This is a genomic window from Micromonospora sp. NPDC005305 (assembly GCF_040607315.1).
GTDB lineage: Bacteria > Actinomycetota > Actinomycetes > Mycobacteriales > Micromonosporaceae > Micromonospora.
The window spans coordinates 113,237-167,441 of record NZ_JBEXGL010000002.1 but is presented as its reverse complement, the minus strand read 5'-3'; the positions used below and the strand labels follow the sequence as shown (position 1 = coordinate 167,441).

The window sequence follows — 54,205 nt, the reverse complement described above, 5'->3', positions numbered from 1 at the left end:
GGAGCTGCGGGTGGTCCGGCTGCGGCCGGGGCTGACCTTCCAGCGGGACGCCGGCACGGAGATCTGCCGCTATTTCATCGGGCCGCTGGCGCCGGTCGGGCTGCTCCGGTACGGCCGGATCCCGCTGGTGCCGACGCACCGGCGGCTGCGCATGCAGGCGGTGCACGCCGACGACGCGGCCAACGCGTACGCCCGGGCGGTGCTGGGTGATGCGCACGGCGCCTTCAACGTGGCCGCGGACCCGGTGCTGACCCCGGAGCTGCTGGCCCGGCACTTCCACGGCTGGACGGTGCCGGTGGCCATCCCGGTGCTGCGCGCGGCGGCGGCGCTGACCTGGCGGGCGCGGCTGCAGCCGGTCGACACCGGCTGGGTGGACCTGGCGTTGAACGCTCCGCTCATGTCCAGCGAGCGCGCCGAGCGCGAACTGGACTGGACCCCGAAGGTCGACAGCGTCGCGGCGCTGAGGGAGCTGTTCGAGGGCATGTCCGACCGGACCGGCACCACCTCCCCGCCGATGTCCGCGGACCCGACCCTCCCCGGCCGCCCGACGGCCCTCCTGAAGGCCCGCCTCCCCGGCCACCGCAACCCCTACTGACCGCAGCCTCGTTGATCAAGAGGTTTGCGTCACCGGGGAGATCGAACCTGACGGAAACTTCTTGATCAACCCGCGAGGCGGGGGCGGGGCGGCGGGGCGGCGGGGAGTGGGAGGTCAGCGCGTTGCGCGGGAGTTGGACACCGTTGGGGGGTGGGCGCCCAGGAAGAAGATGCCGGGGAAGCCCTGGGTCTCGAAGCCTTTGCTGGGGTTTCGGCGGAGCGTGGAGGTCTCGATCTTCATCGTGCCGGTGCGGTTGTTGCTCACGAAGAAGATGGCGCCGCCGCCCTCGTTCGCCGTGTTGTCCTCGATGATCGTGCCGGCGATCCGGACGGTGAACTCGTTGCCGTCGCAGTAGATCGCGCCGCCGCTGCCGCCGCCCGGGCTGCCGGACCGGGCCGGGTTCGCGCCGCTGCCGACCGCCCGGTTGTCGCGGAAGACGCTGTTCAGCACGGTCCAGGAGACGCCGATGCTGCTGGTCGCCGCCCCGTTCGCGCAGACGCCGCCGGTGAAGGTGCTGTTCACCACGTACACCGGCTTGTTGTCGTGCTGGCTGAGCACGCGCAGCGCGGCGCCGCCCAGGTCCGGGCCGGTCCGGTCGCAGCGGTTGTCCACGAAGCGGGTGTTGACCACCTTGAGCCGGCCACCGCGTACGAAGATGGCGCCGCCCCCGCCACCCTCGGTCCGGTCGCCGGTGGAGTTGCCGTCGGCGAAGGTCAGGTTCTGCACCGTGAGCTGCGGGTGGTCCTGGTTCTGGCAGTGCGAGGTGGTCCAGCCCTGGGCCTGGTCGCAGGTGTTCTGGTAGAGGATCCGGCGCTGGCCGCCGCCGCTCAGGGTGACCTTGCCGCCGCCGTCCAGCACGACCCGCGGGCCGTGCGAGTTGACCACCTTCGCGGTCGCCTTCATCGTGATGGTCACCGGGGCCGGGCCGCAGTCGAAGGTGATGATCCCGCCGGCCGCCACGGCCTTCACCACCGCCGCGGAGGTGCAGCTCGCGGGCGTGCCGGTGCCGACCGTACGGGTCGGGCGCGACGTGTCCACGGCCTGTGCCTCGGCGGGCACGGCGGCGTGCCCGGCCGGGTTGCCGGCCCGGAACGCGGCCGCCGCGGGAGTGGCGCTGGGCTTGGCGGTGCCCAGACCGGCCCGGGCGCTCGGGTCGCCGGTCGGTGGCAGCGTCGGGCCGGCGGGGGCGCCGCTGGTCGCGGCGACCGGCGCGGGCGAGCCCGCCGGCTGGTCGCCTCCGCAGGCGGGCAGCGTCGCGGTGGCGAGACCGAGGACGAGGAGGGTGACAGCGGACTTCACACGCACCGCCCGATGCTAGGAGGACCGCCCGCCGCCGCACGACTCCGGCCGGGATCCTTAACCCGCCCCTAAGCCACGCCGTGCGGGCGTCAGGCGTGGGACAGCGCGAACGCGACCAGGAAGCCGAGGACGGTGATCAGGCCGACCAGCAGGTGGGCGTCCTCGTAGGCCTCCGGGACCATGGTGTCGGTGATCATCGCGAGGATCGCGCCGGCCGCGAGCGCCGTGATGCCGGCCAGCAGCGCCGGCGGGGCGCCGCCGAGCAGCGCGTAGCCGGCCAGGGCCGACGCGCCGGAGACCACGGCGATCGCCGTCCAGAGCAGGAAGACGTAGCGGCGGGTCCGGCCGGCCTGGCGCATGCCGGCCGCGCTGGACATGCCCTCGGGCACGTTGCTGAGGAAGACCGCGAGCACCGTGACCAGGCTGACCGGGCCGCCGGCCAGCAGGCTCGCACCGATGACCACCGATTCGGGTACGCCGTCCAGCACCGCGCCGACCGCGATGGCGGCGCCGGAACCGGGGTGATCCTGCTCGGAGGGCTGCTCGTCGCCGGAGCGCTTGCGGTGCCGCGCACCGCGCCGGGCCAGCAGGATGTTCGCCCCCGTGTAGGCGAGCGCCCCCACCGTCGCGCCGATGACCACCGGCCCCAGCCCGCCCTGCTCGTGCGCCTCGGCGATCAGGTCGAAGGAGACAGCCGAGAGCAGCACCCCGGCGCCGAACGCCATGACCGAGGCGATGGCCCGGCGCGGCACCCGCGCGAAGAACCCGACGGCCGCCCCGATCAGCAGGGCAGACCCGGCCACCAGCCCCCAGAGGCCCGCTTCCAACCACTCCGGCACCCGAGGACCCTACCCCCGGCCCGGAGATCGGAAACGGTCTCAGAAGTCGGCGAACAGGTACGGCAGCGCCCGCGGGAAGATCCGCCGCAGCTCGGCGGCCGCCTCGACCGGCACCTCGCCGAGCCCGCGCACCGCCACCTCGGCCGGGTCCAGCACCCCGTACGCCAGGGCGGAGAGCCCGGCGGAGGTGAGCCGCGCGCCCGGCACCGTGCCCGCCGCGGCGGCGTCCGCCGGCAGCACCTCCAGGGTGCCGGTGGTGCCGTCGAGCAGGTGGGTGCCGGCCAGCCAGCGGTCGCCGACCAGCTCGACGGTGACCCGGCCGGTCAGGACCGGCTGGTCGGCGAGCGCGTCGAGGCTGAGCAGCCGGGCCATCGGGGCGGACGAGCCGGGCCGGGACACCCGCGCCTCCACGTGCACGGCGAGGTCGGTGAGCCACAGCTCGGGCAGCTCGTCGGCGGGCAGCTCGACGCTGATCCGCTCGACCTGGTCGACGTGGCGGGCGAAGAACTGGAGCAGCGACGCCCGGGCGTACGGGTCGCCGGCCAGCAGGTCGTCGGCGATCAGCGTGCCGCCGTGGTCGTCGATCCGGTAGGTCACCGCGCCGACCGTCTCGCCGTCCCGGACTGCGGTGACCAGCCAGCGGTCGTCCCGGTCGCGCAGCCCGACCGCCCGGAAGTCAGGGAAGGCCGCGAACCCGTGCCGCTCGCGCAGGCAGCGTTCGGTGTACGCCCGCCACCGCTCGTAGCCGGCGCCGACCCGCTCCCACACCACCTCGCCGGGCAGCTCGGCGCGGAGCAGCGGGGCCAGGTCCGCGGGGGAGAAGACCGCGGTGCGCCGCCGGGGCAGCCCCACGTAGCCGAAGCGCTCGTAGAAGGAGGCGCGGAACGGGTAGAGCGCGGTCAGCTGGTGCCCCTCGTCCCGCATCTCGTCGAGGAGCTGATGCAGCAGCGTGCGCACGTGCCCGCGCCGGCGGGCCAGCGGGTGGGTGGCCACCCCGGCGACGCCGGCCATCGGCAGCACGGCGCCGCGCAGGTTCTGCCGCATGGGTACCGCCGAGACGGAGGCCGCCGTGATCCCGTCCTCCTCGACGATCAGCGTCCGGTTGCCCGCGTTGTACGGCAGGTACGCGCGGAACTCCTCGGTCCGCGACACGGCCATCGGCGATGTCTCGAAGGCGTACGCCTGGAGCGGGAAGCTGGTGGTCAGACGTTCCTCGGCGGCCAAGCGGCGAATGCGCATCCGCTCATCCCAACCCGAGGGACCGGGCGGCGCAACCCGAATCGGACCGGCTCAGGCCTCGGTGACGTCGGAGACGATCACGGTGACGTTGTCCGGAGCGCCGGCCTGGTGGGCGAGTTTCACGAGCTGCTCGCCGCACTGCTGCCGGTCGCCGTAGGTGACCAGGGCCGAGGTGATGGCGGCGTCCTCCACGTAGTCGGAGAGGCCGTCGCTGCACAGCAGCAGCCGGTCGCCGGCGAACACGGTGAGCACCCCGACGGCCGGCGGTGCGTCGGAGCCCTGCACCGCCCGGGTGACGAGCGAGCGTTGCGGGTGGTGGCGGGCCTGATCGGGGGAGAGTGCGCCCTGGTCGACGAGTGCCTGCACGAAGGTGTCGTCCCGGGTGAGCTGGGTCAGCTCGGTGTCCCGCAGCAGGTAGCAGCGGGAGTCGCCGACCTGGGCGAGGACCAGGGTGTCGCCGGCGAGCAGGGCGGCGGTCAGCGTCGTGCCCATGCCGTCGCGCGCCGGGTCGACCGTGATGGCCGCGCGGATGCGCTGGTTGGCGGTGCTCACCACGGCGCGCAGGGCGTCGGCGGCCTCGTCCGGAGCCGTCGGCGGGGTCAGCTCGTCCAGGATGCGGATGACGATCTCGCTGGCCACCTCGCCGGCGGGGAGGCCGCCCATGCCGTCGGCCACCGCCACGAGGCGGTCACCGGCGAGGGCGGAGTCCTCGTTGTTGGTCCGGACGAGGCCGACGTCGTTCAGGATGGCCGAGCGGAGGATCAGCGTCATGGGGACAAGCTTGCCAAGAACATCGGGTCCGCGTCTCTACGCATTGCTGGGTCTGCTGAAAGAAATGTCGCCCACTTGCACACGCGGTATGTATCAACCATCCATTGTGGCCGCTCGCGGGTAGCGCAGCAGCAGGCTCGCGCGGACCTCCTCGTCGCCGACGGCCGCGTAGCTGTGCGGCACGTCGGAGGTCCAGCGGAGGTACGCCCCGGGGCCGGCGGTCCCCGGGGCGTCCACCGGGCCGGCGCGGAGCACGCCGGCGAAGACCGTGACGTGTTCGGTGACGCCGGCCTGGTGCGCGGGGGAGAGCTGCGCCGGACCGGGGCTGACCCGCATCCGGTAGAGCTCGTAGGTCGCGTCGGTGTCGCTGAAGACCTCCAGCAGGGTGGCCCCCACGGCGGCGCCGCGGACGGTCGGCGTCTCCGCCGGTCCGGAGAGCACGGCGGTGAGCGGCACGCCGAGCTGGGCGGTGATCGCGTACAGGGTCTCCAGGGTGGGGTTGCGGGTGCCGTTCTCCAGCCCGGAGAGGGTGGCCTTCCCGACGCCGGCCAGCCGGGCGAGCGTGGACAGGGACATCCCCCGCTCCTCGCGGAGGGCGCGGATCCGCCGGCCGACGGCTTCGGCGGTCCGGTCACCGGCTGGTGGGGCAGCTGTCATGGGGCTATGGTGCTACATCGGCCCGTTCCGTAAACGGAACGGCGGGCGAGGGGGAGAGCGATGGCCGGTCGACTGCAACCCGTGCTGGCCGGCGTGGTGACCGCCCTGGTCGGCTTCGCCAGCTCGTTCACGGTCGTGCTCGCCGGGCTGCGCGCCGTGGGCGCCGACCAGGCGCAGGCCGCCTCCGGGCTGCTCGCCCTCTGCGTCGCCAGCGGCTGCTGCGCCGTCTGGCTCGGCCTGCGGCACCGGCTGCCGCTGGCCATCGCCTGGTCCACCCCGGGCGCCGCGCTGCTCGTCGCCACCGGGCCGGTGCCCGGCGGGTGGCCGGCGGCGGTCGGCGCCTTCCTGCTCACCGGCCTGCTGATCGTCGCGGCGGGGCTCGTGCCCGCGCTCGGCCGGGCCGTCGCCGCGATCCCCGCGCCGATCGCCAGCGCCATGCTCGCCGGGGTGCTGCTGCCGCTCTGCACCGCGCCCGTCCGGGCCCTGGTCGAGGTGCCCCGGCTGGCCGGGCCGGTGGTGCTCGCCTGGCTCCTGCTGCACCGGTTCGCCCGGCGGTGGGCCGTGCCCGGCGCGCTCGCCGCGGCGGTGGTGGCGATCGCGCTGACCGCGTCCGGGCCGGCCCGCATCGACGCCGCCCCGGCCGTCGTGCTGACCGCGCCCGCCTGGACCCTGCCCGCGATCGTCGGGTTGGCGCTGCCGCTGTTCCTGGTCACCATGGCCGCGCAGAACGTGCCGGGCACGGCCGTGCTGGCCGGCTACGGATACCGCGCCCCGCTGGGCTCGGCGCTCCGCGTGACCGGGCTCGCGACGGCGCTCGGCGCGCCGGCCGGCGGGCACGCCGTGAACCTGGCCGCGATCACCGCCGCGCTGGCCGCCGGCCCGGACGCCCACCCCGACCCGGAGCGGCGCTGGATCGCCTCGGTCACCGCCGGGATCGGTCTCGCGCTGCTCGGCCTGGGCGCCGGCGTGGCCACCGCCCTGGTGCTGCTCTCCCCGCCGGTCCTGGTCGAGGCGGTGGCCGGTCTCGCGCTGCTCGGCGCGCTGGCCGGCGCGGTCGCGGCGGCGGTGGCCGCGCCGGACGCCCGGGAGGCCGCCGTGGTCACCTTCGTGGTCACCGCCTCCGGGGTGAGCCTGCTCGGCGTGGGCGGCGCGTTCTGGGGGCTGGTCGCCGGCTGGCTGATGCTCCTGCTGTTCCGCCGCCGTCGCCCGGCCCCGCCACCGGTGGCCGAGCGGGCACCGGAGCCGGCCGCTCCGGCCCGGGCCGGCTGATCAGGCGACGCGAGTCATTCCTCCGGGGGGAGCTGGCCGGCGGGGACGGTGAGGCGTACGCCGTCGTCGGTGACCGCCGCGATCCGGTCGGCCAGCACGTAGACCGCGCCGGTGCGGGCCAGCTCGGTGGAGACCTTGAGGTAGCCCTCGCGCAGCAGCCGGGCGGCCAGGTCGGCCGGGACGTCCGGCTCCTCGGCGGCCGCCGACTCGATCAGCTCGTCCAGGCTGCTGCCCGGGTCCACCGGGGCGGGCGCCTGCACGGTCACGGCGGCCGGGTCACCGCGCTGGACGAGATCCACGGTGCCCACCTCGACGCCGGTGGAGTCGACCACCCGCATGCCGGTGGTGACCCGGGAGACGCTGTCCTGCTGCTGGCTCATACAGGCGCGGTTCCCGAGGCGCGCGGGCGCTAAACGGGCGGGGCCCAGCCTCTCGGCGGGCGCGGGGACAGCTCGCGCCACGTGTCCGGCCCCTCCAGCAGCGCCCGGACCGTCTCCTCGGCCTCCTCGACGCTGGCGTACTCGTAGAACTGGGAGACCCCCTCGGCGCCGCCGGCGCGCTGCTCGACGTGCCAGCGGTCGGCGTCGACCCGGAGGAAGACGTCCCGCCGGGCCAGCCGCCCCCATTTCCCGTTCCACCAGTGCCTGCGCTGCTCCATGCGGGGACTCTATCGAACATGTGTTCGACACACGTCGGCCCCCGCGGGATTCCCACGGGGGCCGATCGGCTATGGGGTCAGCGCGCGGCCGGGGGCTCCTGCCGGCGGCCGAGCACGTCGTCCAGCGCGCCGCGCTGGGCCGGCGTGCCGTGGTTGCCGGCGAGCAGCGCGTCCCGGATCTCGGTGAGCAGCTTGACCTCCTCGCTCGGGGCGGCGGGCGGCGGCTCCTCGCCGCGCTTGCGCCGCTCGGCGAGCCGGTTCATCGGGTAGACGACCAGGAAGTACAGCGCCGCCGCCGTGAGCAGGAAGGTGATCGCGGCGTTGACGAAGGCCACCCAGTCGAACGGGATCTCCCGGAAGGTCGGCGTCGAGCCGGTGAGGCCGTTCTTGCTGCCGGTGATCAGCGCGATGAACACCCGGACCAGCGGTTCCAGGAACGACTTGGTGAGCTGGGTGACCACCCCGGTGAAGGCGGCACCGATGACGACACCGACCGCCAGGTCGACGACGTTGCCGCGCATGATGAAGTCTTTGAAGCCCTTGAGCATCCGTACTCCCGTGCTGTCCGAATTTCCGTCCGGCACAACCTATGCCCGGGAGGGGGCTTCGAGAAAAGCACCGGCCTCGATCGCCGCCCGGGCCGGGTCGCCGTCCCGGATGGCCTCGACCAGCCGGCCGTGGTCCACGTACCGCTCGGGCTCCAGGGTCTCGCCCATCGCCTGGGCCACGGTGCTGCGCAGCGCGGCGCCGACCGACGCGTAGAGCTCGGCCAGCATGGCGTTGTGCGCGGCGGCCACCACGGCGGTGTGCAGCGCGGCGTCCGCCTCGACGAACTCACCGACCCGGCCGGAGCGCCAGGCGGCCTCCCGGGTGGCGAGCGCGCGGTCGAGCGCCGCCAGGTCCTCGGGGGTACGCCGCAGCGCGGCGAGCCGGGCCGCCTCCACCTCGAAGGCGCGCCGGACCTCGATCACCTCGGCCATCCGGTCGGCGGTGAGCCGGCGGGCCACCACCGGGGCCAGCTCGTCGGTCGACACCACGTAGGTGCCGGAGCCCTGCCGGCACTCCAGCACCCCGGCGTGCACCAGCGCCCGGACGGCCTCGCGGACCGTGTTCCGCCCGACGCCCAGCGCGGCGACGAGCTGCGGCTCGGTGGGGATCTTCGCGCCCACCGGCCACTCGCCGCCGAGGATCCGGCCCCGGAGCTGCTCGATGGTCTGGCGCACCCGGTGGCCGCGTGGCGGCACGGCGACGGAATCGACGGCGGGTGTCACCGGTTACACCTCCTGCCGAAATTCATCCCATGATTGTAGGTTCGAGGTCATGACCCCGCCACCCCCGCCCACCGGAGCCCCGGTCACCGACGCGCTCACCACCGATGTGACGCCCGGGCCGGCCCCGGCCGCCGCCCCCGCGCCGCAGGCCACCCCGGCCCGCGGCGGCCTGCTGGTCCTGGTCGGCATGCTGCTGGTGGCGGTCAACCTGCGCGCCGCGGTGACCAGCCTGGGCGCCCTGCTCGACGAGATCCGCGACGGGCTCGGCCTCTCCGGCGCGACGGCCGGCCTGGTCACCACGCTGCCCACCATCGCCTTCGCCGGGCTCGGCGCGCTCACCCCGTGGCTGGTCCGCCGCTGGCCCGCCGCCCGGGTGCTGGTGGTGGCCATGGTCGCGCTGACCGTCGGGCAGGTGCTGCGCGTGGTCACCGACTCGACGGCGGTCTTCGTGCTCACCAGCGCGCTCGCGCTGGCCGGCATCGCGGTCGCGAACATCCTGCTGCCCATGCTGGTCAAGCAGCACTTCCCGCAGCGCACCGGGCTGGTCACCGGGGCGTACACGATGGCGCTCACCGTGGGAACCACGGTGGCCGCCGCCTCGGCGGTGCCGATCGCGCACGCCTTCGGCTCGTGGCGGGCCGGTCTCGGCGTGTGGGCCGGGCTGGCCGCGGTGGCCGTACTCCCGTGGGTGCCGCTGGCGCTGCGCGCCCGGGCCGCGCGCCGGACGGCGACCCCGGCGGTGGCCGCCGCCGCGCCGGCGCGGGTACGGCCCGCGCGCACCCGGCTCGGCTGGGCCATGGCGGTGTACTTCGGGGCGCAGTCGCTCAGCGGGTACGCGATCATGGGCTGGCTGGCCCAGCTCTTCCGGGACGCCGGCTACGCGCCGGAGGCGGCCGGCCTGCTGCTCGCCGGGGTGACCGCGCTCGGCGTGCCGGTGGCGCTCATGATGCCGGCCCTGGCCGGCCGGCTGCCCACGCTGCGCCCGCTGGTGCTGTCGCTGACCGCCTTCTCCACGGCCGCGTACGTCGGCCTGGCGCTCGCGCCGCACGGCCTCGCGCCCCTCTGGGTGCTGCTGCTGGCCTTCGGTCAGGGCGCGTTCCCGCTGATCCTGACCACGATCGGGCTGCGCGCCCGGACCGCCGAGGGCACGGTCGCGCTCTCCGCCTTCGCGCAGAGCACCGGCTACGTGATCGCCGCGCTCGGCCCGCTGCTGGTCGGCATCCTCTACGAGGCGACCGGGGGCTGGACCGCGCCCATCGGCTTCCTGCTGGTGGCGCTCGCCGTGCAGACGGGGGCGGGCATGGTGATCGCCCGCCCTCGGCACATCGAGGACGAGCGCTGAGGGGAAACGGTCAGGAGGAGGCCGGCGTGGGATCGCCCGCCACGGCCTGCTCCACCGTCGGGTAGGTGTGCAGCACCTCGACCAGGCCGCTCACCTCGAGGATGCGGAGCACGCCGCGCTGCGGGGCGGCCAGCCGGACCACGCCGCCGGCTTCGTCGCAGCTGTTCTTGGCGCGTACGAACACCGACAGCCCGGTCGAGTCGCAGAACGACACCTCGGCCAGGTCGAACACGAGGCGGTTGCGCCCCTTGTCGAGCAGGTCCGTGATCTGGTCCTGGAGCTGCGGTGCCGTCGCCATGTCCAGCTCGCCCGCGACCGACACGACGACCACGTCGCCGCGCTGTTCCGTGTGCACCGTCAAGGACATTCGCCGACCTCCTGTATTCGGTGGAACGGTATCCCACGAAGCTGGCAGCGTGCAGAACGGGAGCCGAGAAGGGTGCCCTCGATCATTTCGTTGCTCCGCGACAACTAGTGCCGCAGACCGCGGTGATAGAGTCCGGCCCGTCCAGAGTTCAGGGAGGTCACCATGGCGTTGAGCGCCGAACAGAGTGGTCGGCTCGCCCGCCTGCTGACCGAGCACGCCGACCGGCTGACCGCGCGCTGGACGGAGATCGTCGCCGACTCGCTGCGCGGCCGGCTCAGCCAGGCGGAGCTGGCGCGGCAGGCGCGGGAGTTGCACCGCAGCATCATCGACGCCGGGCAGCACGGTCTCCGCGACCTGGCCGACGAGCACGGCGGCGAGCTGCGGGCGGTGCTGGCCGAGCTCTCCGCCAGCCGGGCCCGCCAGGGCTTCAGCGCCACCGAGACCGCGATCAGCGTGTTCGCGCTCAAGGACGCGCTGCTGGAGCTCATGGAGCAGAGCCGGGACGCGGACACCCTCCGCGACTTCGTCGCCTACTCCGCCCTGATCGACCAGATGGGGCTGTTCACCTTCGAGAGCTTCGTGCGCACCCGCGAGGGCCTGATCGCCGACCAGGCCGAGCAGCTGCTGGAGCTGTCCACGCCGGTGGTGAAGCTGTGGGAGGGCGTGGTCGCCGTCCCGCTGGTCGGCACCCTCGACTCGGCCCGCGCCCAGGTGGTGATGGAGCGGCTGCTCCAGACCCTGGTCGACACCGGCTCGCCCTACGCGATCATCGACATCACCGGCGTGCCGGCGGTGGACACCCAGGTCGCCCAGCACATCCTCAAGACCGTGGTGGCCGCCCGGCTGATGGGCGCCGACTGCATCATCTCCGGCATCCGGCCGCAGATCGCCCAGACGATCGTGGCCCTCGGCATCGAGTTCGGCGACATCGCCACCAAGGCGAGCCTGGCCGACGCGCTGCGCCACGTGCTGCGCCTCACCGGCGTCGAGACCGCCACCCGCCGCGCGCGCCGGGAGTCCTGATGGAGCGGGTGCCGATCCTCAAGATCGGTGACATCCTGCTGGTCTCCATCCAGCTCGACATGTCCGACCAGACGGCGATCCAGCTCCAGGAGGACCTGGCCGAGCGGATCGTCGCCACCGGCACGCACGGCGTGATCATCGACATCACGGCGTTGGACATCGTCGACTCCTTCGTCGGCCGGATGCTGTCCACCATCGCGTCCATCTCCAAGGTGCTGGACGCCGAGACGGTGGTGGTCGGGATGCGTCCCGCCGTCGCCATCACCCTGGTCGAGTTGGGGCTGTCGCTCAACGGCATCCGCACCGCGCTGAACGTCGAGCGCGGCATGGAGCTGATCGCGGCGAGCCGGGCCGACGAGTGGGACGAGGCGGACGCCGACGAGGACGCCGAGACGACGGCCACGCCATGACCGCAGGCGTCGACCTGGGGGTGCCCGCGACCCAGGCGATCCGCAGCGACGAGGACGTGGTCCGGGTGCGGCAGCTGGTGCGTACCACCGCCGTCGCCGTCAAGCTCTCGCTGGTCGACCAGACCAAGCTGGTCACGGCCGCCAGCGAGCTGGCCCGCAACACGCTGATCTACGGCGGCGGGGGCAGCGCCGAGGTGACCACTGTGGAGGACGGCCGCCGCCGCGGAGTCCGCATCGTCTTCGCCGACCAGGGGCCGGGCATCGCCGACCTCGACGAGGCCTTCACCGACGGCTTCACCACCGGTGGCGGGCTGGGCCTGGGGCTCAGCGGCGCCCGCCGGCTCGTCGACGACTTCGACATCTGGACCGCTGTGGGTGAGGGCACCCGGATCACCGTCATCAAGTGGTCCCGATGATCGGCGACGTGGTCGCCGACCACGGTCTCTGGTTCCGGGTGGAGAACGGCGCCGCCGCGAGCAGCGTGCGGCGGGCCGCCGAGCGGCTCGGCCGGCAGGTGGAACTCGGCGAGCCGCGCGTCGCCGACCTGGCCATCGTCACCGCCGAGATCACCAGCAACCTGGTCAAGCACGCCCGGGAGGGCACCCTGCTGCTCCGGCCGGTGCGCCGGGGCGGGCGGGCCGGGGTGGAACTGGTGGCCATCGACTCCGGCCCCGGCATGGCCGATCTCGCCCTCTCGTCGGCGGACGGGCACTCCACCACCGGCACCCTCGGCATCGGCCTCGGCGCGATCGCCCGGCAGGCGAGCCGGTTCGACGGCTACTCCCTGCCCGGCCGGGGCACCGTGCAGGCCGTCCAGGTCTGGGACGGCCCGGTTCCCGGGCCGGACTGGGCCGGCGCGCTGGCCCGGCCGATCACCGGCGAGCAGGTCAGCGGCGACGGGTACGCGGTGCGGGTGGTCGACGGCCGGCGGCAGGTGCTGGTCTGCGACGGCCTCGGGCACGGCCCGCTGGCCGCCGCCGCCACCGGGGCCGCGCTGGCCGCGTTCCGGGCGGCGCCGGCCGGTTCGCCGTCCACCGTGGTGCAGAACCTGCACCGGGCCATGTCGCACACCCGCGGCGCCGCGCTCGCGGTGGCCGAACCCGACCCCGTGTCGGGCTTGCTGCGGTACGCCGGGCTGGGCAACATCGCAGCCATGATCGTGGCCGCGGGCGAGCGGCGGCGGGGCCTCGTCTCGCTGCCCGGCATCGCCGGACACCAGCGCCCCTCCGTGCGGGAGTACGACTACCCGTTCCCGGCCGGGGCGACCCTGGTCATGCACAGCGACGGCGTGACGGACCGCTGGGACCTGGCCGACTACCCCGGCCTGGCCGGCCGCGCGCCGCTGCTGGCCGCCGCCACCCTGCTCCGCGACGCCGGGATCCGCCGGGACGACGCCTGCGTCCTGGTCGCCCGGGCGGAGCCGTGACCCGCCCGTCCGCCCAGGACCCGCTGCTGCAGATGGCGCTCCGGGTGGAGCAGGACATCTTCCTGGTCCGGCAGCGCGGCCGGGAGGTGGCCGCCGCGGTCGGGCTGGAGAACCAGGACCAGGTACGCCTGGCCACCGCCCTCAGCGAGGTGGCCCGGGACCTGCTGCGCGCGGTCGGCGGCGCGGACGTCACCTTCGCGGTCGTCGTCGACGCCCACACCGGCCTGCCGGTGCTCCGGGTCGATCTGGCACCGGTCCGCCCGCTGCCCGGCGGCCGCTACGAGCCGCAGTCCGGTGCGGTGGCGCGTCTGGTCGACATGCTGGGTGTGGTGACCGCCGGGGGCGATACGGTCGTGAGGATGTCCCGACGAGTCCCGGCGCAGGCGCCGCCGTTCACGCCGGAGCGCCTCGCCCAGCTCCGGACCGAGCTGGCCAGCAGCGCTCCGGGCACGGTGCTGGACGAGTTGGCCGCGCAGAACAGCCAGCTCATCGCCGCCCTCGACGAGGTGCGCAGCCAGCGCGACGAGCTGGAGGTGCTCAACTCCGAGCTCCAGGAGACCAACCGGGGCGTCATGGCGCTCTACAACCAGCTCACCGAGGAGCTGGAGGAGACCAACCGCGGTGTGGTGGCGCTCTACGCCGAGCTGGACGAGAAGTCCGCCCAGCTCCGCGCCGCCAGCGAGTCGAAGAGCCGGTTCCTGGCCAACGTGAGCCACGAGCTGCGCGCCCCGGTGACCGCGATCATCGGGCTGGCCCGGCTGCTCGGCGACTCCGCGTCCGACCCGCTCACCGCCGAGCAGGCCCGGCAGGTGGGGCTGATCCGGTCGTCGGCGGCCGACCTGCTCGGCCTGGTCAACGAGCTGCTCGACCTGGCCAAGGCCGAGTCCGGCCGGCTCGAACCCAACTGGGCCGAGGTGGACCTGCGGGCGCTCTTCGGGCAGCTCCGCGGCACGCTGCGGGCGCTGGCCACCCGGCCCGAGGTGGAGCTGGTGGTGGAGGAGCCGCCGGCCCCGGCGACCACCCGCTCGGACGAGGTGCTGCTCGCCCAGGTGCTGCGCAACCTGCTGCACAACGCGCTCAAGTTCACCGAGCGGGGTGAGGTGCGGCTGCGGGCGGAACGCCGGGGCGAACACTGGTCGCTGTCGGTCACCGACACCGGCGCGGGCATTCCGCCGGAGCTGCACGAGCGGATCTTCGAGGAGTTCTACCAGGTGCCGGGCACGACCCGGGTCGGCGGCACGGGCCTCGGCCTGCCCTACGCGCGGCGGCTGGTCACGCTGCTCGGCGGGGCGCTGGAGCTGGTGAGCGAACCGGGCCGGGGCAGCACCTTCACCGTGGTCCTTCCCGTGGGCGGAGCCTGACGGTGGAGAGCGGTCCGGCGACCGTGCTGGTGGTCGACGACAGCAGTCCGAAGCGGTACCTGCTGGTGCACTGGCTGACCCGGGCGGGCTTCGCCACCCTGGAGGCGGAGAACGGCGCCGAGGCGCTGGACCGGGTGCGCAAGGACCGGGTCGACCTCGTGGTGCTGGACGTCCGGCTGCCCGACATGAGCGGCTTCGAGGTCTGCGAGCTGATCAAGGAGTCCCACCCGTCGACGCCGGTCATCCACGTCTCCGCGCACGCCGTGGACGTGGTGGACCGGGCGCAGGGGCTGACCCGGGGCGCGGACGCGTACCTGGCCGAGCCGATCGAGCCGGAGGAACTGGTCGCCACCGCGCACGCGGTGCTCCGCTACTACCAGGCCCGGCAGCGGGCCGAGCTGCTCGCCGAGCGGCTGGCCGCGCTGGCCGACGCGACCGTGGAGATGCACGCGGCGTCGAGTTTCGTCCGGCTGCTGGAGGCGGCGGCGGCCGGCGCGGCGCGGATCTTCAAGAGCCCGGCGGCCGTGGTGGCGGAGACGTTCGACGGGGACTGCCTGGTCGGGGTGACCGTCGGGCCGGAGGCGCCGCCGGTGATCGTGCCGTGGACGGTGGACAACACCGGGCAGCCGATCGGCACCCGCGTCCGGGTCGACGAGCCGGGCGCCTGGGACCTGACCGCCTGGCCCGACGGCGACACGGTGACCGTGGCCGCCACCCGGCTCCGGGAGGACCGGCCTGCGCTCTACGTGGTGGTGCCGACCGCCACCCAGACCGTACGCACCCCGGTGCTGGTGCAGCTCGCCCAGGCGGTCGCCTCGGCGGTCGAGGCCCAGCGCTCCTTCGACCAGGAGCACCGGATCGCGGTGACCCTCCAGCGCAGTCTGCTGCCCCGCCGGCTGCCCGAGATCGCCGGCCTCGACCTGGCCGTCCGCTACGAGCCGGCGAGCGCCCAGACCGAGGTGGGCGGGGACTTCTACGAGCTGGTGATGCTCGACGGGCACCTGCTCATGGCGATCGGCGACGTGGCCGGGCACTCGCTGCACGCCGCCACGGTGATGGCCGAGCTGCGGCACGCGGTGCGCGCGTACGCGGTCGAGGGCCACCCGCCGGGGGTGATCCTGGACCGGGTCAACGAGCTGATGCGGACCCTGCTGCCGACCGAGCTGGCCACCATCTGCGTGCTGCTGCTCGATCCGGGCAGCGGCCTGATCCGGCTGGCCAGCGCCGGGCACCTGCCGGCCCTGGTCAGCAGCGACGGGCGGACGGACTTCGTGCAGCAGTCCGCCCCGCTGCTCGGCGTGCGCGCGCCCCGCCCGCCGGACCTGGAGTTCGTGCTGCCGGCCGGGGCCACGCTGGTCCTCTACACCGACGGGCTGATCGAGCGGCGCGACGCCACCATCGACGAGGGCATGGCGGCGCTCGCCGCGGTCGCCACCCGGGTCGACGACGACCTCGACCAGTTCTGCCAGCGGCTGCTGGTCGAGCTGGCGCCGCCGGAGATCCACGACGACGTCGCGGTGGTCGCCGTACGCCGCCGCTGACCGCCGGGGGTCACCCGCGCCGCGAGGCGGCCAGCGAGCGGGCGTACGCGGCCGGTGACACCCCGGCCACCGCGGTGAACTCGCGGACCAGGTGGGCCTGGTCGGCGTACCCCAGGTCGGCGGCGACGCGCGACCAGTCCAGCGGCCCGGCGGCGGCCTGCTCGATCGCCTCCTGGAGCCGGTAGCGGCGGATCACCCACTTCGGGCCGACGCCGACGTGGTCCAGGAACAGCCGCTGGAGCCGCCGGGTGGAGATCGCGTGCCGCCGGGCGAAGTCGTCGACGCGCAGGACGGCGCGGTCGGCGCGGATCTCCTCGACCAGGGCGGTGGCCTCGGCGGTGAGCGGGTCCGGCGCCGGCTGCCAGGCGGTGAGCAGGTCGTCGAGCCGGCGGCACCGCTGCGTGTCGGTGCCGGGGCAGACCGGCCCGGCGGCGAACGGCGCGGCGGGGGCCGTGCCGGCCGGTGGCGGCCCGGCGGGCAGCGGGAGGCGCCGGCCGGTCAGCTCGGAGACCGGGCGGCGCCAGAAGGGGCGGAAGCCGCCCGGGCGGAACTGGACGCCGGTGACCCGGCCGGCGCCGTGCAGCGTGATCGTGAACAGGCCGGTGTCCACGCCGGCGATCTCGCCGTGCTCCGCCTCGCCGGCCCGGGCCTGGAACACCACGTTGACCGCGGGGTGCGGGACGATCCGCTGGTCGAACGGGTCGGTCAGCTCCCAGTCGACAAGCCAGTAGTGCTCGACCCAGGGGCGCAGCGCCGGGGCGGGCAGCCGGCGCCGGAAGTGGACCCGCCGCCGGAGCCGGCCGGGGTCGAGGATGCCCCGGTTGTCCTGCCGCGGTTCGTGTCGCATTTCTTCAAGACCGCCCTCATACGCTGGTCCCTATGACCACGAAGACTAGTGAGCTGCTGGCCGTCGCCGCGCCCCGGACGGCGGCGGTGGTCCAGGGCATCTCCGACGACCAGCTCGGCCTGCCCACCCCGTGCCCCGACTACACGGTGCGCGACCTGCTCAACCACCTCTTCGACGTGGTGGTGAACTTCCAGGACCTGGCCCGCCGGCGGGAGGTGGACTGGGCAGCCAAGACCGACCACCTGGCCGAGGGCTGGCGCGACCGGTTCGCGACGGAGGCCGACCGCCTGGCGCGGGCCTGGTCGGATCCGGCGGCGCTGGAGGGCGTCTCGCCCGGCATGGGCCTGCCGCAGGAGACCGTCGGCGACATGGCTCTCATCGACCTCACCGTGCATGGCTGGGACCTGGCCCGGGCGACCGGCCAGCGGCTGGAGGTCGACCCGGCGGTGCTCGCGGCGGGGCACGGCTTCATGGACCGGATGGGCGACACCGGGCAGAAGATGGGCGCCTTCGGCGAGCCCGTCCCGGCCACCGGCGAGCCGACCACGCTGGACGCCCTGCTCGGCCGGACCGGCCGCGACCCCGCCTGGACCCCCTGACCCGACCGGCCCGTGCGGCGACCCGCCGTACGGGCCGCTCTTGACACCACTATTCGCTCAATGAATAGTGTGGGCGTGTCCACTCAGCACGTACTGCTCGGGCTGCTCGCGCGCGGCCCCCGGCACGGCTACGAGCTGAAGCGTGCCCACGACGAGCGGCTGCCCCGGGCCCGGCCGCTCGCCTTCGGGCAGGTCTACGCCACCCTGGCCCGGCTCCAACGGGACGGCCTGGTCGCCCCGGCCGGCCAGGCCCGCGAGGGCGGGCCCGACCGCACGTCCTACGCGCTCACCGGCGAGGGGCGGACCGCGCTCGACCAGTGGCTGGCGACCGTCGAGCCACCGATGCCGTACGTGGCGAGCACCCTCTTCGCCAAGGTGGTCGTCGCGCTCATGGTGGCCGACGTCGAGCGGGCCCGCGCCTACCTGATCGCCCAGCGCCGGGCGCACACCGAGCGGCTGCGCGAGCTGACCGCCGTGAAGACCGCCCCGGCGGCCGGCCTCGACGACGTGATCGCGGCCGACTTCGCCATCGCCCATCTCGACGCCGACCTGCGGTGGCTGCACACCACCCTCGAACGGGTCGCCGACTGGCACCGGGAGGTGCACTCGTGAGTCTTCTGGAGGCGCGCGGCGTGGTCCGGGCGTACGGGAGGACGCCGGCCCTGCGCGGCGTGACGCTCGGCGTGGCCGAGGGCGAGATCCTCGCCGTCACCGGCCCGAGCGGCTGCGGCAAGTCCACCCTGCTGCACTGCCTCGCCGGCATCCTGCGCCCGGACGCCGGGCAGGTCACCTGGCGCGGGGAGCGGATCGACGAGTGGTCCGAGTCGGCGCGGTCCCGGCTGCGGCGCACCGAGTTCGGGGTGCTCTTCCAGTTCGGTCAGCTCGTCGCCGAGCTGACCGCGGCGGAGAACGTCGCCCTTCCGCTGCTTCTCGCCGGCACGGGGCGGCGAGAGGCGCGGACGGCGGCGCTCACCTGGCTGGAGCGGCTCAGCGTGGCCGAGGTCGCCGACGTCCGGCCGGGCGAGATGTCCGGGGGTCAGCAGCAGCGGTGTGCCCTGGCCCGGGCCCTGGTCACGGAGCCGCGGGTGCTCTTCGCCGACGAGCCCACCGGCGCGCTGGACACGCTCACCGGCGAGCAGGTGCTCACCCAGCTCGTCCGGCTCGCCCGGGAGCAGCGCACCGCCGTCGTGCTGGTCACCCACGAGCCGCGGATCGCCGCGTACGCCGACCGCGAGGTGACCCTGCGCGACGGGGCGGTCGACCAGTCGGGCCTGGGCCTCGACGCGCCGGTACCCGGCGGCCACCGGTGAGCCCGGGCACCCTGATCCGGCTCGCCGGGGCGGGCACCCGGACCGACACCGCCCGGGTCGCGCTGACCGCGCTGAGCGCCGCCCTGGCCACGCTGGTCGGGCTGGCCGCGCTCACCGTGCTGGCCATTCCCACCCCGCCGGCCACCGACGACAACTCCGTCCGCTGGTCCCTCCAGTACACCAACGGGCTGCTGCGCGAGCCGGGCCTGCGGGGTGGCCTGGCGTTCGGCCTGCTGCTGCTCGTCGTGCCGGTGCTCGGGCTGGCCGGGCAGTGCGCCCGGCTCGGCGCGCCGGGCCGGGACCGCCGCCTGGCCGCGTTCCGGCTGGCCGGGGCGACCCCGCACCAGGTCACCCGGATCGCGGCCGCCGAGACCGGGCTGGCCAGCCTGCTCGGCACCGTCGGTGGCCTCGCCGCCTTCCTGGCCGGCCACCGGCTGCTGCACCGGCCCGGCGCCGACGGACGGCTGCCGCTGCCCACCGACGTCCACCCGGCCTCGCCGGCAATGCTGGCCGTGGTGCTCGGTCTGCCGCTGCTTGCCGCCCTGGTCAGCGCGGCCCTGCTGCGCCGGGTCACCACCACCCCGTTCGGCGTGGTCCGCCGGTTCCGCACCCGGGCGCCCTGGCCGTGGCCCGGCCTGCTGATCCTGGTGGGGCTGGCCCTGTTCGCCGCGTTCCGGCCGGTCGGCCTCTGGTACGAGCGGCGGCACGCCGAACCGCCGCTCTGGCTGCTGCCGGCGCTGCTGATCCTCGGTGCCCTGGCCGCCATGGTCGGGGTGATCGCGGGCACCGGCTGGCTCTCCCACGCCGCCGGCCGCCTGCTGCACCGCCACGGCCGCCGCCCGGCCGCGCTGCTCGCCGCACGCCGGCTGACCGCCGACCCGTGGGCGGGCAGCCGCACCCTGGCCGCCCTGCTGGCCGCGCTCGTCTTCGGTGCGGGCGCCGCCGGGCTCCGCGCCGACTTCCTGGCCTCCATGGAGCTGGAGCGCCGCACCGGAGCCGGGATGGCCGGCTCGGACTCCTTCTACCTGGGCGCCATGGACCTGGTCGACCTGGGCGTCGCGGTGTCCGTGGCCATCGCGGGCGGCGGGCTGCTGGTGGCGGTCGTCGAGGGGATCACCACCCGCCGCCGGGCGTACGCAGCGCTGGTGGCCACCGGGGTGCCGCGCGCCACGATCGGCCGCTCGCTGCTCTGGCAGTCGCTCGCCCCGGCGGTGCCCGCCATCGGCCTCGCGCTGGCCGTCGGCTACCTGCTCGTCCGGGGCGTGTTCCCCGCACCGACCGCCGGGGGCTACGCGCAGGAGGTCTGCGACGCGGGCGAGCAGCTCTGCGCGGGCCCGGCCACCCGGGCCCGCCACACCCGCACCGAGTGGGTGCCCGAGGTGACCGTCCCGCCGCACGTACCGTGGGAACAGCTGGCCTGGTTCGCGGCCGGCGGGCTGGCCGCGGTGCTGCTCACCGTCGGCGTCGGCCTGCTCTTCCTGCGCGCCAGCACGACGGTCGAGGAGCTGCGCACGACCTGACGACGGCGGCGGGTCCCGCGGTCAGCGGCCGCCGAGGAGGCCGGCGGACCAGGCGACGGCCACGCCGATCAGCGCCGAGCAGCAGCAGACCACCATGGCGGAGGCGACCACACCGAGGATCAGCCAGACCGGTGCGCGCCGGGCCGGCCCCGGTCCGCCCTCCGCCCGCTGCTCGTCCTCGCTCATCCCGGCAGTCTAGGCGGCCGGCGCGGGGCGGCGGCCGATCCCGGCGCGCGGCAGGATGGGGCGATGGAGCTGGTCTCGATCGCCGACATCCGGGCCGCCGCCGAGGACGTCGCGGGCACCGTGGTGCGCACCCCGCTGCTGCCGACGCTCTGGGACGACGAGCTGTGGCTCAAGCCGGAGAGCCTGCAACCGGTCGGCTCGTTCAAGCTGCGCGGCGCCACCCACGCGGTGGCCCGGCTGGACCCGGCCGCCCGGTCCCGGGGCGTGGTGACCCACTCCTCGGGCAACCACGGGCAGGCCCTGGCATACGCGGCCCGGGCGTTCGGCGTGCCCTGCACCGTGGTCGTGCCGGAGGGCGCGCCGCGGATCAAGGTGGACGGGATGCGGGCGCTCGGCGCCGACGTGCGGCTCGTGCCGCCGGCCCACCGGCTCGCCGAGGCCGAGCGGATCGTCGCCGACACCGGGGCCGCGCTCGTGCCGCCGTTCGACCACCCGTGGATCATCGCCGGCCAGGGCACCGTCGGCCTGGAGATCGTCGCCGACCTGCCCGACGTGGAGGTGGTGCTGGTGCCGGTGGGTGGCGGCGGGCTCTCCTCGGGCGTGGCCACCGCGGTCAAGGCCCTGCGCCCGTCGGCCGCCGTGGTCGGGGTGGAGCCGCTGCTCGCCGCCGACGCGCGCGACTCCCTGGCCGCCGGGGAGGTGGTGGTCTGGGAGGTCGAACGCACCTACCGGACGTGTGCGGACGGGCTGCGCACCAACCTGTCCGAGCTGACCCTGGCTCACCTGCGGGACCGGCTCGACGGCATCGTCACGGTCACCGAGGACGAGATCGTCGCGGCGATGGGACGGCTGCTGCGCGAGGCCCGGCTGGTGGCCGAGCCGAGCGGCGCCGTCGCGCTGGCCGCCCGGCTGTTCCACCGGGACGAGCTGCCGCCCGGCCGTACGGTCGCGATGGTCACCGGCGGCAACGTCGACCCGGCGGTGCTCGCGGCCGCTCTCGGCTCCGGACGTTAAGAGGGGGCCCCTGCTATGCATGAGGCGTTAACAGGGGCCCCTTCCTTGCATCTCAGGCGCGGTTCAGCCGGTCGAGGGTCCAGGCGTTGACGAACGCCTCCTCGCGCCAGGCGTCGTACCGGCCGCTGGGGCCACCGTGGCCGGCGCCCATCTCGGTCTTCAGCAGGTAGTCGCCCCGCGGGGCGACCGCCCGCAGCCGGGCGATCCACTTGGCCGGCTCGTGGTAGAGCACCCGGGTGTCGTTGAGGCTGGTCACGGCGAGGATCGCCGGATAGTCCACCGCGGACACGTTCTCGTACGGCGTGTACGACTTCATGTACGCGTAGACCTCGGGGTCGTCGAGCGGGTTGCCCCACTCCTCCCACTCGGTGACCGTCAGCGGCAGCGACGGGTCGAGGATCGAGGTGAGCGCGTCCACGAACGGCACCTGCGCGACGATGCCGGCGAACGCGTCCGGTGCGAGGTTGGCGACCGCGCCCATCAGCAGGCCGCCGGCCGAGGCGCCCCGGGCCACCAGCCGGTCGCTCGCCGTCCAGCCGGCCTTGACCAGGTGCCGGGCGCAGGCCACGAAGTCGGTGAAGGTGTTCTTCTTGGCCAGCAGCTTGCCCTCGTCGTACCAGCGGCGGCCCAGCTCGCCGCCGCCGCGGATGTGCGCCACCGCGAAGATCACGCCGCGGTCGAGCAGGCTGAGCCGGGCGATGGAGAACCAGGGGTCCATGCTCGCCTCGTAGGACCCGTAGCCGTAGATGACGGCGGGCGCGGAGCCGTCGCGCGGGGTGCCCGTGCGGCACACCAGCGAGATCGGCACGCGGGTGCCGTCGTCGGCGAGCGCCCAGTCCCGGTGCTGCTCGTAGTCGGCCGGGTCGTACTCGCGCCCGTCCGGGCCGGGCCGGACCGGCTTCCGCCGGCGCAGCACCATCTGCCGGGTGACCAGGTCGTAGTCGTAGACCGAGTCCGGGGTCACCAGCGAGGTGTAGCGCAGCCGCACCTCCGCGGTGCGGTATTCCGGGTTGGCGTCGAGCCCGACGCTGTAGATCGGCTCGGGGAAGTCGATGTCGAAGCTGTCGCCACCGCCGACCGGCAGCACCCGCAGCCCGGTCAGCCCGTTGCTGCGCAGCGAGACGACCAGGTGGTTCTCGAACGCGTCGACGGACTCCAGCCGCGTGCCGGGGGTGTGCGGGATCAGCGGCGTCCAGTCGCCCGGCGCGTCGGCCGAGGTGTACGCGAGCGCGAAGTCCTCCGCGCCGTCGTTGTGCAGGATCAGGAACCGGTGCCCGTGGTGCTCCACCGCGTACTCGACGCCCTGCCGCCGCGGCGCCACGACGGCCGGCTCGCCGGTGGGGTTGCCGGCCGGGATGACCCGGACCTCGCTGGTGATCTTGCTGTGGATGTCGATGAGCACGAAGCGCTCGGAGCGGGTCAGCTCGACGCCCACCCAGAACCGCTCGTCGTCCTCCTGGTGCACCACCACGTCCTCACTCGACGGGGTGCCCACGGTGTGCCGCCAGACCCGGTTCGGCCGCCAGGAGTCGTCGACCGTCACGTAGAACAGCGTCGACGCGTCGTTCGACCAGGCCGTGCCGTAGAAGGTGTCCGGGATCTCGTCGGGAAGCACCTCGCCGGTCTGGAGGTCCTTGATCCGCAGGGTGAAGCGTTCGTCGCCGGAGAAGTCGGTCGAGTGGGCCAGCCAGCGCCCGTCCGGGCTGACGTCGAACGCGCCCAGGGAGAAGAAGTCGTGCCCCTCGGCGAGCTGGTTGCCGTCGAGCAGCACCTCCTCGCCGTCGAGCGGGGCGCCGTCCGCGCTGACCGGCGGGGCGGTCTCGCCGTCGCGGACGGCCCGGCGGCAGTGCACGCCGTACTGCTGGCCCTCGACGGTGCGGGTGTAGTACCAGTAGCCGTCCTTGCGGGTCGGCACCGACAGGTCGGTCTCCTGGGTGCGCCGGCGGGTCTCCTCGAACAGCTCCGCGCGCAGCTCCGCCAGGTGCGCGGTGCGCGCCTCCGTGTACGCGTTCTCCGCGGTCAGGTAGGCGATCGTCTCCGGCTCGTCCTTGGCGGCGAGCCAGGCGTACTCGTCGACGACGGTGTCGCCGTGGTGGGTCCGCTCGGCCGGAACGCGCTTGGCGACGGGTGGGGGCTTCTCGGTGGTCACGGCGTCACGTTACCGGCCGTCGGGTCGCTGCCGCGGTCGCGCGCCGCCGGAATCCCGCGACTCGCCGGCAGGGCTTTCGAACATGTGTACGATAACCGCCATGGCGGCTGCAGCGCGTTCCACCGATCGACCCGGAGCCCTCGAGATCACCCGGAAGCTGGCGGAGATCTGTGGCCCGCCGTTCGCCCGGTTCGCCGGCCCGGCCGACGAGGTGGCCGGCCGGACGGCCCGCTGGGTGGCGGTGCCCGGCGGTCCCCACGCCGCCGCCGAGGTGCTCCGGCTGGCCGCCGCGCACGACCTGACCGTGGTGCCCCGTGGCGCCGGCACGAAGATCGACTGGGGTGCCGCACCGGCGCAGGTCGACATCATGCTCGACACCGGCCGGCTGGCCGGGGTCTGGCACGAGCCGCAGGCCTCGGCGGTGGCCGAGATCGGCGCCGGCACCCCGCTGCGGGCCGTGCAGGCCACCCTGGAACGCACCGGCCGGCGCCTCCCGGTCGACGCGCCCTCCCCCGGGGCGACCCTCGGCGGGGTGCTGGCCGCCGACGAGTCCGGCCCGCTGCGCCACCGGCACGGCAGCCCGTGCGCACAGCTCGTCGGGGTGCGCTACCTCGACGCCGACGGTGAACTGGTCAGCGTGGGGGAGCCCGGCACCGCGCTGCTCGGCCGGGCCGGGCCGGCGGGGGGCGGCGCGGCGGCGCTCTTCGGCGCGGCCGAGGTGCCGGGGCTCGACGTGGCCCGGCTGCTCTGCGGCTCGCAGGGCGGCCTCGGGGTGCTGGTCTCGGCCACCATGCGGGTGCAGGCCGTGCCGGCCGGCCGGGTCTGGGTGTCCCGTCCGGTGTGGACGCCGTTGGAGGTGCACGACCTGGTCCGGGCGGTGCTCGCCGCACGGCTCGACCCGGCGGCGGTCGAGCTGGACCTGCCCGTGCCGGTGCCGCTGCCGCGCCGGCGGATCCCCGCCTCCCACCCGTCCGTGGCCAACCGGCCCGACCACCCGGCGGTGACCGGGCGACCGGGGCGGCCCGCCGCGGCGGGCAGCCTGGTGGTGCTCCTCGAAGGCGGCCCCGCCGACGTGGCGGAACGCGCCGACCGCCTCACCGCGCTGCTCGGCACCGAGGCCGTGGTCAACCACGCCGCCCCCGAGTGGTGGGGCCGCTACCCGTTCGCCCCCGGCGACACCGCCCTGCGGATCGAGGTGCCCATCAACGACCTGCACGCCGCCGTCTACGCGCTGCGCGACGCGGCCGGCACGCCGGTCCCGGTGCGCGGCTCGGCCGGGATCGGCGCCGTGCACGCCGCGCTGCCCGGCTCGCTGCCGCGCGACCGGGTGGCCTCGATCCTCGCCGCCGTCCGGGGCGTGCTCATGGCCCGGCAGGGTCGCTGCGTGGTGGTCTCGGCCCCCGCGCCGGTCCGCCGCGCCGTCGACCTCTGGGGCGAGCTGCCCACCCTGCCGCGCCTCCGCACGGCCAAGGCCCACCTCGACCCCCACCACCGCCTGTCCCCGGGCCGCCTCCCCGGCGGCCTGTAACCAACCCCAACCCCGGCCCGGGGCAGTGGTTACAGGGCGTCGTTGCGGAGGACCAGCACCGCTATGTCGTCGCGTGGGGGTTCCACCGAGAAGGCGATGGCCGTGGCGCGGAGGCGGGCGGCGACCACGTCGGCCGAGTAGCCGGCCAGGGGCGCCGCGGCCTCGCGCAGTCGGTCGGTGCCGAACAGTTCCCGGCCGCGCCGCCGCTCGGTGACCCCGTCGGTGTAGAAGACCAGCGCGTCGCCCGGTTTGAGCGCGATCTCGGCGGTCGGGGTGGCGATCGAGTCGAGCAGCCCGAGTGCCGTGCCGCCGGTGCCGACGAAGCCCGCCCCTCCGCCGCCGTGCAGCAGGACCGGCCGGTCGTGCCCGGCCAGGTGCAGGGAGACGTCGAGCTGGTCACCGTCACCCGGGCCGACCGCCGCCAGCGCCAGCGTGCAGTAGCGGCCGCCGCCCCGCTCGACCAGCGTCTCGTTGAGCCGGCCGAGCACCTCCGGCAGCGGCTTGCCGTCGCCGACCAGCACCCGGATGACGTCCCGGACCAGCCCGGTCACCGCCGCCGCCTGGACGCCCTTGCCGGAGACGTCGCCGACCACCACGAGCCACCGGCCGTCCGGCAGCGGCACCACGTCGTAGAAGTCGCCGCCGACCTCGGCGTCGTCGCCGGTGGGCACGTACTCGGCCGCGAAGCCGATGCCCTCGACCACCGGGAGCACCGGCGGCAGCAGTGACTGCTGGAGGGTCTGCGCGACGCGCCGGCGCTCGGCGTGGATCCGGGCGTTCTCGATGGCCAGGGCGGCCCGCCGGGCCACGTCCTCCAGCACCGAGACCTCGTCGGGGTCGTGCCGGTGCCGCTGGTGGCGGCCCACGGCCAGGGTGCCGAGCCGCTGCCCGCGGGCGATCAGCGGTACGGCGAAGCCCTCCATCGGCCCGCTCAGCGGCACCTGCGCGGCGCTCCGGGACGCCTCCCGCAGCCGGGCCTGGATCGAGTCCGGCCCGGTCTCCTGGAGCACCCGGTGCAGCTGCGGCAGGACCGACTCGTCGGCGTGGCTGGCCGCGGCGAGCCGCAGCCGCCCCCACTCGTCGCTGGTGTGGACCGCGCACCACTGGCCGAGCCGGGGCACCACGAGCTGCGGGACGAGCGCCATGGTCAGCTCGACGTCCAGCGACTGGGCGAGCAGCTCGCTCGCCTCGGCCAGGAAGGTCAGCCAGGCCGACCGGCGCACGTCGGCGCGGCGCAGCCGGTCGTTCTCCAGGTGCAGGGAGAGCCGTTCGGCGGCCAGCACCGCGAGGGGCCGGGCGTACGCGGAGGGCGCCGCGTCCAGCTCCAGCTCTCCGGCGTACGGGCGGTGCACGGCGAGCGGGACGCGGAGCAGCTCGTTGCCCTCCCGGGGCTGCCGGCCGTAGCGGGCGAGCACCTGGCTGCCCTGCCCGTCGCCGCGGTCCAGCCGCACCACGCCGCCGGCGGCGCCGACCATCTCGGCGACCCGGGTCAGCAGCCCGGCGGCGAACTCGGGCAGCGGGTCGTCCGCGTACGGGTCGGGGGTGGTCTGCATCAGCTCGCTCATCGCGGCGGCGCTCGGGGTGCCCCCGTCGGCCGGCGCGAGGGCGGCGAGCGCGGCGCGGGTCTCGGCCGGCCGGGCGGCCGCCCCGAGGTTGGGCCGGTCGAGCCGGAACCAGACGCCCTTCCCGGTGGGCAGGTAGGTCGTACCCCACCGGCTGGCGAAGTGGTCGACCAGCAGCAGCCCGCGCCCCCGCTCGGCCACCTCGGTGATGTCGGAGGTGATGTTCCGGACACCGACCATCAGCTCGTCGACCGGGCCGGAGGCGAAGTCGGTGACCGTGACGGTGAGCCCCGCCGGGTCGGCTTCGACCTCGATGTCCAGTTCGGTGCGCGCGTGCTCGACCGCGTTGGTGGTGAGCTCGGTGGTCAGCAGCAGCGCCTCGTTGAGCAGTTCGTGCAGGTCCGCCTCGGCGAGCACGGACCGCACGAGCGCCCGGGCCGCCGCGGGCGTGCGCCGGTCTGCGGGGAGGCGGACGCTCCGGACGTGTTCGTCCGAGCCGCCGTTCATCGCCGGCCCCGCCTCCGCTGACACCTCCGTATCCTCCACCGCCGCGCCCCCGGGTGCCAAGCCACTCCGCCGATCCGGTCGGCGCGGGACAGATCGGGCGTGGCGCGCGGCCGGAGCCCGCGGCCTCGACGCGACACGCGGCAGAATGGTGGGATGGCCGCGTGTCGGCACGAGCCTGATGGCCCCCGAGCTGAGCGAGGAACTGATGACCACGGCGAAACAACTGGTAGCCGGGGACGACCACGAGGTGATCCTCGGCGAGCTGGTGGAGGCGCTGCGACGGGTGCGTCGCGGCGACCTCCGGGTCCGGCTGCCCCGACGGGCGGGCCTGGCCGGCGAGGTGGCGGACTCCTTCAACGACGTGGTGTCGCTGCAGGAGCGGCAGCACCTGGACCTGCGCCGGATCAGCCGGGTGGTCGGCCGGGACGGCCGGCTCACCGAACGGCTCGACGACGAGGGCCTGGACGGCTCGTGGGCGGAGGGGCAGCGGGCGGTCAACTCGCTGATCGACGACCTGGGCCGCCCGACCACGGAGATCGCCCGGGTGATCGTGGCGGTGGCCGACGGCGACCTGTCGCAGCACATGGCGCTGGAGATCGACGGCCGGCCGCTGCGCGGTGAGTACCTGCGCATCGGCCGGACCGTGAACACGATGGTCGACCAGCTCTCGTCGTTCGCCGACGAGGTGACCCGGGTGGCCCGGGAGGTGGGCACCGAGGGCAAGCTGGGCGGCCAGGCGGACGTCCGCGGTGTGGCCGGCACCTGGAAGGACCTCACCGACTCGGTGAACACCATGGCGTCGAACCTCACCGGACAGGTGCGCTCGATCTCCCAGGTGGCGACGGCGGTGGCGAAGGGCGACCTGTCGCAGAAGATCACGGTGGGCGCACGCGGCGAGGTGGCCGAGCTGGCCGACACGATGAACTACCTCACCGACACGCTGCGGCTCTTCGCCGAGCAGGTGACCCGGGTGGCCCGCGAGGTGGGCACCGAGGGCAAGCTCGGCGGCCAGGCGGACGTGCCGAACGTGGCCGGCACCTGGAAGGACCTGACCGACAGCGTCAACTCGATGGCGTCGAACCTGACCAGCCAGGTCCGCAACATCGCCCAGGTCTCCACGGCGGTGGCCCGCGGCGACCTCTCCCAGAAGATCACCGTGGCCGCCCAGGGCGAGATCCTGGAGCTGAAGGACACCGTGAACACGATGGTGGACCAGCTGTCGTCGTTCGCGGACGAGGTGACGCGGGTGGCCCGTGAGGTGGGCATCGAGGGCAAGCTGGGCGGGCAGGCCCAGGTGCGCGGGGTCTCCGGCACCTGGCGGGACCTGACCGAGAACGTGAACCAGCTCGCCGGCAACCTGACCAGCCAGGTGCGGAACATCTCACAGGTGTCCACGGCCGTGGCCAAGGGTGACCTGTCGCAGAAGATCACGGTGGACGCGCAGGGTGAAATCCTGGAGCTGAAGAACACCGTGAACACCATGGTCGACCAGCTGTCGTCGTTCGCCGACGAGGTGACGCGGGTGGCCCGTGAGGTGGGCACCGAGGGCAAGCTCGGCGGCCAGGCGCAGGTGAAGGGTGTCTCCGGCACCTGGCGGGACCTGACCGACAACGTGAACTCGATGGCGTCGAACCTGACCAGCCAGGTGCGCAACATCGCCTCGGTCACCACGGCCGTGGCCAAGGGCGACCTGAGCCAGAAGATCACGGTGGACGCCCGGGGCGAGATCCTGGAGCTGAAGTCGACGGTCAACACGATGGTCGACCAGCTGTCGTCGTTCGCCGACGAGGTGACCCGGGTCGCCCGCGAGGTGGGCACCGAGGGCAAGCTCGGCGGCCAGGCCCAGGTGCGCGGTGTGGCCGGCACCTGGCGCGACCTCACCGACAACGTGAACTCGATGGCGTCCAACCTGACCGCCCAGGTGCGGAACATCGCCCAGGTGTCGACGGCGGTGGCCAAGGGTGACCTGTCGCAGAAGATCACGGTGGACGCGCAGGGCGAGATCCTGGAGCTGAAGTCGACGGTCAACACGATGGTCGACCAGCTGTCGTCGTTCGCCGACGAGGTGACGCGGGTGGCCCGTGAGGTGGGCACCGAGGGCAAGCTGGGCGGTCAGGCGCAGGTGAAGGGTGTCTCCGGCACCTGGCGGGACCTGACCGACAACGTGAACTCGATGGCGTCGAACCTGACCAGCCAGGTGCGGAACATCGCCTCGGTCACCACCGCCGTGGCGAAGGGTGACCTGGGCCAGAAGATCACGGTGGACGCGCAGGGCGAGATCCTGGAGCTGAAGAACACCGTCAACACGATGGTCGACCAGCTCTCCTCGTTCGCCGACGAGGTCACCCGGGTGGCCCGCGAGGTCGGCATCGAGGGCAAGCTGGGCGGTCAGGCCCAGGTGAAGGGGGTCAGCGGCACCTGGCGCGACCTCACCGAGAACGTCAACCAGCTCGCCTCGACCCTGACCACCCAGCTCCGGGCGATCTCCCAGGTCTCCACCTCGGTGACCCGCGGCGACCTGACCCAGCGGATCAGCGTGAAGGCGCAGGGCGAGGTCGCCGAGCTGAAGGACAACATCAACCAGATGATCGTCACCCTCCGGGAGACGACGAAGAAGAACGCCGAGCAGGGCTGGCTCGACTCGAACCTGGCCCGCATCGGCGGCCTGCTCCAGGGCCAGCGGGACCTCGGCGAGGTCTGCCGCATGATCATGATGGAGGTGACCCCGCTGGTCGACGCGCAGCTCGGCGCGTTCTTCCTGGCGGACAGCTCCGAGGGCAGCATGCGGCTGCGGCTCACCGCCTCCTACGGCTACGTGGCGCGCGGGCACGACGTGACCTTCGGGCCCGGCGAGGGGCTGGTCGGCCAGGCCGCCCTGTCCCGGCGGACCATCCGGGTCAACACCCAGCCCGACGGGCGCCTGGTGCTCCGCTCCGGCCTGGCCGAGACACCCCCGGCCGACCTCGTGGTGCTGCCGGTCCTCTTCGAGGGCGAACTGCTCGGCGTGATCGAGTTCGCCGGGGTGACGACCTTCTCCGAGCTGCACCTGGCGTTCCTGGAGCGGCTGGTGCTCACCATCGGCGTCGCGGTCAACACCATCCAGGCCAACCGGCGTACGGAGGAGCTGCTGGCGCAGTCGCAGCGGCTGGCGCACGAGATGCAGGAGCAGTCGGCGGAACTCCAGCGCACCAACGCCGAGCTGGAGGACAAGGCGAAGCTGCTCTCCGAGCAGAAGACCAACATCGAGACGCAGAACCGGGAGATCGAGCTGGCCCGGCTCGGCTTGGAGGAGAAGGCGCAGCAGCTCACCCGGGCGTCGGCGTACAAGTCGGAGTTCCTGGCCAACATGAGCCACGAGCTGCGTACGCCGCTGAACTCGCTGCTCCTGCTGGCCCGGCTGCTCGCCGAGAACCCGGAGCAGAACCTGAGCGCCAAGCAGATCGAGTTCGCCCGCACCATCCACAGCGCCGGTTCGGACCTGCTCTCCCTGATCGACGACATCCTCGACCTGTCCAAGATCGAGGCGGGCCGGATGGACGTGGAGCCGACCGAGATCCACTTCTCGGAGATCCGCGGCTACGTCGAGCAGGCGTTCGCGCCGCAGGCCGAGGAGAAGGGCCTCGACTTCCAGGTGCGGATCAGCAAGGACCTGCCGCCGGCGCTGGTCACCGACGCCCAGCGGTTGCAGCAGATCCTGCGCAACCTGCTCTCCAACGCCGTGAAGTTCACCGACAACGGCGCGGTCACCCTGCGCATCGCGCCGGCCGCCGAGAACGCGGTCTTCGACGTGCCGGCGCTGACCAACGCCCGGCAGGTCATCGCGTTCACGGTGATCGACACCGGCATCGGCGTCTCGGACGACAAGCTCTCGCTGATCTTCGAGGCGTTCCAGCAGGCCGACGGCACGACCAGCCGGCGCTACGGCGGCACCGGCCTGGGCCTGTCGATCAGCCGGGACCTGGCCCGCCTGCTCGGCGGCACGATCACGGTGTCCTCCGCGCCCGGGCAGGGGTCGACGTTCACTCTCTTCGTACCCGATGTGCTGGCGCCGGACGCGGTGGTGGCGCCGGCGCCGCCCTCGCCGCAGCGCGCGGGCCTGCCGTCGTCCCTGCTCATGCCCATGGAGCTGCCGCAGCCGCAGGAGACCCCGGCCACCCGCCGGCTGGAGGGCGTGACCGTTCTGATCGTCGATGACGACGTCCGGAACGTGTTCGCGCTGACCTCCGCGTTGGAACTTCACGGTATGACCGTGTTGTACTCGGACAACGGGGCGGACGGTGTCCGCCAACTGGCCGAGCATCCGGAGGTGGACATCGTGCTGATGGACGCGATGATGCCGGACCAGGACGGCTACGAGACGACCGCGCAGATCCGCCGCAACCACCGCTTCGCGGACCTGCCGATCGTGTTCCTGACCGCGAAGGCGATGCCCGGTGACCGGGAGTCGGCGATCGCGGCCGGGGGCAGCGACTACATCACCAAACCGGTGGACCTGGACGAGCTGATCGAGCTGATGGCGTCCTGGATCGGCCGGAGCCGAGGCGAGGAGACTCCGTGACCCAGATGGCCAAGGCGCTGCTGGTGGACGACCGGCGGGAGAACCTGATGGCCCTGGAGGCGATCCTCCAGGGGCTTCCGGTGCAGTCGGTCGCCGTGGAGAGCGGCGAGGCGGCGCTCAAGCAGCTCCTGGTGGACGACTTCGCGGTGATCCTGCTGGACGCCCAGATGCCGGACATGGACGGCTTCGAGACCGCCACCCACATCAAGCGGCGGGAGCGGACCCGGCACGTGCCGATCATCTTCCTCACCGCCGCGGACAAGGACGCCCAGCTCGCCCTGCGGGGCTACGCGGTCGGCGCGGTCGACTACCTGACCAAGCCCTTCGACCCGTGGGTGCTGCGGGCGAAGGTGTCGGTCTTCGTCGAGCTGTGGGTGAAGACCCGGCAGCTCGCCGCCCAGTCGGACCTGGTGCGGGAGCGCGACGCCCAGTGGCGGGTGCTCACCGACGCGGTGGACGAGGCGACCGCGTTGCTACGCGCCGACGACGACGCGGAGTCCCGGGAGCGCGCCGTGGACCTGCTGGAGCAGGCCCGCTGGGGCAACAACGCCTGAGCGCTCAGGTTTCGGCCCGGTCGTCGTGTCCCGTCGCGGCGCGCCGGGCCCGCCACCGTTCGCCGAGGGCGTCGATCTCCTCCTGAACGAAGAGGAAGAAGTCCCGCATCTCGGCGACCCGCTCGCCGGCCGGGGTGTTCCGCCCGTGCAGCGCCTCCAGGCCGCCGGCGGCGATGTCGATGAAGTTCTTGTACAGGCCGGTCTTCGTGATGGTGGCCTCGTACCAGGGGTTGACCGGCATCCGGTAGCGGTCCCGCCGGGAGCCCTTGACCGGCTCGCGGACCAGCATGGCGAACTGGGTCAGGTAGCGCACGGCGCCGGACACGGCCGCCGCGCTCACTCCCAGCCGCTCGCCGATCTCGGCGGCGGTCAGCGGCTCGTCGGCGCTCATGACGGTGAACAGCACCCGGCCGGCCATGCGGGGGAAGCCGACGTCCGCGAACGCCATCGCCATCCGTTCGACGAAGAGGTGGACCTCTTCCTCGTCCCGGTGGGGCGGCTCGGTCATCGGCGTCGTCTCGCTCATCACACCTGATCGTCTCTCAGATCTCACTGTCTTCACAAGTTTGTGAAACGAGCGTAGCTTCCGAACCATGGAAACTCCCATTGAGGTGTCCGGCCTGGTGAAGACGTTCGGCCGGACCCGAGCGCTCGACGGACTCGACCTGACCGTCCGCGCCGGCGAGGTGCACGGCTTCCTGGGCCCCAACGGCTCCGGCAAGTCGACCACCATCCGGGTGCTGCTCGGTCTGCTGCGGGCGGACGCGGGGGCCGTCCGACTGCTCGGCGGCGACCCCTGGCGGGACGCCGTCGCCCTGCACCGCCGGCTCGCGTACGTGCCCGGCGACGTCACGCTCTGGCCCAACCTGAGCGGCGGCGAGGTGATCGACCTGCTCGGCCGGCTGCGCGGCGGGCTCGACCCGAAGCGCCGGGCCGAGCTGCTGGAGTCCTTCGAGCTGGACCCGCGCAAGAAGGGCCGCGCCTACTCCAAGGGCAACCGGCAGAAGGTCGGCCTGGTGGCGGCGCTCGCCTCCGACGTCGAGCTGCTCATCCTCGACGAACCCACGTCCGGGCTCGACCCGCTCATGGAGGAGGTCTTCCAGCACTGGGTGCGCCGCGCCAAGCAGGACGGCCGCACCGTGCTGCTCTCCAGCCACATCCTGGCCGAGGTGGAGGCGCTCTGCGACCGGGTGACGATCATCCGGAACGGCCGGGCCGTCGAGTCCGGCACCCTCACCGAGCTGCGCCACCTGCACCGCACCTCGATCGACGCCGAGGTGACCGCCCCGCTGAACGGGCTGGCCGACCTGCCCGGCGTCCACGACCTGCGGGTGGACGGCAACCGGGTCCGTTTCGACGTGGACACCGCCGCGCTGGACGCCGCCCTGCGGCGCCTCACCGAGCTGGGCGTCCGCAGCCTGGTCAGCACGCCGCCGACGCTGGAGGAGCTGTTCCTGCGGCACTACGAGGCGGTCCCCGAGGAGCTGGTCCGATGAGCACGCTCGCCGGCACCTGGCAACTGGCCCGGCTCGCCCTGCGCCGGGACCGCCTCCTGCTCCCGCTCTGGGTACTGATCATCGCCGTGCTGCCGGCGACCTACGCGACCAGCTTCTTCGAGCTGTTCCCGACCGCCGCCGAGCGGGCCGCGTACGCCACCGGCACCGCCCGCAACCCCTCGATCATCGCGCTGCTCGGCCCGGTCTACGGGGACAGCGTCGGCGCGCTGACCGCCCAGCGCGGCGGCTTCCTGCTGGTCGTCGTGGCGCTGGCCAGCCTGCTCACCGTCATCCGGCACACCCGCGTCGAGGAGGAGGCCGGCCGGCGGGAACTGCTCGGCGGCGGGGTGCTCGGCCGGCACGCCGGGCTGACCGCCGCGCTGCTCGTCACGTACGCGGCCGACGTGCTGCTCGGCCTGCTCACCGCGGCCGGGCTGGCGTCCACCGGCCTGTCGGCCGCCGGCTCGTGCGCGTACGGGCTCGGCACGGCGCTGACCGGCGTGGTCTTCGCCACCGTCGGCGGGCTGACCGCCCAGCTCACCGAGACCGCGGGCGGGGCCCGGGGCATCGGGATCGCCGTCCTCGGCGCATCCTTCGCGCTGCGCATGGTCGGGGACACCGCCGCCAACGACTGGCCGAGCTGGTTCTCCCCGCTGGGCTGGGCAGCCCGGGTCCGGCCCTACGAGGGGGAACGCTGGTGGGTGCTCGCGCTGCCGCTGGTCGCGTCGGCGCTGCTCGCCGCGGTCGCGTACCCGGTCTCGGTGCGCCGTGACCTGGGCGCCGGGGTGCTGCCGGCCCGGCTGGGGCCGGCCACCGCCGGCCGGGGACTCGCCGGTCCCTTCGGGCTGGCCTGGCGGCTGCACCGCGGGCAGATCCTCTGGTGGTCGGTCGGCTTCGGCCTGCTCGGGCTGATCCTCGGCGGCGCCGCGCAGGCGGCCGGCCGCTCGGTCGAGGGGAACCAGCAGCTGGAGGACATCATGGCGCGGATCGGCGGGGCCTCCGGCCTGGCCGACGCCTACCTGGGCGCCACGCTGAGCCTGGCCGGGCTGGCCGCGGCGGGCTACGGCATCCAGGCCGCGCTGCGGATGCGCGCCGAGGAGTCCGCCGGGCACGCGGAACCGGTGCTCGCCACCGGAGCGCACCGCTCCACCTGGCTGCTGTCGCACGTGGTGTTCGCGCTGGTCGGCCCGGTCGTGGTGCTCGCCGTGACGGGCCTGGCCACCGGCCTGACGTACGGGCTGAGCGTGCACGACGTGCCCCGGGAGCTGACCCGGATGCTCGGCGCCGGGCTGGCCCAGGCGCCCGCCGCCTGGGTGCTGGCCGGGCTCGCCGTGCTGCTCTACGGCCTGCTGCCCCGGCTCGCGCCGGTGGCCTGGGCGGTGCTGGCGGTCTGCGTGCTGCTCGGTCAGCTCGGCGCGGTGCTCGAACTCGACCAGTGGCTGCTGGACCTGTCCCCGTTCACGCACACCCCCCAGGTCCTCCGCGACACCTGGAGCGCGACCCCCCTGTGGACCCTGGCCGTCGTGGCCCTGGCCCTGGCGGCGGCCGGCCTGACGGCCTTCCGCCGCCGCGACGTCCCGGTCACCTGACCGCCCCGGACCCGGTTGATCAAGAGGTTTGCGTCAGGATTCCGGTCCCGGCCGACGCAAACCTCTTGATCGACGTGGACGGGTCAGGGGGCGGTCTCGTTGCGGATCATCAGGGCCGAGCGGAGGCCGGTGATGTCCAGGACGCGGAGGAGGAAGTCGCCGACGTTGCTCAGGACCAGCAGGCTCTGGGCATGGCTGGCCTTGCGGCTGAGCACCACGAGCGTCCCGAGGCCCTGCGAGTCGCAGAACGTGACCCCGCCCAGGTCGAGCACGATGCGCGGCGGGGGTTCGGCCAGCACCTCGTTGACGACTGTCGACAGCTGGGCGGCCGTGAGCATGTCGATCTCACCGGCGAGGCGAAGCACCGCTTCGTCACCCGTCCGGTGTAGCGTGATGGACAGTTCGGCACGATCCACCCGGTCACCCTATCGCGATCTCGACCAACGGGCCCGTCGAGCGACCCGCCGGTAGCTGACCCGCGCCGCACCCACGGGGCGTGAGCCCGGTAACCCTCGGTGCGGGGTGCCTGCCGATCAGCCCCCCGGCGCTGACACAATGGCGGCATCGTGACCGATACCTTTTCCGCCGGATCCGGCCGCTACCCGGCCGACGCACCGGCCTCCGAGGCCCTGTTCGACCGCGCCAAGGCCATCGTGCCCGGCGGGGTCAACTCACCCGTGCGCGCGTTCCGTGCCGTCGGCGGTACCCCGCGCTTCATGGTCCGGGGGGAAGGTCCCTGGCTCTTCGACGCCGACGGTCGCCGCTACGTCGACCTGGTCTGCTCCTGGGGGCCGCTGATCCTCGGTCACGCCCATCCGGCGGTGGTCGACGCGCTGCGCGAGGCCGCCGCGCTCGGCACCAGCTTCGGCACCCCCACCCCGGGCGAGGTCGACCTGGCCGCGGAGATCGTCGCGCGGACCCCGGTGGAGCAGGTCCGCCTGGTCAACTCGGGCACCGAGGCGACCATGTCGGCGATCCGGCTGGCCCGCGGCTTCACCGGCCGCGCCAAGATCATCAAGTTCTCCGGCTGCTACCACGGCCACTCCGACGCGCTGCTCGCCGCCGCCGGCTCGGGCGTGGCCACCCTCGGCCTGCCCGACTCGCCCGGCGTCACCGGGGCGGCCGCCGGCGACACCATCGTGCTGCCGTACAACGACCTGCGCGCGGTCGAGGAGGCCTTCGCCGCCGAGGGCCCGCACATCGCGGCGATCATCACCGAGGCGGCCGCCGGCAACATGGGCGTGATCGCCCCGCGCGGCGACTTCAACCAGCAGCTCGCCCGGATCGCCCACGCGCACGGCGCGCTGCTGATCGTCGACGAGGTGATGACCGGGTTCCGGGTCTCCCGCGCCGGCTGGCACGGGCTCGACCCGTCGGACGCCGACCTGTGGACGTACGGGAAGGTCATGGGCGGCGGCCTGCCCGCCGCGGCGTTCGGCGGGCGCACGGAGATCATGGCGAAGCTGGCCCCGGCCGGCCCGGTCTACCAGGCCGGCACCCTCTCCGGTAACCCCCTCGCGTGCGCCGCCGGCCTGGCCACGCTGCGGCTGGCCGACGACGCGCTCTACCGCCGCCTCGACGAGACGGCCGCCGCGGTGGGCAAGCTCGCCACCGAGGCGCTGGCCGCCGTCGGGGTCCCGCACCGCCTGTCGTACGCGGGCAACATGTTCTCGATCTTCTTCACCGACGCCGACGTGGCCGACTACGACAGCGCCCGCACCCAGCAGGTGCCCGCGTTCAAGGCGTTCTTCCACGCCATGCTCGCCGCCGGTGTCTACCTGCCGCCGAGCGCGTTCGAGTCGTGGTTCGTGTCGGCGGCGATCGACGACGCCGCCCTGGAGCAGATCGCCGCGGCCCTGCCGGCGGCGGCCAACGCGGCGGCAGCGGCAGGACACGGGGGGTAGGTAGTTGTGAGCACGACGGTGGTCCACGTGCTGCGGCACGGCGAGGTGTACAACCCGGACGGCATCCTCTACGGGCGGCTGCCCGGGTTCCGCCTCTCCGAGCTGGGCGTCCAGATGGCCAAGGCGGCCGCCCAGGCGCTCGCCGAGCGCACCGTGGTGCACGTGGTGGCCAGCCCGCTCGAGCGCGCCCAGCAGACCGCCGAGCCGATCGCCGCCCAGTTCGGCCTGCCGGTCGGGGTGGACGAACGACTGATCGAGAGCGCGAACTGGTTCGAGGGCAAGAAGGTCTCCCCGGGCGACGGCTCGTTCCGCGACCCGCGCAACTGGTGGGTGCTGCGCGACCCGGTCACGCCGTCCTGGGGCGAGGCCTACCGGGTGATCGCCGAGCGGATGTTCGGCGCGCTGCACGCCGCCCGGGTCGCCGCCGAGGGGCGCGAGGCCGTGCTCGTCTCCCACCAGCTGCCCATCTGGACCCTGCGCCGCCACGTCGAGCGCAAGCGGCTCTGGCACGACCCGCGCAAGCGGCAGTGCGGCCTGGCCAGCCTCACCTCGTTCCACTTCGACGGCGCCAAGATCGTCGGTATCGGCTACTCCGAGCCCGCGGCCCACCTGGTCTCGATCTCGCCGACCGCGCGGACGGCCAAGGGAGCCTGATGCCCAGCCGGAGGCTCGTCGCCGCCCTCCTCACCGCCGTCGCCGCCGCGACGGCGCTGGTCGGTTGCGCCTCCGGCAGCGAGGAGAGCCGCTGCGCGAGCGACGGCGTCACCATCACCTGCGCCCCCGACCAGCGGTCGAAGACCCCGAAGGTGAGCGGCGAGCTGCTCACCGGCGGCAGCTACGACATCGCCGAGGCCCGCGGCCAGGTGGTCGTGGTCAACTTCTGGGGCTCCTGGTGCGCGCCCTGCCGGGCGGAGGCCGACGACCTGGAGGCCGCCTACCAGGCCACCAAGGCGTCCGGCGTCACCTTCCTCGGCATCAACGTGCAGGACAGCAAGGACAAGGCGATCGCCTTCGAGGAGGGCCGGGTCACCTACCCGAGCCTCTTCGACCCGGCCAGCCGGCAGGCGCTCAACTTCGACATCCCGCCCAACACCACCCCGGCGACCGTCGTCCTGGACCGCGACGGCCGGGTCGCCGTGGTGATCCGCCGGGCGATCACCCGGGACGAGCTCCAGCCCGTCGTCGAGCGGATCGCGGCCGAGCAGCCCCCGTCCGGATCCCGCTGATGGGCGAGACCTTCCGCCAGCTCGCCGAGTCCGGCCCGCTCCTGCTGGCCGTCGGGGCCGCGGCGCTCGCCGGGCTGGTCAGCTTCCTCTCCCCGTGCGTGCTGCCGCTGATGCCCGGCTACCTGTCGTACGTGACGGGGCTGGCCGGCGCGGACCTGGAGGCAAGGAAGGGCCCCCTCTTAACGCCTCCGGTAGAGGAGGGGTCCCCTGCTAACGCCGAAGGCGGAGCGAGCGGCGGCGGCGTGGCGGTCGCGGCACCCCCGGCGGCACGGCCGGTCGCCGCCGTGAAGGGCCGTGTGCTGGCCGGCACCATGCTCTTCATCGCCGGCTTCACCGCGGTCTTCACGGCCACCGCGATCCTCTTCTCCGGCGTCGGCAAGCTCCTCTTCCAGTACGAGCGCACGCTGGAGATCGTCATCGGCGCCCTCATCGTGGTGCTCGGTCTCGGCTACCTGGGCGTGATCCCCGGCCTGCAGCGCGAGTTCCGCATCCGCCGGCTGCCCGCCGCGGGGCTGCTCGGCGCCCCGGTGCTCGGCGCCGTCTTCGCGCTCAGTTGGCTGCCGTGCACCGGGCCGACGCTCGGCGCGGTGCTCGGCCTGGCCACCGTCGACGGCAGCACCGATCGGGCCGTGCTGCTCGCCGTGGCGTACTGCCTCGGGCTGGGGGTACCGTTCGTCGTCTTCGGGCTGGGCTTCCACCGCCTGCTCGGGGTGTTCCGCGCCGTCCGCCGCAACAGCCGCTGGGTCACCCGCATCGGCGGCGCGCTGCTGATCCTCATCGGCGTGGCGCTGGTCACCGGCGGCTGGCAGGACTTCGTGATCTGGTTGCAGACGCACGTGGGCGTGGGCGAGGTGAGCATCTGATGACGACCGTGGACGACCGGCCGTCCGCGCCGCCGGCCGGCGCGCCCCGGCCGCGCGTCAACCCCGTGCTGGCCCTGCTGCGCAACTCGTGGCGGCAGCTCACCAGCATGCGTACGGCCCTGATCCTGCTCTTCCTGCTGGCGATCGCCGCCATTCCCGGCTCGGTACTGCCGCAGCGCGGCGTCAACCCGGAGAAGGTCACCGAGTACTTCGTCGACCACCCCGACCTGGCGCCCCGGCTCGACCAGCTCGGCATGTTCGAGGTCTTCGCCTCGGTCTGGTTCTCCGCGATCTACCTGCTGCTCTTCACCTCGCTGGTCGGCTGCATCCTGCCCCGGGCCCGCGACCACGTCCGCGCGCTGCGGATGCGGCCGCCCGCCGCCCCGAAGCGGCTGGAGCGGTTGCCCCAGCACGCCGTGCTGGAGGCCCCGGCCGCCGCCGACCCCGAGGCGATCGCGGCGGTGCTGCGCCGGCGCCGCTGGCGGGTCACCGTCCGCGGCAACGAGGTCTCCGCCGAGAAGGGCTACCTCAAGGAGACCGGCAACCTGCTCTTCCACGTCTCGCTGGTCGCCGTCCTGCTCGGGGTCGCGCTCGGCTCCTGGTACGGCTGGCACGGCAACCGGATCCTGGTCTCCGGTGCGGACAACGCCTTCTGCAACACCCGGCAGCAGTACGCCGAGGCGTCGCTCGGGCCGCGCGTCGACAGCGCCGACCTGCCGCCGTTCTGCCTCACCCTGGACCGGTTCGAGGCGGACTACCTGGCGTCCGGGCAGGCCTCCCGCTACTGGGCCACGGTGACCGTGGACCACCTGGACGACGGGTCCACGCGGAGCGCCGGCTTCTCGGTCAACTCGCCGCTGCGCCTCGACACGGCCAACGTCTACCTGCTCGGCAACGGGTACGCACCGATCCTGAAGTACACCGACAGGTACGGCCGCACCCAGACCAGCGCGGCGCCGTTCCTGCGCAGCGGCGACCAGAACGCCACCGAGGAGGGCGTGGCCGCCTTCCCGGACGCGAACGTCGATCCGAAGACCGGCAAGCGCGCCCCCGACCAGCAGGTCGCCTTCGACGGGCTCTACCTGCCCACCGCCCCGGACAACGCCCCGTTCGTCGCGTCCCAGTTCCCCGCGGAGCGGAACCCCGCGGTGGTGCTGGCCGCGTACCGGGGCAACCTGGGGCTGGACGCCGGCATCCCCGGCTCGGTCTACAAGCTCGACCAGCGGCAGGTCGCCAACGGCAAGCTCAAGCAGATCGGCGAGAAGGTGCTGCGCCCCGGCGAGAAGTGGACGCTGGACGACGGCAGCACGCTGGAGTTCGTCGGCACGAAGCCGTACATCACCATCTCGGTCCGGCACGCCCCCGGCCAGACCATGATGCTGGCCGCCTGCGGGACGCTGCTGCTCGGGCTCATGGGCTCGCTCTTCGCCCGCCGGCGTCGGGTCTGGTTCCGGGTTTCGCCCCCGGTGGGTGGATCTCCGACGAGCGGTAGTAGTTTGGTGGAGGCCGGTGGGCTGCCGCGCACCGAGCATCCAGGGTTCGCCGACGAGTTCGCGCAGCTCGTCGCCGCGGTCAGCGACGACGGGCGGGACGACCGGCGGGCGCGAGAAGGAGACGAGTGATGTCCGCACTCTCCGACCAGCTGGTCACGTTCGCGATCCTGGCGTACCTGGTCGCGATGATCAGCCACGCCGTCGAGTACGCCCTGGGCAACGCTCGGAAGGTGCCGGCGGTGGCCCCGGCCCGGGAGCTGGTGGGCGCCGGCGTCGGCGGCGCCGGTGGGACGGTCGAGGAGCCGGCCAGCCCGGTCACCCCGGCCGCGACCCGAGCCGGCCGCTCCGCCGCGCGGGCCGAGCTGGCCGGGCGGATCGCCGCCTGGATCACCGTGCTCGCCGCCGCGCTGCACCTCGGCGCGGTGGTCACCCGGGGCCTCGCCGCCGAGCGGATGCCCTGGGGCAACATGTACGAGTTCGTGCTGACCGTCACGTGGATCGGGGCGGCCGCCTGGCTCGCGGTGCTCTGGAAGCAGCCGTCGCTGCGCCGGCTCGGGCTGTTCCTGACTCTGGTCATGGTGCTGCTGCTGGCGTTCGCCGAGCTGAAGCTCTATGTGCAGGTCGTGCCGCTCATGCCGGCGCTGCAGTCCTACTGGTTCATCATCCACGTGTCGACGATCATCTTCGCCTCCGGCATCTTCCTGCTGGGCGTGGTGCCGGCCGTGGCCTACCTGATGCGGGCCGGCTGGGAGCAGGGGAAGCGGAGCTTCCCGTACACGCTGGCCCGGCGGCTGCCGGCGGCGGCCGGCCTGGAGCGGCTAACCTTCACGCTGCACGCCTTCGCCTTCCCGGTCTTCACCTTCGCGGTGATCGCGGGTGCGATCTGGGCCGAGGCGGCCTGGGGTCGCGCCTGGGGCTGGGACCCGAAGGAGACCTGGGCGTTCATCTCCTGGGTGGTCTACGCGGGCTACCTGCACGCCCGGGCCACCCCGAGCGTGAAGCGCAACGTGGCCACCTGGATCTCCGTCGTGGGCTTCCTGACCATGCTCATGAACCTGTTCGGGGTCAACTTCTTCTTCACCGGCCTGCACTCCTACGCCGGCGTCTGACCCGCGCGCCCCGACCGGCGGGCGGTCAGCACCCCGTCGACGCGCAGGGTGATCTGGTAGGCCACCTCGGGAAGGTCGGCCAGATCGAGGCGGTCGGCCCGCAGCGCGAACTGGGCGTGCAGTTCGCGGGCCACCGCGTCCCGGATCTCGGCCTGCAGGGGGCTGAGCCCGTCCGGGTCACCCACCACGTACGCGTCGTCCATGCCGACATCGTCGCCTCCAACCCGGTTGAGAGGTCAAGGCGCGACGATGCTTGTCACCCGCCGAACCAGCCGGGGACGTCGAGGCGGAAGACGTCGGCCGGAACCATGCGGCGCAGGTCGTCCTCGATCGCCGCGACCCGCTCGGCGCCGAGGGTTGCCGCCCAGCGGTCCCGTAGGTCGTCGAAGACGACCGCCGAGCGGCGCAGCCCGTCGTGGCCCTTCGCCGTCATCCGGACCAGCTTGCGGCGGGCGTCGGCCGGGTCGTCGGCGCGTTCGAGGTAGCCGAGCGCGACCAGGCGGTCGACGGTCTTGCCGGCCGCCTGTTTCGAGACGCCGAGGCGCTGCCCGAGGTCGCTGGCGGTGGTGCCGGCGGGGCCGACGGCCTGGAGCACGAAGCCGTGGGCCGGGCGCAGGTCGGGGTGCCCCTGCCGGGCCAGTTCGGCGTGCAGGTCGTCGATGAGAGTGCGGAAGCCGGCGAGCAGGAGCAGCGGGAGCGCGAAGCCCGGGCGGTCAGGCGTTGCCATGTTCGACAACCTCGTTTACTATTTCGTCAACCACATTGACTATCTTACGCGAGGGGTACCCGTCATGTCCCGGCCCGTCTTCACCGCCCACACCCCCGACACCGCACCCGCCGCCGCCCGCCGCACCATGCACGACGTCCACCGCAAGCTCGGCCACCTGCCCGGCGCGGTGGCCCTGATGGCCGAGTCGCCCGAGCTGCTCAGGGGCTTCCTCACCGCCAACGCCGTCTTCGAGTCCACCGACCTCGACCCGGTCGCCCGCGAGGTGGTCGTGCTGACCGTGGCCACCCGCAACGAGTGCCACCTCTGCGTGGCCATGCACACCGCGACGCTCACCCGGCAGGCTGCGGCACCGGAGTTGATCGAGGCGCTCCGGGCCGGCGCCGCGCTGCCCGAGCCGCGCCTGGAGGCGCTGCGCCGGTTCACCGTCGCCGTGCTCGACCACCGGGGCGCAGTCCCGGACGGCGAGCTGGACGCCTTCCTCGCCGCCGGCTGGCAGCCCCGGCACGCGCTGGACGTGGTGCTCGGCGTCGGGACGTACACGATCTCGACCTTCGCCAACCGCCTCACCGGCGCCCCGCTCGACCCGCGGCTCGCCGCCTACGCCTGGGAGCCAGCCGCCTGACCGGCGGCCTCAGTTCCGCAGGAACGGCAGCAGCAGGTCCGCCAGCTCGGCCGGCCGCTCCTCGAAGAGCCAGTGGCCACACTCCTCCACCACCTCGCCGGTGACCCTGTCGGCGTACCGGCGGACCTGCTCGGCCACCTGCTCACCGAGGCTGGCCCGGGCGCCGACGGCGAGGACCGGCATGGGCAGCTTCGTCGCCCGGCACGCGGCGTTGTCCGCAATGTCCTGCCCGAACGCCCGGAAGTAGGCGAAGCTCGCCCAGAGGTGGGCCGGGTCCCGCAGGTGCCGGGCGTACTCCGCCGCCTCCTCTGGGCCGATGCTGCCCTTGTTGACCATGATCGAGTCGGTGAACCGATCCACCCAGAGCGGTTCCCGGCCGGTGACGAGTTGCTCCGGCAGGCCGTTGGTCAGATTGAAGAAACCGAAGTTCCACACGGCCGGGCCGGCGGCGGTGAGGGCCGGAATCGCGTAGATGCTCTCGTCGGGGATCGGCGCCTCGGTGAGCGCCAGCCGGGACACCCGGTCGGGATGGGCGGCAGCGTAGGCGTAGGCGACCATCGTGCCGAGGTCGTGACCGACCAGGCGGATGTCCTCGACCAGGCCGAGCGCGGTCAGCAGCCCGTGCAGGTCGGCCGCGACCGTCTTCTTGTCGTAGCCGTCGGTCGGGGCGTCGCTGTCGCCGAAGCCGCGCAGGTCGGGCGCGACCACCTCGAACGACTCGGCCAGTACCGGCAGCAGGTGCCGCCACATCCGCCAGCACTGCGGGTAGCCGTGCAGCAGCACCAGGGTGGGCCCGCTGCCCCCGCGGACATGGTTGATCGTCACGTCACCGACCCGGGTCCGCTGCTCGGTGAACCCTGCCGGGACCCGTCCCTCGCCCATCGACGCCCCCTCTCGTCCGGCGGCTCGACTACCCGGTGACAGGGGAGCCATGCCAGGCCAGGCAACCACGCCGGGTGCGCTCGCCCGACGCTCCGGCTCAGCTCACACCACCCGGCTTGGACGCTGAGAACACCGGTGCGGGAGACTGGCGGCATGGCGGCTCGTGGCTTCCCGTACACCGATCTCAAGGACTTCCTCGCGGCGCTGGAGGCCGCGGGCGAGCTGCGGCGGGTGAGCGTCCCGGTCGACCCCGCGCTGGAGATCAGCGAGGTGGTCACGCGAACCGTCCGCGACGGCGGCCCGGCGCTGCTCTTCGAGCGGCCCACCCGGGGCGAGATGCCGGTGGCGATCAACCTGTTCGGCACCGAGAAGCGGATGGCCATGGCGCTCGGCGTCGACACGCTGGACGAGATCGGCGAGCGGATCGGCGCGATGATCAAGCCGGAGCTGCCCGTCGGCTGGTCCGGCATCCGCGAGGGCCTGGGCAAGGTCATGCAGCTCAAGTCGCTGCCGCCGCGCAAGGTCAAGACCGCCCCCTGCCAGCAAGTGGTCTACCGCGGTGACGACGTCGACCTCAACCGGCTGCCCGGCCTCCAGGTCTGGCCCGGCGACGGCGGGATCTTCCACAACTTCGGGCTGACCCACACCAAGCACCCGGAGACCGGCAAGCGCAACCTCGGCCTCTACCGGCTCCAGCAGCACAGCCGCAACACCCTCGGCATGCACTGGCAGATCCACAAGGACTCCACCGCCCACCACGCGGTCGCCGAGCGGCTCGGCCAGCGGCTCCCGGTGGCCATCGCCATCGGCTGCGACCCGGTCGTCTCGTACGCCGCCACCGCGCCGCTGCCCAGCGACATCGACGAGTACCTGTTCGCCGGTTTCCTGCGCGGCGAGCGGGTCGAGATGGTCGACTGCCTGACCGTGCCGCTGCAGGTGCCGGCGAACGCGCAGATCGTGCTGGAGGGCTACCTGGAGCCCGGCGAGCGGCTGCCCGAGGGGCCCTTCGGCGACCACACCGGCTTCTACACCCCGGTCGAGCCGTTCCCGGTGCTGCACGTCGAGACGATGACCATGCAGCGCGACCCGGTCTACCACTCGATCATCACCTCGAAGCCGCCGCAGGAGGACCACGGCCTCGGCAAGGCCACCGAGCGGATCTTCCTGCCGCTGCTCAAGCTGATGATCCCGGACATCGTCGACTACGACCTGCCGGCCGCCGGTGTCTTCCACAACTGCGCGATCGTCTCCATCCGCAAGCGCTACCCGAAGCACGCGCAGAAGGTGATGAACGCGATCTGGGGCGCACACCTCATGTCGCTGACCAAGCTCATCGTGATCGTCGACGAGGACTGCGACGTGCACGACTACAACGAGGTCGCGTTCCGTGCCTTCGGCAACGTCGACTACGCCCGGGACCTGCTGGTCACCGAAGGTCCGGTGGACCACCTGGACCACGCCTCGTACCAGCAGTTCTGGGGCGGCAAGGCGGGCCTCGACGCGACCCGCAAGCTGCCCACCGAGGGCTACACCCGGGGTTGGCCCGAGGAGATGACCATGTCGCCCGAGGTGGTCTCCCTGGTCGACAAGCGCTGGAAGGAGTACGGCATCTGATGGCCACCGTCGCCGAGGTCCCCGTGGAGCGTCCGGGCCGGGTCAAGTCCTTCCTCAAGCTGGTCGCGATCGAGCACTCGGTCTTCGCGCTGCCGTTCGCGTACCTGTCGGCGCTGACCGCCATGCAGGTCGACGGCGGCCGGGTGCGCTGGCTCGACCTGCTGCTGATCACCGTGGCGATGGTCGGCGCGCGGACGTTCGCCATGGCCGCCAACCGGATCCTCGACCGGCGGATCGACGCGCGGAACCCGCGTACCGCCAACCGGGAACTGGTGACCGGGACGGTGAGCGTGCGGACGGCCTGGACCGGCGCGGCCGTCGCGCTGGTGGTCTTCCTGGCCGCCGCAGCCCTGCTCAACCCGCTCTGCCTGGCGCTCGCCCCGCTCGCCGTGGTGCCACTGGTCGTCTACCCCTACGGCAAGCGGTTCACCAACTGGCCGCACGCCATCCTGGCCATCGCCCAGGCGGTCGGCCCGGTCGGCGCCTGGCTCGCCGTCACCGGCACCCTCGACGGCTCCTGGCCGGCCTGGCTGCTCGGCGCGGCCGTCGGCCTCTGGATCGGCGGCTTCGACCTGATCTACGCGTGCCAGGACTCCGAGATCGACCGGGAGATCGGGGTGCACAGCGTCCCGGCCCGCTACGGCCGGCGCTTCGCGCTGCACGCCTCCACCGTCGCGCACGTGGTGACCTTCGCGCTGTTCATCTGGTTCGGCGCGCTGGTCGGCTTCGGCTGGCTCTGGTGGATCGGGCTGGCGTTCACCGCGGTCGCCTTCGGCTACCAGCACCTCGTGGTCAGCCCGACCGACCTCAGCAAGGTCAACCGGGCGTTCTTCACGGCCAACGGCTTCGTCGGCATCGCGCTGTTCGTCTTCGCGCTGCTGGACCTGGTGGTCCGCCTCGGCCTGCGCGCCTGAGCGGCGCCCGGCTCAACCGGTCGCGGCGGGATAGCGCCCGCTCTCCAGCGTCCAGTCGACCGTGCCGCGGACCGCGTTGGCCAGCCCGTCGAGGTGGGCGGTGACCGCCTCGTCCAGCGCCGGCCCGAACGACGGCGCCGCGGCGCGCAGCGCCATGAAGCGGGCCATCTCCGCGCGCCAGCGCGCGGCGACCAGGTCCACCGCGGCCGGCACCGGCACGCCCCGCTCGGCGGCCACCGCGAGCACCAGGTTGTGGCCCCCGGCGCCAGCCTGGTCCCGCTCCAGCGAGGCCAGGTCGTTGTACCAGGACAGCAGGTCGTTGGCGAGGTCGGCGAGCCGGCGCAGCGCGGGATGGTGGTAGACCGCGTCGGGAAGCGGCCGACCGGCGGCGAACTCGATCAGGGGGTACGACACGTACGCCGCCGAGGTGGCCCGGCGCAGCTGCACGTACTCGGCGACGCCCGGTGGCCGCCCGGCGACCGTGGCGACCGCCTCCCGCCAGGCCCCGTCGAGGTGGTCGGCCACGGCGTCGGCGAAGCGCAGCCGCCAGCGGGCCGGCATCCGGCGCCGGGGCTCCCGCCACGCCTGCACGAGCAGCCGGCGCAGCGGGCCGGAGAATCCGGGATGGCGGGCCCGGGGCCCCTCGCGGAGCAGGGCCAGCGCGCCGTCGCGCAGCGCCCGGATCTGCGCCGGGGCGAGCCGGCCGGGCCCCTCGCAGGCGTCGTCCACCAGGAAGAACCAGGTGAACAGGGCGGCCAGTGCCCGCAGGTCGGGCTCGGTGGCGTCCGGGTAGAGGCGGCCGGCGTAGCGGGCGAAACCGGCCCGGGCCAGCCGCTCCCGCATGGCCGGGTCCAGCGGCAGGCCGAGCCGGTCGAGCTGGCCGACGAGCCATTCCTGCACCGCGTCGGCGTGCGGGGAGAGCCGGGGCGGGATCGGACACTCGGACCGCAACGCCCGCAGCACCGCCGCCGTCATCACCGGTTCCTTCCATAGACGTGGATCCCCGACGGAAGAATCCCACGTTCCCGGCACGCCCGCCGACCCGGTGGACAACGCCCCTGGTCGCGGACAAGCGGGACACACCGCCGGGGTGGCCGCCCGCCGCCCGGGTCGACCAGGCAGTCTGGACGGCATGCGCGAACCATGGGTGGTCGGCGTCTCCGGCGCCTCCGGCACGCCGTACGCGGCCGCGGTCGTCCGCGGCCTGCTCGACGCCGGCCAGGCGGTGGACCTGATCGTCTCCCGGGCCGCCCGGCTGACCATCCTCGACGAGACCGGCCGGGGGTTCCGGGACGGGCACTGGGCCGAGGACCTGGCCGCCTGGCTGGGCCGCGATCTCACCGGCGCGGACCTGCGGCACTGGCCGGCCGGTGACCTGGCCGCCGGCCCGAGCAGCGGCTCCTACCGGGTCCGCGGCATGGCCGTCGTCCCGGCCAGCACGGCGGCCTGCGCCGGCATCGCCATCGGGCTCTCCAAGGATCTGTTGCAGCGCGCGGCCGAGGTGAACCTCAAGGAGCGGCGGCCCGTGGTGGTGGTCCCCCGGGAGACCCCGGTGACCCGCAGCCATCTGGAACACCTCATCGCGCTGCACGACGCCGGCGCGGTGGTGCTCCCGGCGAGCCCCGGCTTCTACGGTGCCGGGGCGGCGGCGTCCGCCGCGCAACTGGTCGACTTCGTGGCCGGGAAGGTGCTGGACGCGCTCGGCGTGCCGCACACGCTGTTCCGCCGCTGGTCCGGTGAGCTGGCCGCCGCCCGCCGGGACCCGGACCCGGCCTGACGGCGGCGGATCGGGACGCGGACCGAGCCGGACCGCGTCCCGATCGGTGTCGCCTCAGTACATTCCGGCGTTCGCCGGCCCCGGGCCGGTCGAGGCGGTCGGGCCCATGTTGCGTGCCTTGCCCATGTCCTCCGCCTCGTCCAGCATGCCCTCCCCCTCAAGCAGGGCCCGCACCTCGGATTCCCGAAACCGGCGATGCCCGCCTGGAGTCCGGATGCTGCCGATCCGGCCGGCCGCTGCCCATCTGGTGACGGTCTTCGGGTCAACCCGAAACAGCGCGGCGACCTCACCCGGTGTCAGCAGGCGATCTCCAGTGTCCACAGCCCCCTCCTCGCGTCGACGAAGCCCCCGGCTGAACACACTGCCCCCGGCCGGTGCGAGCCCAGAGCCGTCATGAGGGACGTATGGCAATTACAGCACCAGCGACCTGGCGTGTCCGCCAAACGCGAAAAACGCACACAGTGAGAAGTTAGTAAATGCTACCGGTGTAGAACCCCCGTGACTGCACGTTTGTGAACGGCAACGTGACGTCATGTTCAACTGATGCCCCGTGTCGGGCGTTACGCCCGAAAGGATAGGGTCACTCTCCGTGGACGCGATCGACCTGAGCCTCGTGGAGCTGTTGCGGGGCAACGCCCGCCTGTCGTACGCCGAGCTGGCCCGCCAGGTCGGCCTCTCCGCCCCGGCGGTGCACGAGCGGGTCGGCAAGCTCGAGTCGGGCGGCGTCATCCGCGCGTACCGGGCCGAGGTGGAGCCGGAGGCCATCGGGCTCGGCGTCACGGCGCTGATCGGCATCGTGGAGGACTCGACCGCGGACACCGACGACGTGCTGGAGGCGTTCCGGCAGATGCCGGAGATCGAGTCCTGCTACTTCATGGCGGGCGTCGAATCCTTTCTGCTGAAAGCCCGGGTGGGCACCATCGCCGAGCTGGAGCAGCTGATCGTCCGGCTGAACCGGACCGCCGGGGTGGCCTCCACCCGCACCGGCATCGCCCTGTCGACCAAGTGGGAGAACCGGCCCCAGCCCCTCGATTCCGCCGCCTCCTGACCGCTCCGCTCTGGTCCCGGCGGCCCCGGAGCGTTACCGTGCGCCGATGACGACTCCGGGGCGGGGCGCCGCCGTGGTGACCGGGGCGGCCGGCGGCCTCGGCCGGGCGATCGCCGCCGCCCTGCACGCCGACGGCTGGCCGGTGCTGCTCACCGACGTGGACGCCGACGCCGTGGCCACCGCGGCGGCACCGCTCGGTGGCTGGTCCCGCCCGCTCGACGTCCGCGACGAGGCGGCCTGCGCGACGGTGGCCGCCGAGGCGGCCGGGACGCCGGGTGGGCTCGCGCTCTGGGTCAACAACGCCGGCATCCTGGCCACCGGGCCGTCCTGGACGCACGACGCGGCGACCCGGCGCCGGCTCGTCGAGGTGAACGCGCTGGGCGCCATGAACGGCACCCACACGGCCCTGACCGTGATGCGGGCGCAGGGCCACGGCCACGTGCTCAACGTCGTCTCGCTGGCCGGGCTGATCGCCGCCCCCGGCGAGACCGTCTACGCGGCCAGCAAGCACGCTCTGCTGGCGTTCAGCCTCGGCACCCTCGCCGACCTGCGGATGGCCGGCGTCCGGGGCGTACACGTGTCGTGCCTCTGCCCGGACGGGATCTGGACGCCGATGCTGCACGACAAGCTCGACGACCCGGGGGCCCTCGCGTCCTTCACGGGGTCGCTGCTGACTCCGGAGCGGGTCGCCGCGCGGGCCGCGCGGCTGGCCCGGCGGCCCCGGCCGGTGGTCAGCCTGCCGCGCTGGCGCGGCGCCCAGGTGCGCCTCCTGGACGCCTTCCCCCGGCTCGCCCTGGCTCTCACCCCGGTGGTCCGGGCCGCCGGCCGGGCCGGCCAGCGCCGGCAGGCGCGCCGGGTCCGTCCCGAGGCGAGCAGGCCTCGCTTGTAACGTTGCCGGCGTGACTCATCTCGACCGGTGTGACGAGGCCAGCCGGAGCTGGGTGACCGAGGCCATCGCCACGGTCGAGGCGGACGCCAACCGTTCCGCCGACACCCACCTCCTGCCTTTCCCGCTGCCCCGGGAGTGGGGCATCGACCTCTATCTCAAGGACGAGTCGGTGCACCCCACCGGCTCGCTCAAGCACCGGCTGGCCCGGTCGCTCTTCCTGTACGGGCTCTGCAACGGCTGGATCGGCCCGGAGACCACGATCGTCGAGGCGTCGTCCGGCTCGACGGCGGTCTCCGAGGCGTACTTCGCGCGGATGCTCGGGGTGCCGTTCATCGCGGTCATGCCCGCTTCCACCTCGCCCGAGAAGATCGCCCAGATCGAGTTCCAGGGCGGCCGCTGCCACCTGGTGCGGGACCCGGCCAAGGTGGTCATCGAGGCGCGCTGGCTCGCCGAGGACACCGGCGGGCACTACATGGACCAGTTCACCTACGCCGAGCGGGCCACCGACTGGCGGGGCAACAACAACATCGCCGAGTCGATCTACGCGCAGCTCGCCCTGGAACGGCACCCCGTGCCGGCCTGGATCGTGGTGGGCGCCGGCACCGGCGGCACCAGCGCCACCATCGGCCGGTACGCCCGCTACCGTCGCCTGCCCACCAAGCTCTGCGTGGTCGACCCGGAGAACTCCGCGTTCTACCCGGCGTGGCAGGCCGGCGACTGGTCGGTCCGCACCGACAAGGGCTCCCGGATCGAGGGGATCGGCCGGCCCTGCGTCGAGGCGTCCTTCCTGCCCAGCGTGGTGGACCGGATGATGCAGGTGCCGGACGCCGCGTCGCTGGCCGCCATGCGGGCCGGCTCGGCGGTGCTGGGCCGCCGGGTGGGCGGCTCCACCGGCACCAACCTCTGGGGTGCCTTCGCGCTGATCGCGGAGCTGCTCGCCGCCGGCCGGACCGGCTCGGTGGTCACCCTGATCTGCGACCCCGGCGACCGCTACGCGGACACCTACTACGACGACGAGTGGGTGGGCGGGCAGGGCCTCGACCTCGCCCCGCACCTGGCCACCATCGACCGCTTCCTGGCCACCGGCGCCTGGCCGGCCTGAGGCGTCAGCGCGGGTCGATCCGCTCGGCCAGCCCCGGGTAGCGCACCACGAAGCCCTCCTGGTCCACGTCCAGGTCGGCGGTGAAGGAGTCACTGGCGTAGCGGACCCGCCCCGGGCCGAGCGAGGTGTAGACCTGCTCGGCGGGGAGCACCGCCAGGCCCGGCAGCAGCACCCAGGCGGCGGTGATGGTCCGCGCCTGGTCGGCGGGGCCCCGGCTCAGGTTGAGCCGGCGGACCGGCAGGGTGTTGGTCAGCGGCGAGCCGCCCAGGTCGACGTCGAGCGCCTCGGCCAGCCGGTCCGGGTCGTCCGTGCCCGGCAACCCGGCCGGCGGATGCCCGGCCGCGCGCAACGCCGCGTCCAGGTCACCCTCCTCGCCGGTGCGCACCCGCCACCCGTCCCCGCCCCGTTCCAGGCGTACGCTGCGCGTCCAGCCCGCGCCCTCCGCGGTGACCTCCAGGCGGCTGGTCGACCAGTCCGCGCCCACGGTCAACTGGTAACGGCAGGTGTACGGGATCGGGTCGACGGCCAGCGCCACGCCCTGGGCGGTCAGCCCCTGCCGGTCGTCGAGCACCACGTGCTCCGAGCCGGCGGTGTCGGTCCGGGTCCAGAACAGCGACTTCGGCATGGTCGGCATGAACCGGACGTTACGCGAGCCGGCGGACACCGGCAGCGGATGCGCGAACGCCGCCGCCGAGCGGTGGCTCGACGGCGGCGTCAGTGCTGGTGTGGCGGCAGTGGCCCCAGGTCAGTGGGTGCGGGCCGGCGCGCGGCCACCGAAGCCGCGCCGGTCGTCGCGCGGCCGGTCCTCGCGGCCCCGCGCCTCCGGCCGGAAGCCGCCCCGGCGCTCGGCCGGGCGGAACTCGCCCCGCTCGCCGAAGCGCCGCTCGCCCTGCGGGCGGTCCTCGAAGCGCCGCTCGCCCTGCGGGCGGTCCTCGAAGCGCCGCTCGCCCTGCGGGCGGTCCTCGAAGCGGCGCGAGCCGTCCCGATCGCCGTAGCCGCGCGCGCCGGTGGGCCGGTCGCCGTAGGTCCGCGCGCCGTCCCGGTCGCCGTGGTCGCGGCCGCCGGTGGGCCGGTCGCCGTAGCGGCGCGAGCCGTCCCGGTCGCCGTAGCCGCCGCCGGTGGGCCGGCCGCCGTAGCCGCGCGAGCCGTCCCGGTCGCCGTAGGCGCGCCCGCCGGTGGGCCGGTCGTCGTGCCGCCGGTCGCCGCGCGCGTCGCGGTCGCCGAAGCGGCGGTCACCGCGCCCGTCCCGGTCGAATCCGCCCCGGTCGGCCTGACGCCGCTCGCCGAAGCCCCGGTCCTCGCGGTCGAAGCGCCGCTCGCCGGAGGGCCGGTCGTAGCCGCGGCCGCCGGTCGGGCGGTCATCGTGGCGGCGGTCGCCCCGGTCGAAGCCCCGGCCGGTCGGCCGGTCACCGAAGCGGCGCTCGCCGCGCCCGTCCCGGTCGCCGAAGCGGCGCGGGCCGCCCCGACGCGGCTCCGGCTCCTCGCGGACCGGCACGCCGCTGGGCTCGCGGGCGCCCGTCAGCTCGGCCAGCGCCGCGTCACCGGCGCGCACCCGGGACTCGGCCGGCTCGACGCCGGCCTTCTCCAGCATGGCGAGCGTCGTCCGGCGCTGCTTCGGCAGCACCAGGGTCGCCACCGCGCCGGACTCACCGGCGCGCGCGGTGCGACCCGCCCGGTGCAGGTAGTCCTTCGGGTCCTTGGGCGGGTCGATGTGCAGCACCAGCGACACCCCGTCGACGTGGATGCCCCGGGCCGCCACGTCGGTGGCGACCAGCACGTTCGTCCGGCCCTCGCGGAACTCGGCCAGGGTCCGGGTGCGCATCCGCTGGGTCTTGCCGCCGTGCAGCCCGCCGGCCCGCACACCGACCGCGGTGAGCTGCTCGACCAGCCGGTCGACGCCGAGCTGGGTACGCGCGAAGAGCATGGTGCGACCCTCGCGGGCCGCGATGGACGCCGCCACGGCGAACTTGTCGTGCGGCGGGATGAGCAGCAGGTGGTGGTCCATGGTGGACACGGCTGCGGTCGCCGGCGCGGTCGAGTGGGTGACCGGGTCGGTCATGAACCGCTTGACCAGGCTGTCGACGTCGTTGTCCAGAGTGGCCGAGAAGAGCAGCCGCTGGGCGTCCGCCGGCGTCTTCGCCAGCAGCTGGGTGACCTCGGGCAGGAAGCCCATGTCGGCCATCTGGTCGGCCTCGTCCAGCACGGTGATCTCGACGTCGTCGAGGTTGCAGACGCCTCGCTCGATCAGGTCGCCGAGCCGGCCGGGGGTGGCCACGACGATCTCCACGCCGCGGCGCAGCGCATCGATCTGCCGGTCGTACGGGACACCGCCGACGGCGGTCTTCAGGAAGATCCCGACCGCCTTGCCGAGCGGCATCAGCGCGTCGCTGACCTGCATGGCCAGCTCGCGGGTCGGCACCAGGACCAGGGCGCGCGGGTGCAGCGGCCGGGCCCGGTTCCGCTCCGCGAGGCGGGCGATCATCGGCAGGCCGAACGCGAGGGTCTTGCCCGAGCCGGTCTGGCCGCGGCCGAGCACGTCACGCCC

At 73.9% G+C, this 54,205-nt stretch carries 55 protein-coding genes (2 of these 55 cut by a window edge); 32 read left to right on the top strand and 23 right to left on the bottom strand.

The features are described 5' to 3' along the window. Positions 1 to 595: the 3' portion of an NAD-dependent epimerase/dehydratase family protein gene (locus ABZS80_RS03845; protein WP_355054314.1), read on the top strand. 488 nt of this gene lie to the left of the window's left edge; 595 of the gene's 1,083 nt are visible here — the last part of the coding sequence; its start codon lies beyond the left edge, outside the window; the stop codon is at positions 593 to 595. A gap of 114 nt (positions 596 to 709) precedes the next feature. Here ABZS80_RS03845 and ABZS80_RS03840 read toward each other — a convergent pair whose 3' ends face one another. The 5 genes from ABZS80_RS03840 to ABZS80_RS03820 form a co-directional block, all read right to left on the bottom strand. Further along, positions 710 to 1,900 (bottom strand): hypothetical protein, encoded by a 1,191-nt coding sequence (locus ABZS80_RS03840; RefSeq protein ID WP_355054313.1) that lies wholly within the window; start codon positions 1,898 to 1,900, stop codon positions 710 to 712. Between the two features lie 83 nt (positions 1,901 to 1,983). Next, positions 1,984 to 2,733, bottom strand: coding sequence for a ZIP family zinc transporter (locus ABZS80_RS03835; RefSeq protein ID WP_355054312.1), 750 nt, complete (start codon positions 2,731 to 2,733; stop codon positions 1,984 to 1,986). A gap of 39 nt (positions 2,734 to 2,772) precedes the next feature. Further along, positions 2,773 to 3,972: a GNAT family N-acetyltransferase gene (locus tag ABZS80_RS03830; protein WP_355054311.1), complete on the bottom strand. Its 1,200-nt coding sequence runs from the start codon at positions 3,970 to 3,972 to the stop codon at positions 2,773 to 2,775. Positions 3,973 to 4,023: 51 nt separating this feature from the next. Continuing rightward, positions 4,024 to 4,743 (bottom strand): protein phosphatase 2C domain-containing protein, encoded by a 720-nt coding sequence (locus tag ABZS80_RS03825; RefSeq protein WP_355054310.1) that lies wholly within the window; start codon positions 4,741 to 4,743, stop codon positions 4,024 to 4,026. 93 nt (positions 4,744 to 4,836) lie between these two features. Beyond that, on the bottom strand, positions 4,837 to 5,400 hold the full coding sequence (locus ABZS80_RS03820) for an XRE family transcriptional regulator (RefSeq protein ID WP_355054309.1): 564 nt from the start codon (positions 5,398 to 5,400) through the stop codon (positions 4,837 to 4,839). Positions 5,401 to 5,460: 60 nt separating this feature from the next. On the opposite strand from ABZS80_RS03820, the gene ABZS80_RS03815 reads away from it, so the two are divergent. Then, positions 5,461 to 6,669: a benzoate/H(+) symporter BenE family transporter gene (locus ABZS80_RS03815; RefSeq protein ID WP_355054308.1), complete on the top strand. Its 1,209-nt coding sequence runs from the start codon at positions 5,461 to 5,463 to the stop codon at positions 6,667 to 6,669. 14 nt (positions 6,670 to 6,683) lie between these two features. On the opposite strand, the gene ABZS80_RS03810 is transcribed toward ABZS80_RS03815, so the two are convergent. From ABZS80_RS03810 to ABZS80_RS03795, 4 genes are all read right to left on the bottom strand, one after another. After that, entirely contained in the window at positions 6,684 to 7,049 is a 366-nt protein-coding gene (locus tag ABZS80_RS03810) for a hypothetical protein (RefSeq protein WP_355054307.1), read from the bottom strand. A gap of 29 nt (positions 7,050 to 7,078) precedes the next feature. Then, positions 7,079 to 7,327 (bottom strand): hypothetical protein, encoded by a 249-nt coding sequence (locus ABZS80_RS03805; RefSeq protein ID WP_355054306.1) that lies wholly within the window; start codon positions 7,325 to 7,327, stop codon positions 7,079 to 7,081. 77 nt (positions 7,328 to 7,404) lie between these two features. Beyond that, on the bottom strand, positions 7,405 to 7,875 hold the full coding sequence (gene mscL, locus ABZS80_RS03800; RefSeq protein WP_355054305.1) for a large conductance mechanosensitive channel protein MscL: 471 nt from the start codon (positions 7,873 to 7,875) through the stop codon (positions 7,405 to 7,407). Between the two features lie 39 nt (positions 7,876 to 7,914). Beyond that, positions 7,915 to 8,598: a FadR/GntR family transcriptional regulator gene (locus tag ABZS80_RS03795; RefSeq protein WP_355054304.1), complete on the bottom strand. Its 684-nt coding sequence runs from the start codon at positions 8,596 to 8,598 to the stop codon at positions 7,915 to 7,917. 49 nt (positions 8,599 to 8,647) lie between these two features. On the opposite strand from ABZS80_RS03795, the gene ABZS80_RS03790 reads away from it, so the two are divergent. Further along, the gene (locus tag ABZS80_RS03790) at positions 8,648 to 9,940 is read left to right on the top strand and encodes an MFS transporter (RefSeq protein WP_355054303.1); all 1,293 of its coding nucleotides are present in this window, start codon (positions 8,648 to 8,650) and stop codon (positions 9,938 to 9,940) included. A gap of 10 nt (positions 9,941 to 9,950) precedes the next feature. On the opposite strand, the gene ABZS80_RS03785 is transcribed toward ABZS80_RS03790, so the two are convergent. Continuing rightward, positions 9,951 to 10,307: an STAS domain-containing protein gene (locus ABZS80_RS03785; protein ID WP_091315546.1), complete on the bottom strand. Its 357-nt coding sequence runs from the start codon at positions 10,305 to 10,307 to the stop codon at positions 9,951 to 9,953. Between the two features lie 162 nt (positions 10,308 to 10,469). On the opposite strand from ABZS80_RS03785, the gene ABZS80_RS03780 reads away from it, so the two are divergent. Genes ABZS80_RS03780 through ABZS80_RS03755 form a run of 6 tightly spaced genes read left to right on the top strand, consistent with a single transcriptional unit; the run spans position 10,470 to position 16,068 of the window. Continuing rightward, positions 10,470 to 11,330: an STAS domain-containing protein gene (locus ABZS80_RS03780; RefSeq protein ID WP_355054302.1), complete on the top strand. Its 861-nt coding sequence runs from the start codon at positions 10,470 to 10,472 to the stop codon at positions 11,328 to 11,330. After that, positions 11,330 to 11,740, top strand: coding sequence for an STAS domain-containing protein (locus ABZS80_RS03775; RefSeq protein ID WP_355054301.1), 411 nt, complete (start codon positions 11,330 to 11,332; stop codon positions 11,738 to 11,740). Before ABZS80_RS03780 ends, ABZS80_RS03775 begins: the two co-directional genes overlap by 1 nt. Further along, entirely contained in the window at positions 11,737 to 12,156 is a 420-nt protein-coding gene (locus tag ABZS80_RS03770; protein ID WP_151465717.1) for an ATP-binding protein, read from the top strand. Before ABZS80_RS03775 ends, ABZS80_RS03770 begins: the two co-directional genes overlap by 4 nt. After that, entirely contained in the window at positions 12,153 to 13,166 is a 1,014-nt protein-coding gene (locus tag ABZS80_RS03765) for a SpoIIE family protein phosphatase (protein ID WP_355054659.1), read from the top strand. The genes ABZS80_RS03770 and ABZS80_RS03765 overlap by 4 nt, the downstream gene beginning before the upstream one ends. A gap of 32 nt (positions 13,167 to 13,198) precedes the next feature. Then, complete coding sequence (locus ABZS80_RS03760) at positions 13,199 to 14,527, top strand: sensor histidine kinase (protein ID WP_355054658.1); 1,329 nt, start codon at positions 13,199 to 13,201, stop codon at positions 14,525 to 14,527. Between the two features lie 2 nt (positions 14,528 to 14,529). Further along, positions 14,530 to 16,068, top strand: a complete 1,539-nt coding sequence (locus ABZS80_RS03755; RefSeq protein WP_355054300.1) for a SpoIIE family protein phosphatase — start codon at positions 14,530 to 14,532, stop codon at positions 16,066 to 16,068. Positions 16,069 to 16,078: 10 nt separating this feature from the next. Here the strand turns inward: ABZS80_RS03755 and ABZS80_RS03750 are convergent, their stop codons facing one another. Then, a complete protein-coding gene (locus ABZS80_RS03750) occupies positions 16,079 to 16,915 on the bottom strand; it encodes an AraC family transcriptional regulator (RefSeq protein ID WP_355054299.1) in 837 nt (278 codons plus the stop codon). Positions 16,916 to 16,947: 32 nt separating this feature from the next. On the opposite strand from ABZS80_RS03750, the gene ABZS80_RS03745 reads away from it, so the two are divergent. From ABZS80_RS03745 to ABZS80_RS03730, 4 genes are all read left to right on the top strand, one after another. Then, positions 16,948 to 17,514, top strand: coding sequence for a TIGR03086 family metal-binding protein (locus tag ABZS80_RS03745; protein ID WP_355054298.1), 567 nt, complete (start codon positions 16,948 to 16,950; stop codon positions 17,512 to 17,514). A 75-nt stretch (positions 17,515 to 17,589) separates the two neighbouring features. After that, entirely contained in the window at positions 17,590 to 18,126 is a 537-nt protein-coding gene (locus ABZS80_RS03740) for a PadR family transcriptional regulator (protein ID WP_355054297.1), read from the top strand. Further along, positions 18,123 to 18,824 (top strand): ABC transporter ATP-binding protein, encoded by a 702-nt coding sequence (locus tag ABZS80_RS03735; RefSeq protein ID WP_355054296.1) that lies wholly within the window; start codon positions 18,123 to 18,125, stop codon positions 18,822 to 18,824. Before ABZS80_RS03740 ends, ABZS80_RS03735 begins: the two co-directional genes overlap by 4 nt. Next, complete coding sequence (locus ABZS80_RS03730) at positions 18,821 to 20,344, top strand: FtsX-like permease family protein (protein WP_355054295.1); 1,524 nt, start codon at positions 18,821 to 18,823, stop codon at positions 20,342 to 20,344. The genes ABZS80_RS03735 and ABZS80_RS03730 overlap by 4 nt, the downstream gene beginning before the upstream one ends. 21 nt (positions 20,345 to 20,365) lie before the next feature. On the opposite strand, the gene ABZS80_RS03725 is transcribed toward ABZS80_RS03730, so the two are convergent. Further along, positions 20,366 to 20,530 (bottom strand): hypothetical protein, encoded by a 165-nt coding sequence (locus ABZS80_RS03725; protein ID WP_355054294.1) that lies wholly within the window; start codon positions 20,528 to 20,530, stop codon positions 20,366 to 20,368. Positions 20,531 to 20,593: 63 nt separating this feature from the next. Between ABZS80_RS03725 and ABZS80_RS03720 the strand changes: the two genes are divergently transcribed. Beyond that, positions 20,594 to 21,544: a threonine/serine dehydratase gene (locus ABZS80_RS03720; protein WP_355054293.1), complete on the top strand. Its 951-nt coding sequence runs from the start codon at positions 20,594 to 20,596 to the stop codon at positions 21,542 to 21,544. A 52-nt stretch (positions 21,545 to 21,596) separates the two neighbouring features. Here ABZS80_RS03720 and ABZS80_RS03715 read toward each other — a convergent pair whose 3' ends face one another. Beyond that, the gene (locus ABZS80_RS03715; protein WP_355054292.1) at positions 21,597 to 23,693 is read right to left on the bottom strand and encodes a S9 family peptidase; all 2,097 of its coding nucleotides are present in this window, start codon (positions 23,691 to 23,693) and stop codon (positions 21,597 to 21,599) included. A 100-nt stretch (positions 23,694 to 23,793) separates the two neighbouring features. On the opposite strand from ABZS80_RS03715, the gene ABZS80_RS03710 reads away from it, so the two are divergent. Continuing rightward, positions 23,794 to 25,221: an FAD-binding oxidoreductase gene (locus ABZS80_RS03710; protein ID WP_355054291.1), complete on the top strand. Its 1,428-nt coding sequence runs from the start codon at positions 23,794 to 23,796 to the stop codon at positions 25,219 to 25,221. A gap of 29 nt (positions 25,222 to 25,250) precedes the next feature. Here ABZS80_RS03710 and ABZS80_RS03705 read toward each other — a convergent pair whose 3' ends face one another. Continuing rightward, complete coding sequence (locus ABZS80_RS03705) at positions 25,251 to 27,314, bottom strand: SpoIIE family protein phosphatase (RefSeq protein WP_355054290.1); 2,064 nt, start codon at positions 27,312 to 27,314, stop codon at positions 25,251 to 25,253. 181 nt (positions 27,315 to 27,495) lie between these two features. On the opposite strand from ABZS80_RS03705, the gene ABZS80_RS03700 reads away from it, so the two are divergent. Then, a complete protein-coding gene (locus tag ABZS80_RS03700; protein WP_355054657.1) occupies positions 27,496 to 31,848 on the top strand; it encodes a HAMP domain-containing protein in 4,353 nt (1,450 codons plus the stop codon). Next, the gene (locus tag ABZS80_RS03695; protein WP_151463283.1) at positions 31,845 to 32,402 is read left to right on the top strand and encodes a response regulator; all 558 of its coding nucleotides are present in this window, start codon (positions 31,845 to 31,847) and stop codon (positions 32,400 to 32,402) included. The genes ABZS80_RS03700 and ABZS80_RS03695 overlap by 4 nt, the downstream gene beginning before the upstream one ends. Positions 32,403 to 32,406: 4 nt before the next feature. On the opposite strand, the gene ABZS80_RS03690 is transcribed toward ABZS80_RS03695, so the two are convergent. Then, positions 32,407 to 32,928 carry a MarR family transcriptional regulator gene (locus ABZS80_RS03690; RefSeq protein WP_355054289.1) on the bottom strand — a complete coding sequence of 174 codons (522 nt, stop codon included), beginning with the start codon at positions 32,926 to 32,928 and terminating at the stop codon, positions 32,407 to 32,409. A 67-nt stretch (positions 32,929 to 32,995) separates the two neighbouring features. Here ABZS80_RS03690 and ABZS80_RS03685 point away from each other — a divergent pair, with 67 nt between their 5' ends. Together ABZS80_RS03685 and ABZS80_RS03680 are read left to right on the top strand one after the other, a co-directional pair. Beyond that, on the top strand, positions 32,996 to 33,898 hold the full coding sequence (locus ABZS80_RS03685) for an ABC transporter ATP-binding protein (protein WP_355054288.1): 903 nt from the start codon (positions 32,996 to 32,998) through the stop codon (positions 33,896 to 33,898). Next, a complete protein-coding gene (locus tag ABZS80_RS03680) occupies positions 33,895 to 35,487 on the top strand; it encodes an ABC transporter permease (protein WP_355054287.1) in 1,593 nt (530 codons plus the stop codon). Before ABZS80_RS03685 ends, ABZS80_RS03680 begins: the two co-directional genes overlap by 4 nt. 83 nt (positions 35,488 to 35,570) lie before the next feature. Here the strand turns inward: ABZS80_RS03680 and ABZS80_RS03675 are convergent, their stop codons facing one another. After that, on the bottom strand, positions 35,571 to 35,903 hold the full coding sequence (locus ABZS80_RS03675; protein WP_107075862.1) for an STAS domain-containing protein: 333 nt from the start codon (positions 35,901 to 35,903) through the stop codon (positions 35,571 to 35,573). A gap of 150 nt (positions 35,904 to 36,053) precedes the next feature. Here ABZS80_RS03675 and hemL point away from each other — a divergent pair, with 150 nt between their 5' ends. Genes hemL through ccsB form a run of 6 tightly spaced genes read left to right on the top strand, consistent with a single transcriptional unit; the run spans position 36,054 to position 42,082 of the window. After that, positions 36,054 to 37,391, top strand: coding sequence for a glutamate-1-semialdehyde 2,1-aminomutase (gene hemL / locus ABZS80_RS03670; RefSeq protein ID WP_355054286.1), 1,338 nt, complete (start codon positions 36,054 to 36,056; stop codon positions 37,389 to 37,391). 6 nt (positions 37,392 to 37,397) lie between these two features. Then, positions 37,398 to 38,045, top strand: a complete 648-nt coding sequence (locus ABZS80_RS03665) for a histidine phosphatase family protein (protein WP_355054285.1) — start codon at positions 37,398 to 37,400, stop codon at positions 38,043 to 38,045. Beyond that, entirely contained in the window at positions 38,045 to 38,617 is a 573-nt protein-coding gene (locus ABZS80_RS03660) for a TlpA disulfide reductase family protein (RefSeq protein WP_355054284.1), read from the top strand. Before ABZS80_RS03665 ends, ABZS80_RS03660 begins: the two co-directional genes overlap by 1 nt. Then, the gene (locus ABZS80_RS03655) at positions 38,617 to 39,480 is read left to right on the top strand and encodes a cytochrome c biogenesis protein CcdA (RefSeq protein WP_355054283.1); all 864 of its coding nucleotides are present in this window, start codon (positions 38,617 to 38,619) and stop codon (positions 39,478 to 39,480) included. Before ABZS80_RS03660 ends, ABZS80_RS03655 begins: the two co-directional genes overlap by 1 nt. Then, the gene (locus ABZS80_RS03650) at positions 39,480 to 41,102 is read left to right on the top strand and encodes a cytochrome c biogenesis protein ResB (RefSeq protein WP_355054282.1); all 1,623 of its coding nucleotides are present in this window, start codon (positions 39,480 to 39,482) and stop codon (positions 41,100 to 41,102) included. Before ABZS80_RS03655 ends, ABZS80_RS03650 begins: the two co-directional genes overlap by 1 nt. After that, the gene (gene ccsB, locus ABZS80_RS03645; RefSeq protein WP_355054281.1) at positions 41,102 to 42,082 is read left to right on the top strand and encodes a c-type cytochrome biogenesis protein CcsB; all 981 of its coding nucleotides are present in this window, start codon (positions 41,102 to 41,104) and stop codon (positions 42,080 to 42,082) included. The genes ABZS80_RS03650 and ccsB overlap by 1 nt, the downstream gene beginning before the upstream one ends. Here ccsB and ABZS80_RS03640 read toward each other — a convergent pair. After that, the gene (locus ABZS80_RS03640; protein WP_355054280.1) at positions 42,067 to 42,285 is read right to left on the bottom strand and encodes a hypothetical protein; all 219 of its coding nucleotides are present in this window, start codon (positions 42,283 to 42,285) and stop codon (positions 42,067 to 42,069) included. The genes ccsB and ABZS80_RS03640 overlap by 16 nt on opposite strands. 53 nt (positions 42,286 to 42,338) lie before the next feature. Beyond that, entirely contained in the window at positions 42,339 to 42,809 is a 471-nt protein-coding gene (locus ABZS80_RS03635) for a MarR family winged helix-turn-helix transcriptional regulator (protein WP_355054279.1), read from the bottom strand. 64 nt (positions 42,810 to 42,873) lie between these two features. Here ABZS80_RS03635 and ABZS80_RS03630 point away from each other — a divergent pair, with 64 nt between their 5' ends. Beyond that, on the top strand, positions 42,874 to 43,434 hold the full coding sequence (locus tag ABZS80_RS03630; protein WP_355054278.1) for a carboxymuconolactone decarboxylase family protein: 561 nt from the start codon (positions 42,874 to 42,876) through the stop codon (positions 43,432 to 43,434). A gap of 9 nt (positions 43,435 to 43,443) precedes the next feature. On the opposite strand, the gene ABZS80_RS03625 is transcribed toward ABZS80_RS03630, so the two are convergent. Further along, positions 43,444 to 44,316 (bottom strand): alpha/beta hydrolase, encoded by an 873-nt coding sequence (locus ABZS80_RS03625; RefSeq protein WP_355054277.1) that lies wholly within the window; start codon positions 44,314 to 44,316, stop codon positions 43,444 to 43,446. A gap of 153 nt (positions 44,317 to 44,469) precedes the next feature. Between ABZS80_RS03625 and ABZS80_RS03620 the strand changes: the two genes are divergently transcribed. Beyond that, positions 44,470 to 45,930 carry a menaquinone biosynthesis decarboxylase gene (locus tag ABZS80_RS03620; RefSeq protein WP_355054276.1) on the top strand — a complete coding sequence of 487 codons (1,461 nt, stop codon included), beginning with the start codon at positions 44,470 to 44,472 and terminating at the stop codon, positions 45,928 to 45,930. Then, positions 45,930 to 46,844, top strand: a complete 915-nt coding sequence (gene mqnP, locus ABZS80_RS03615; protein WP_355054275.1) for a menaquinone biosynthesis prenyltransferase MqnP — start codon at positions 45,930 to 45,932, stop codon at positions 46,842 to 46,844. Before ABZS80_RS03620 ends, mqnP begins: the two co-directional genes overlap by 1 nt. A 12-nt stretch (positions 46,845 to 46,856) precedes the next feature. Here mqnP and ABZS80_RS03610 read toward each other — a convergent pair whose 3' ends face one another. Then, positions 46,857 to 47,819 (bottom strand): terpene synthase, encoded by a 963-nt coding sequence (locus tag ABZS80_RS03610; RefSeq protein WP_355054274.1) that lies wholly within the window; start codon positions 47,817 to 47,819, stop codon positions 46,857 to 46,859. 157 nt (positions 47,820 to 47,976) lie between these two features. On the opposite strand from ABZS80_RS03610, the gene ABZS80_RS03605 reads away from it, so the two are divergent. Next, positions 47,977 to 48,621: a UbiX family flavin prenyltransferase gene (locus ABZS80_RS03605; protein ID WP_355054273.1), complete on the top strand. Its 645-nt coding sequence runs from the start codon at positions 47,977 to 47,979 to the stop codon at positions 48,619 to 48,621. 54 nt (positions 48,622 to 48,675) lie between these two features. Here ABZS80_RS03605 and ABZS80_RS03600 read toward each other — a convergent pair whose 3' ends face one another. Beyond that, on the bottom strand, positions 48,676 to 48,942 hold the full coding sequence (locus tag ABZS80_RS03600; protein WP_013473529.1) for a BldC family transcriptional regulator: 267 nt from the start codon (positions 48,940 to 48,942) through the stop codon (positions 48,676 to 48,678). A gap of 268 nt (positions 48,943 to 49,210) precedes the next feature. Here ABZS80_RS03600 and ABZS80_RS03595 point away from each other — a divergent pair, with 268 nt between their 5' ends. The 3 genes from ABZS80_RS03595 to ABZS80_RS03585 are packed head-to-tail and all read left to right on the top strand — an operon-like array spanning position 49,211 to position 51,660. Beyond that, positions 49,211 to 49,669, top strand: a complete 459-nt coding sequence (locus ABZS80_RS03595; RefSeq protein WP_355054272.1) for an Lrp/AsnC family transcriptional regulator — start codon at positions 49,211 to 49,213, stop codon at positions 49,667 to 49,669. A 46-nt stretch (positions 49,670 to 49,715) separates the two neighbouring features. Further along, positions 49,716 to 50,558 (top strand): SDR family oxidoreductase, encoded by an 843-nt coding sequence (locus ABZS80_RS03590; protein ID WP_355054271.1) that lies wholly within the window; start codon positions 49,716 to 49,718, stop codon positions 50,556 to 50,558. A 10-nt stretch (positions 50,559 to 50,568) separates the two neighbouring features. Beyond that, on the top strand, positions 50,569 to 51,660 hold the full coding sequence (locus ABZS80_RS03585) for a PLP-dependent cysteine synthase family protein (protein ID WP_355054270.1): 1,092 nt from the start codon (positions 50,569 to 50,571) through the stop codon (positions 51,658 to 51,660). A 4-nt stretch (positions 51,661 to 51,664) separates the two neighbouring features. On the opposite strand, the gene ABZS80_RS03580 is transcribed toward ABZS80_RS03585, so the two are convergent. Both ABZS80_RS03580 and ABZS80_RS03575 read right to left on the bottom strand, forming a co-directional pair. Then, positions 51,665 to 52,285 carry a putative glycolipid-binding domain-containing protein gene (locus tag ABZS80_RS03580; protein WP_355054656.1) on the bottom strand — a complete coding sequence of 207 codons (621 nt, stop codon included), beginning with the start codon at positions 52,283 to 52,285 and terminating at the stop codon, positions 51,665 to 51,667. A gap of 120 nt (positions 52,286 to 52,405) precedes the next feature. Continuing rightward, positions 52,406 to 54,205 carry the 3' portion of a DEAD/DEAH box helicase gene (locus ABZS80_RS03575; RefSeq protein WP_355054269.1) on the bottom strand. It continues 168 nt past the right edge of the window, so only the last 1,800 of its 1,968 coding nucleotides appear in the window; the start codon falls outside the window, past its right edge; the stop codon is at positions 52,406 to 52,408.

Excerpts from the sequence above, each read along its gene's own strand:
- ABZS80_RS03830 (WP_355054311.1), bottom strand. The coding sequence starts at position 3,972 with ATGCGCATTCGCCGCTTGGCCGCCGAGGAACGTCTGACCACCAGCTTC.
- ABZS80_RS03825 (WP_355054310.1), bottom strand. The coding sequence starts at position 4,743 with ATGACGCTGATCCTCCGCTCGGCCATCCTGAACGACGTCGGCCTCGTC.
- ABZS80_RS03820 (WP_355054309.1), bottom strand. The coding sequence starts at position 5,400 with ATGACAGCTGCCCCACCAGCCGGTGACCGGACCGCCGAAGCCGTCGGC.
- ABZS80_RS03815 (WP_355054308.1), top strand. The coding sequence starts at position 5,461 with ATGGCCGGTCGACTGCAACCCGTGCTGGCCGGCGTGGTGACCGCCCTG.
- ABZS80_RS03810 (WP_355054307.1), bottom strand. The coding sequence starts at position 7,049 with ATGAGCCAGCAGCAGGACAGCGTCTCCCGGGTCACCACCGGCATGCGG.
- ABZS80_RS03805 (WP_355054306.1), bottom strand. The coding sequence starts at position 7,327 with ATGGAGCAGCGCAGGCACTGGTGGAACGGGAAATGGGGGCGGCTGGCC.
- mscL (WP_355054305.1), bottom strand. The coding sequence starts at position 7,875 with ATGCTCAAGGGCTTCAAAGACTTCATCATGCGCGGCAACGTCGTCGAC.
- ABZS80_RS03790 (WP_355054303.1), top strand. The coding sequence starts at position 8,648 with ATGACCCCGCCACCCCCGCCCACCGGAGCCCCGGTCACCGACGCGCTC.
- ABZS80_RS03785 (WP_091315546.1), bottom strand. The coding sequence starts at position 10,307 with ATGTCCTTGACGGTGCACACGGAACAGCGCGGCGACGTGGTCGTCGTG.
- ABZS80_RS03780 (WP_355054302.1), top strand. The coding sequence starts at position 10,470 with ATGGCGTTGAGCGCCGAACAGAGTGGTCGGCTCGCCCGCCTGCTGACC.
- ABZS80_RS03775 (WP_355054301.1), top strand. The coding sequence starts at position 11,330 with ATGGAGCGGGTGCCGATCCTCAAGATCGGTGACATCCTGCTGGTCTCC.
- ABZS80_RS03770 (WP_151465717.1), top strand. The coding sequence starts at position 11,737 with ATGACCGCAGGCGTCGACCTGGGGGTGCCCGCGACCCAGGCGATCCGC.
- ABZS80_RS03765 (WP_355054659.1), top strand. The coding sequence starts at position 12,153 with ATGATCGGCGACGTGGTCGCCGACCACGGTCTCTGGTTCCGGGTGGAG.
- ABZS80_RS03760 (WP_355054658.1), top strand. The coding sequence starts at position 13,199 with ATGGCGCTCCGGGTGGAGCAGGACATCTTCCTGGTCCGGCAGCGCGGC.
- ABZS80_RS03750 (WP_355054299.1), bottom strand. The coding sequence starts at position 16,915 with ATGCGACACGAACCGCGGCAGGACAACCGGGGCATCCTCGACCCCGGC.
- ABZS80_RS03745 (WP_355054298.1), top strand. The coding sequence starts at position 16,948 with ATGACCACGAAGACTAGTGAGCTGCTGGCCGTCGCCGCGCCCCGGACG.
- ABZS80_RS03725 (WP_355054294.1), bottom strand. The coding sequence starts at position 20,530 with ATGAGCGAGGACGAGCAGCGGGCGGAGGGCGGACCGGGGCCGGCCCGG.
- ABZS80_RS03720 (WP_355054293.1), top strand. The coding sequence starts at position 20,594 with ATGGAGCTGGTCTCGATCGCCGACATCCGGGCCGCCGCCGAGGACGTC.
- ABZS80_RS03710 (WP_355054291.1), top strand. The coding sequence starts at position 23,794 with ATGGCGGCTGCAGCGCGTTCCACCGATCGACCCGGAGCCCTCGAGATC.
- ABZS80_RS03700 (WP_355054657.1), top strand. The coding sequence starts at position 27,496 with ATGACCACGGCGAAACAACTGGTAGCCGGGGACGACCACGAGGTGATC.
- ABZS80_RS03690 (WP_355054289.1), bottom strand. The coding sequence starts at position 32,928 with ATGAGCGAGACGACGCCGATGACCGAGCCGCCCCACCGGGACGAGGAA.
- ABZS80_RS03685 (WP_355054288.1), top strand. The coding sequence starts at position 32,996 with ATGGAAACTCCCATTGAGGTGTCCGGCCTGGTGAAGACGTTCGGCCGG.
- ABZS80_RS03680 (WP_355054287.1), top strand. The coding sequence starts at position 33,895 with ATGAGCACGCTCGCCGGCACCTGGCAACTGGCCCGGCTCGCCCTGCGC.
- ABZS80_RS03660 (WP_355054284.1), top strand. The coding sequence starts at position 38,045 with ATGCCCAGCCGGAGGCTCGTCGCCGCCCTCCTCACCGCCGTCGCCGCC.
- ABZS80_RS03655 (WP_355054283.1), top strand. The coding sequence starts at position 38,617 with ATGGGCGAGACCTTCCGCCAGCTCGCCGAGTCCGGCCCGCTCCTGCTG.
- ABZS80_RS03650 (WP_355054282.1), top strand. The coding sequence starts at position 39,480 with ATGACGACCGTGGACGACCGGCCGTCCGCGCCGCCGGCCGGCGCGCCC.
- ccsB (WP_355054281.1), top strand. The coding sequence starts at position 41,102 with ATGTCCGCACTCTCCGACCAGCTGGTCACGTTCGCGATCCTGGCGTAC.
- ABZS80_RS03640 (WP_355054280.1), bottom strand. The coding sequence starts at position 42,285 with ATGGACGACGCGTACGTGGTGGGTGACCCGGACGGGCTCAGCCCCCTG.
- ABZS80_RS03635 (WP_355054279.1), bottom strand. The coding sequence starts at position 42,809 with ATGGCAACGCCTGACCGCCCGGGCTTCGCGCTCCCGCTGCTCCTGCTC.
- ABZS80_RS03630 (WP_355054278.1), top strand. The coding sequence starts at position 42,874 with ATGTCCCGGCCCGTCTTCACCGCCCACACCCCCGACACCGCACCCGCC.
- ABZS80_RS03625 (WP_355054277.1), bottom strand. The coding sequence starts at position 44,316 with ATGGGCGAGGGACGGGTCCCGGCAGGGTTCACCGAGCAGCGGACCCGG.
- ABZS80_RS03620 (WP_355054276.1), top strand. The coding sequence starts at position 44,470 with ATGGCGGCTCGTGGCTTCCCGTACACCGATCTCAAGGACTTCCTCGCG.
- mqnP (WP_355054275.1), top strand. The coding sequence starts at position 45,930 with ATGGCCACCGTCGCCGAGGTCCCCGTGGAGCGTCCGGGCCGGGTCAAG.
- ABZS80_RS03610 (WP_355054274.1), bottom strand. The coding sequence starts at position 47,819 with ATGACGGCGGCGGTGCTGCGGGCGTTGCGGTCCGAGTGTCCGATCCCG.
- ABZS80_RS03605 (WP_355054273.1), top strand. The coding sequence starts at position 47,977 with ATGCGCGAACCATGGGTGGTCGGCGTCTCCGGCGCCTCCGGCACGCCG.
- ABZS80_RS03590 (WP_355054271.1), top strand. The coding sequence starts at position 49,716 with ATGACGACTCCGGGGCGGGGCGCCGCCGTGGTGACCGGGGCGGCCGGC.
- ABZS80_RS03580 (WP_355054656.1), bottom strand. The coding sequence starts at position 52,285 with ATGCCGAAGTCGCTGTTCTGGACCCGGACCGACACCGCCGGCTCGGAG.